The sequence below is a fragment of the Shewanella litoralis genome (assembly GCF_009828585.1).
Taxonomy (GTDB): domain Bacteria; phylum Pseudomonadota; class Gammaproteobacteria; order Enterobacterales; family Shewanellaceae; genus Shewanella; species Shewanella litoralis.
Window position 1 is genome coordinate 1 of the sequence record NZ_WSRZ01000030.1, and the last position, 46,588, is coordinate 46,588.

Consider the following 46,588-nt stretch of genomic DNA (forward strand, 5'->3'; position numbering starts at 1 on the left):
CTTTTAGAGCAGCATCCGCTAAAAGCCAGTAAACCAACCAAAATAAGAAAGGCAGCATGGAATGGTGATTTTAGGAGCGAGATTTTCTTTGGTTAAAAGATTTAACAAAGCTTAATCCCGCCCTGTAGCAACAGTAGAGCGATTGAGTACTTTATGTTCATATTCTTATAATAATTAATATAGACTCACTTTATCCAATTGGCGATGTGCCATATTGAAGGTAAGCACAATTCAATCAAGGAGAGTCCATTTTTCCTTAATTAAAATCATGTATATAACTTAACCAGAAGGGCTGAAAGAGTAAACCCTTTATCTAAGTTAAATAGTGGTTTTTGCATTGTTTCAGCGCATTTTTAAACGCTCAAATCCCCATAGTATCGGAGCTTATTTGTTATCTGAATGGTTAAATAGTATGTGATGCTAGACTTTAAAACCTATTTGCTACTTTGAGTTCCAAAAGTGTACTTCGGCTTCAATAGTCGTATCAAAAATCACTCAGTAGCATCAACTTGTTAATTACTGCTTCAACTCAAGTTGATAAAAGCTCGCTTGGGCGTAGTCGCCTGCTTCCATGCCGCGCCATTGGCAATCTGAACTACTCTTATTGGTATTACATTGGTTATAAACGCCCGCTTTGTAATACATCCAATCATTTTTATAGCCTAGGTCGACCTTATTGCCCTGGTAATTCCCCTGGGCGAGGTTAACCTCGAAGGTCTTTACTATTGGTTTGTCGCTGTCTGGATTTTTGGTAAATGTCAGCTTCATAGTATCGCCTTCAACATTCACTTCATACGCGAATATCTCGCCTAATTTGATGCCATCTTTTGGATCGCTAGCACCCTGGCGCAGGTTGTATTTGCCAAACACATTATGACGAATATCTTGGCGAAGTTTTTTGCCATTACTGTCGACAGCATCTTGTAGATTTGGCTCAGGGTTTAACTCGTAACTCCAGGCTAAAGAGCCATTTTCGTGCTCTGGCAATTTACGGTAAACAATTTTAAGCGGTTCGTTATCTGAGCCATGAATTTGACCAATGACCACTGCGAATGCGCCATTCTTTTTATCATTGCCACTGCTGCTGACTTTATCGACTGATAGCGTTGCTTTTAGTTGCCCGCCAATCGCGCCGTATTCGTTGGCATTAGGGTGTGATGCCACGACAAAATTGTTTTTAGGCTCATCATATTTATCGGCCAACATGGCGCGAAGTTCGCTGCGGGTATTTTTACTATTTGGCGTGGTTGGCGCTTCATTAGGGGCAACAAACACTAATGCGCCGGTATTTTTATCGCTATAAAACCATTGCGGATGCACAAAAAGCTGTTGGGGGTCGCTGAGTTGTTGCTTGGTGATTTCTAACGCCTTAGCTGATTGTTTGCTAGCAAGCTCCGGTAAGGTGAGCTTCCAATTGGACAAGTCAAAATTTTGTGACGGGGCTTTATTTGGGGCAAGGTTAAACCGTTTAGCGGTATCAAGCTCTACTGAAGCAACGACGCTGCTCGAAACCATACTGGCGAATAACAAACTCAAGTGGATGTGTCTCATTGAATGGCCCCTAAAAACAAGATGAATGACAGCCTAGAATACTACAGTGTTATTGTATTACAAATATGCTTTGGGGTGGGGAGCACTCACTGGGCGTGAGTGCATTGCTAAGCTGAGGGTGAGTGTCGTTATTTGCGTATAATTAAGGGCTTGCGATCTGCACCATTCAATTTGATATCAAAGCATTGTTAAGCCTTTTTTGTCAGGTAAATATTGTTGATGCTTTGGCTGATATTAATGATTTCTCAATCAGGCTAATTGATATATCATGCGCCACCCTAAATTCAGTCTGTCTTCAATTTCATTTTATGTCTACCAATGCCCTTTATACCGACTTGTCCGGTTATTACGATTTAATGTGCTGTGATATTAACTACCAACAGCAAAGCAATAGCGTGGCTCGTTTGCATCAGATTTTGGGCAATAATGGTAAACAACATTTAGATTTAGCTTGTGGCACTGGGCCGCATGTTAGGCACTTTATCGACTTAGGCTTTCAAAGCAGCGGGCTTGATATTAATCAGCCTATGCTCGACATTGCTATGCGTCGTTGCCCTGAAGCGCAGTTTAGTTTGCAAAACATGACTGAGTTTTATGTTGAAGAGAAGCTGGATTTAATTACCTGCTTTTTGTATTCCATTCATTATTCACAAGGTACCGAGGCGCTTAAAGCCTGTATTGCCAGTGTGCATAAGGCGTTAAATTCTGGCGGTTTATTTTGTTTTAATTCTGTCGATAAGCACAAGATTAATAATAATGCTTTAGTGCGCCACAATGCCGATTTTGAAGACAGCCGATTTACTTTTGAGTCGGGTTGGCATTACAGCGGTGCAGGTGAAATGCAGACACTTAATTTGAGTATTGCCAAAACCCAGTTTGACGCCACACAGTTGTGGCAAGACTCTCATGCCATGGTCGCCACAAGCTTTACTGAGCTACAAGCATTGTTGGCACCGTATTTTGATGTGCAAATATTTGAACACGATTACGACAGGATCATCCCGTGGGATTCAACCTCAGGCAATGCCTTGTTTGTGTGTACAAAAAGGGATATTTAACTCTTATTTTGCTGTAGATAAAACGAGACTTCTTTAATTATTAACCTGGTTAACCACAGAAGTTTGTCGTGTTTTTGCATATTTATGTGTCGTATATTTGCATTGTTGTAATGTCGTATGTTTGCTATATTAGAAAGCAAAATGAGGAGGAGTGACTATGACTATTGCAACTAAAGTAAAAACAAGAGTTAACCGTTCAAAAAAATATGTTTTTGATCGCTCTGACTTTACCGATATCGCCGGGTATGATCAGGTTGGCCGTGAGTTAAGAAAACTAGTTAAAAGTGGTTCGTTACTGCGTATCGGCTATGGGCTTTACACTAAAGCACGAATGAATAGTATCACTGGAAAAATTATGCCTGCATCACCTGGTGGCGCTGATGGTGTGATTTTAGAGGCCGTTAAGAAATTAGGTATTGATTATAAATTTGATGAATTCTCTCAACGTAGTATTGATGGCGAGAGTTTACAAGTTCCCGCATCATTTCAAATAATTACTAGCAACCGGTTTAAGCGTAAGATTGTTGTTAGTAATCGAGTTTTGAATGCAGATTAATCAGAATACTTTTATTGAGGTTTCTGATGCCTTAGAGATGGGTAATCCTGCGATTGTCGAGAAGGATTACTATGTCGTTGCATTGTTAAAGTTACTCAGTAGACTTTCATTTGATACACATGCAATGGTTTTTTCAGGGGGAACGGCTTTAGCCAAATCAGGTATCAAAACACACAGAATGTCTGAAGATGTTGATATTAAACTGATTCCACTCGATACATTTCAAATGTTAAGTTCAAGAGCCGCTCGGCAAAAAGCAAGAAAAGCAATTTACTTATCAATACTTGATGCGATAAAAGATAATCATATTTTCTCTGTAGAAGGCGATACCATTCGACTTGATGAATACCGATATCAAGAGATTAACCTGCGCTATCCTCAAGCTCACGCAATATCTCCATGTTTGAGACCTTTTATTAGATTAGAGCTTATTGAAACGGAGCTTTACGATACTACGGACACTCGTGCAATAACTTCTCTAACGGCTGAAGCATATAAGGAAAGGCCTGAAGTGGATTCAATGGCTTTTGCCAGCATATTAATACCAATTCCATTAATTATGTGACCAATCAGAGTCACTCAGATTGTTCAGTTTGAGGCGCATTGTTGAAATAATGGTTATTCCCTTCTAAGGCAATGCAACAAAGAAATGAACGGTCTGAGTGCCTCCTGCAAGGCGGGTTTCTGTGCCTTCTATGCTGCTTAATAGCATTTTGACGTAGAGCAACTATGCCTACAATTCTATTACTTGCCTAGAAGGCACAGAACTCCCGCTGAATGACCAGATAATTAATGGAGTTGGTATAAGCACCCAGTCAGAAAAAATTATTTCGATGCTTAGACGTACAGCAAGTTTTGAAAGAGATCCTAGTAGAACTGAAGATCCGGCTTTGATCAGACATATCTATGACACTTTTTATATTCAAAGTGCAGACCATGTAAATCTGAAAGATGTCATCAATCTTGTTGGGCACATCATAAGACAGGATATTAATCGTTTTGGTGCCCAGCATCCTCAGTTCGTGGTGAATCCAATTGCTGAATTGCAATACGGTTTAACATTATTAGAGAGCAACCCAAAGTTTGAACAGCGTTTTAATCAATATGTCACACCGATGGTTTACGGAAATATAGTGATATCATGGAATGAAGCATTTAGTGTTTTTAAGCTATTGGTCAATAGTGTGTTAGACGAAATTGATCTATCACCAAATCATATTTAATACCGTTCAATAGTCTATATCTTGGCAGAATTAATGATACCAATTGTGAAATTAAGCCAGCCATTTAGCTTAAAATGGCTGGTCTTAACACGTTATTTACTGCTCAGTATCAGTAAATTCGGCTTCAGCCTTTTCTAGTTCTTGCTGTGTTTTAAGCTCAAATTGTTGCTGCTTTTTCAATTTTGCTTCTTCTGCGAGTGTGGCTTGTCGTTCTTTAAAGCTGTGCTTTTCTGTCTTGGTCAAAAATTTAAACGCTTTTTCGTTGGCCAGTGCATAGCCGACCACATCTTCGCCTTTTACTCTGCGTTCATCGACACGTTGTGAAAAACGTTGGTTGTCACGCGCTTTGCGTTCTTCGGCATTAAGCTTACTCATGTTGTTTCCTCATTTGATACGACTGTTTGGGGTATTGGTTCAGTCAAACAAATGAGTTGCACATTCATAAAGCTGAGCGCGTATTTTAGCATAAGTTGCTTTGCTCGCTAATCTGAATGCAGGGATAAGCGATCAAACTATTTCATATCTGCCATTTAATCATTAAAGCGCTTCAATGCTGCAGCAATATCATGACAAGCCTGTTTGGCACGTTTGCTGAGTGTGGTGATGGAGATAAAGCCATGCATGCAATCTTCATAATGCTCGTGGTGGGTGTTAACGCCGGCATCTTTTAATCGATTAGCGTAGGCGATACCGTCATCCCTTAACGGGTCAAACCCAAGTGTTAATAAGTAAGTGCTAGGCGATTCGCTTATATCGGCGGCCTGGAGTGGGCTGACTAAGGGCAGGGTGACTTCGTCGAGTGAATTGACATAGTGGTTTCTAAAAAAATCCATTAAATCGCGTGTCAGCAATAACTGCTTATTGAAGCAACGGTAAGACTCGCTGAGCCCTTGCAAATCGACCATGGGGTAAATTAAAAACTGAAAGTTAGGCTTTGCTTTGACTTGTACTGGCAGCGTTGTGTGTAATGACGGCAAGCCAATAATGCAGGCTAAATAGGCGCCCGCGCTGTCGCCGCCAGCACCGATATATTCTGGATTGATATTAAGCTGTTGATGGTTGTCGTTAATGTAATTCCAGGCTTCGATAGCATCACAAATGGCACTAGGGAATTTATGCTCAGGGGCTAAACGATAACCCACTGAGATGATATTCATGTTGCTGTGCTTAGCCAAAAAGCGACAAAAACGATCATGAGTGTTAATACTGCCAATCACGCAACCGCCACCATGAAAATACACTAAAGTCTTTTTAGGAATATTGCTGTTGGGGTGGTAGATCCGCAGCTTAATGGTATTTGTGTCGCCACGATCTGTGCTGATTGGAATCGTTAAATCTGTCACCTTATCCATGGCAATTTTATTCAGCCCAACCAGCTTATCCATTGCGACATAAATAACCCTAAACAGGGCTACGGGTAATTTATATAAAGGCAGTAATGACAACATTTTAGCGGCGTTTAACTGCGACGATTCGAGTTTAGCAGTGTGAAATATTGGGTTGTCAGATGAGGGATGAGGCTTATTATTGTTGTCCATTTTTATGGCCTTTTTAATGTTTATTGTAGTTCTTGAAAGGGGTTATCGGCTTAACCACTTCATCACTAAACGATTAATAAACGCCGGTGATACGTTACTTAATCTGTGTAATATCCCATAAAACACGCTGACTGTTCGGTGAGTTTTTGGGCGCTTAACTTGTTTGTCGATAACTGCGACCACATCTTGAGCGGTGATATTCACCCCAAGGCGATGCAGCACTTGAGCGCTGTTTTGTTGTGATTTAAGCATGTTAGTTGCCACAAAGGGCGGCATAACGTCGCATACGCTAATACCGTACTTGTTCCATTCTAGTTCGAGTGCTTCGGTCAGGGCTTTTACTGCAAATTTACTGGCGGAATAACTTGCCAGTTCTGGTACGCCGTAATCACTACTGGCCGATGACATATTAATCACAGTGCTGTTGCCATGGTTTTTTAAATAGGGCCAGGCCGCATGGCATAAGTTCATTACCCCGTTAACATTAATATTAAGGGTACGTTGATGCTGCTCTATCGAGACGGTTTCAAACGGACCAATCTCTAGGATGCCAGCGTTATTGAGTAGTACGGTTAAGCTGTTGTTGTGCTCAGCGCAAAATGTCATCACAACCTGTTGCACTTGTGCTACATCACAGACATCAAGTTGAAATAACCTCAATCGAGTGTTATCCCATTGTTGAGTGACCTGGCTTAATAAGTCTAAATTAATGTCAGCCATACCAACCACATAACCTAAAGAGTGAAAGTGTTTAGCCGCGGCTAAGCCAATTCCAGACGCTGCGCCGGTAATAAATATTGTATTTGTATTCATACACTCGTTAGCCTTACGCAAGTTAATTAAAACGTGATGGTATTGATGTGTTCCATTTGCGGCTCTTTCATTTCATCAACCCACCGCTGCCAGGTGTATGGCCATAAAATCGGGTCACCATCGGCGTCTAAATACCAACTTTGGCAGCCACCCACCCAGCTGGTGCCTTTTAAACCCTCTTTGACATAAGCCGTAAAGGCATCAATGGCTTGTGGTTTGGCTTCAAACTCATCAAATTCACGCGCACGCCATTTATTAATTAATTTGATCACGTAATCCGTTTGCACTTCGCTCATGGCAATAACCGAAAAGTTACCAATGGGAGTATTAGGGCCAAGCATTAAAAAGAAGTTTGGATAGTCGCTAAGTAGCATCGAGCGGTAAGCTTTGATTTTATGTGCCCAGGCTTTATCAATATGTACATTATTGCGGCCAATGAGATTCATTGGGCGCATAAAGTTAAATGCGTTAAATCCGGTCGATAACACTAACACATCCAGTTCGTGGTGCTTGCCATCTTTGGTGATAATGCCGGTTTCGGTAATGCGCTCAATACCTTCAGTGATCAGATGTGCGTTGGGTTTTTGAATGCCTTTATAAAATGTGCTGTTGATAATGACTCGCTTGCAACCAACTTGATAATTAGGCCGAAGCTTTTCACGTAATACTTTGTCTTTAATACTTAATCGTAAGTTTGCTTTACACAAAAAACTCAACAGATGTTTTTGGATAAACTGGCCGGTTACGGCTTTGGTAAAAAAATGTTCTAAAAAGAATTTACCGGTATTGCGATGGATTTTGGTGATAATGGGGGAACGGGTCATGAGTTTTCGCATGGTGTGTGAAAACGTAAAATCCGGCAAATGCATTAACCATTGCGGCGTACGCTGAAATACCGACACGGTCGCGCCAGTATTAATGAGTTCAGGTATCGCTTGCGCCGCGGTAGACCCCGTACCGATTATTCCTACACGAGTATTGGCTGATATCTCGACGCTATGATCCCATTGTGCAGTATGAAACTTAGCGCCTTTAAAATCGTCTAGCCCAGCAATATTGGGAAATTGTGGATGGTGTAAAATGCCAGTGGCACACACCATAAAATCGGCAATGTAGGTTTGCCCTTTGCTTGTTTTGACGGTCCATTTGCCATCGGTATATTGGGCATCGGTTACCGCTTCATTAAAACGTATGTCACGCGCGACATCGTATTTATCGACCACGTGCTCAAAGTATTGTTTTATCTCTGGTCCGCGGGCAAAAAAACGGCTCCAATTTGGGTTAGGCTCAAACGAGTAGGTATACATGTGCGCGGGTACATCGCATGCTGCGCCCGGGTAGGTGTTTTCTCGCCACGTTCCGCCGACAGACTCTTTTTTCTCCAGGACAACAATATCCGTAATGCCTGCCTGGCGCAGTTTAATGGTCATTAAAATGCCTGTCATACCGGCGCCAATAATCACCACTGAAGGGTTGCGTTTTGTTTGAGTCATAGGGCCTCAATTATTATCATTATTGTGAGTCTTATTATTCTGTATGCGTATGCAAATATTGTTAATAAATTGTTTCTGCTGATTCAGCATAGGAAATTACGCTTAATTGATCTACGCTTAAAATGGACGTATATTTGTGATTTTAAGACATCATGGTCGTCACTTATGGCATTTCGCAGCGTTACCAGTGTGCAAATTATTGTGGCCTACGGCATTGAGCAGGGTATTGAAGAGGGCGTGTTACTGAACGGCTCAGGGCTGACAAGCGAACAATTACACGATCACGACCAACTGGTTGAAGATACACAAGAATTACAGGTATTAAATAATCTAGTACAGCACACATCGTCGCCATTTACTGCTGGCGTAGCTTTAGGCAGTCGATACCATTTAACTAGTTATGGCATCATGGGTTACGCTCTTTTAGCCAGCAGCACCGCCAGAAAAGCCATTGAACTGGGCTTACGTTATTTAGATTTAACCTATGTGTTTTCGCAAATCAGCTTAAACCAGCTTAATGATGATATTGCACTGACGTTTGTATGTGACGTGCCGGGCGAGTTGGGCGAACTAGTGCTGGTAAGAGACATGGTTGGCGCGGCGATGATCCAGCGCGAGGTATTTGAACAAAACGATTTACCCATTACTATGCAGTTTACCTCCGCTCCGCCCGCGAACTTATCAATAGCGGATATTGAACAAAAGCTTGGGGTTAATATTCGATTTAATGCTGATTACAATGGCTTTGCTCATTTAGCGCCTCTGCTCGATTTACCATTAACCAAAGCCAATGAAGCCACGGCCAGACTGTGTGAAGCGCAATGCAGCCAATTATTACAGCAAAAACAGAACTGGAAACCCATCGCCAAATTGGTAAAAGACACCTTAGTACATTTAGGTTTAACGGCATCAATGGAAGACATTGCCGCCCATTTAGCCCGCACCACGCGCACTTTGCATCGGCAACTTAAGCAGGAACAAACCAGTTGGCGCCAGGTGCGAGACGATGTGCGCGTCGGCATTGCAGAGGCTTTACTATTAACGCCAATGCACCTGGATGAAATCGCTGAAAGGCTTGGTTACAGTAATGGGGCCAATTTTAGCCACAGCTTTAAGCGCTGCAAACAGATGACTCCAAGCCAGTATCGTAAGCAAACAAAGAAGCAGCGTTAAGTGTTAATTACAGAACTGCATTTCGCATGGCACACCATCGTTATTTCCATCCATTTTTGTGCCAGGGCAGTTATTGATATAAAACGTCGCTTCGGCACATGATCGCATATGGCTGCAATGTGTTTTGCCTGTTTCACACCTAAACTGTGGTTGCTGGTTAATAGCGCTTGGATTTGGCACTGAAGGTTGCCATTGCATTTGGTCAATATCTGCATTGGTTAACACCGGGACAGCCGTCATTTTCTCATATTGCTTATAGCCGAAAATCCCGACTCCAAGAAAAAGAATAATCATAAACATACGGCCGAGTATTGGGCTGCTGTTACGATGATTGTGATGTTTATTAGCGTGTTGGTGAGAATTGCGGTTGTGCGCGGCGTTGTGAGTGGTCGCATGTAGGGTGTTTGCAATAACGGCAACGCCTTCAATGCTGGCTTTTATGGCTTTGACTTTGCCATCGGGTTGGTTTTCACGATGAAATACAATCTCATCACCAACCTGGGGCTTTCTGGCCATGTGCTTTAACGCTGAGATATGAATAAAGATATCTTGATCATTACCCGTTTCAGGTTTGATAAACCCAAAGCCTTTTTCATCGTTCCAGCGAACTAACGTGCCTCTTTCCATGGCGATACTTTCCTAATCGAGATGACGTAAATAAAAAATTATACTTTAAATCAGTAATATAATCGTAAACGATAAAAGATGTAAGTTAATTATTGGGGTATGCTACTGTCGATAGACTTAGACAAAAAACGTTACTGATTACCGAAAATTCAATATCAACATTGTATTCATAATATCAAGAGCAGTTTAATTTGAGTCATAATAAGTAATGTGTTGCAGATCACACTTCTAAACTGAATTTGGGTACTACAATCTTTTTATTGCTTGTAAGCGTATATCAATAATCGTTATTGCTATCAAAGGACTTAACCATGCGTTTTTTCATTACAATTACTGCCATATTGCTTCTCAGTGCCTGCAGCACCAGCTATCCAAACCAGGCGATTACAGGTCAATTTTTCCCTTCTGTGTCAGGGGAAACCCTTGAGCAACAACCGATGACACTGCCTGACGATTTACAAGGAACAACATCATTACTGTTAATTGGCTATAAACAAGATTCGCAATTTGATATTGATCGTTGGTTAATTGGGCTCGACATGACCCAAACTCAGGTGCCGGTTTACGAAGTGCCGACTATTCAGGGATTATTTCCGAGGATGTTTAGCACTTTGATAAACAACGGTATGCGCTCGGGTATCCCTAAACCGCTATGGAAAGGCGTGGTCACTGTCTATCAAGATGGTGAGCAAGTACAAGCTTTGACCGGTAACGATAAGCCAAATAATGCTCGGGTTGTGCTGTTAAACCCCCAGGGTAAAGTGATTTACTTTTATGATCAGGGTTTCTCGGTTGATGCGCTTAATACATTGCGGGCATTACTGTAAAAGCTTGCGATACTCGTCGGAGTAATGTGTTGCATGAGCATGAAAATAGGTTCATCTTGTTGCAATCAAGCTCGTTATTACTGATTCGTCATTACTAAATACTAACTACTTACACGCTGCAGTTTTTGCAGCTTCATTGAGGGATTTTTCATGCTTTACGATCTGACTGTAGTGCAATTCAGCAAGATGCTGAATAATTTAAACCATATTCTTGATAAAGCAGAAGCCTTTGCTGCACTGAAAAAAGTCGACATGGCTGTGCTGTTAAATTCTCGCCTAGCGCCTGATCAGTTTAACCTTATTCGCCAAGTGCAGATTGCTTGCGACACGGCAAAAATCGGGGTGGCGCGCTTAACCGGAAACATGGACACAGTACCAAAGCACGATGACAGTGAAACCACATTAGCAGAATTGCGTCAGCGTATCGCATCAGTGCTAAAGTATCTTGAAGGCTTTAGTGAGGCTGATTTTGGCCATGCTGACAAGGTGCATGTGTCGCAGCCGCGTTGGGAAGGTAAGTATCTAACAGGATATGAATTTGCCATTGAGCATGCGGTTCCAAATATCTATTTTCATATCACTACGGCTTACGCAATTTTGCGTCATAACGGTGTTGAAGTCGGTAAAAAAGATTATTTAGGTGCTATGCCTTATAAAGTGCCAGTGCTTTAAGTTAATGCGGGTTAACAAAAAAGGATAAGCCATGGCTTATCCTTTTTTAATTTTTAAGCGTTACTGATCGGCTACTTTATCAACGCAGAGCTGCGTAACTTAACCCGTAATAGATTGATTAATGTCGGTGCGATTGAGGCTAATATCATTCCGGCCATCAATGTGTATTGATGCGTTGTGTATGATTCACTGAGTAACAAGGCGCCACAGGCAATACCAGCAATGGGATTGGCGATACTGCCAAAGGTAAAGTCGACAACAGACATGCGCTGCAATAACCACACGTACATGCTGTAGCCCAATACAGTATTGAGCAGCAATATCCACATTATCCCTAACGCGTTACCCCAACTAAACTCGCTTATCACATTGAAATAAGGCTCTGGTGTTATCATTGCTTGTACGCCAGACACCAGGGTGAGTAACACGCCGCCAATAATCAGTTGCCAGGTTAAAATAGTCCACCAATGAATCCGCGAACCAAGCGCTTTGGTAATCGTACTGCCGACAATAATGCAACTTATGGCTGCAAGCATGGCAATGAGCCCGACTGGGTTTAGGGGGATTGAACTTGGGTCAAACAATATCCATGCGAGTAAAACTAACACTGCACCACAAAATGCCTGTATAGCATTGGGACGTTTTTTGCTCACAACCCAATGAAATAGCATCGCAAATACAGGCACGGAGATCATTCCAACCCCAGAGATAGCTGAGGGAAGTGTTAATGCCATGACAAAAATCAAACAGAAAAACACCGCGATATTAACGGCCCCAAGCTTGATTAAAATAGACCAGTCAGCAGACGCTGGACGACTGGGTTTTATCGCCAATAATATTAATCCTGCAGGTAAAGCGCGCAGTGCACTGAGCAATAAGGGGGGCCAGTCTGCCAATGTATATTGAGTCATCGCATAGGTTGTCCCCCAAAAAAAAGCGGGGATCATGGCAAGTAAAATATTCATAAATAACCTTGGTGTTAATATATCTTCACGTAAAGATAGTTTGCAGTGTGAACTGATAGGTTGTTTTTGTAAAGTTACTTTATATAAAGTATCTTAGTATTAAGTTTTATTGCTGATTGATGAAAGGTAAAAGTAAGCATGGAAGATGTCGATAAAGTGGTCGCGCAATGGGCAACAGAAAAGCCACATTTAGATACCGTGCCGATGGCATTGCTAGGGCGTTTTTTGCGTTTACAAAAACACATTGAAGCCGACATCTCTGCTTGCCACAAGCAGTTTGGCTTAACTATGGGTGAGTTTGATGTGCTGGCAACATTAAGACGAAGTGGTAAGCCTTATACGCTTACGCCCTCAATGCTACTGTCGTCAATGATGTTAACCTCGGGTGCCATGACTAACCGTCTAGACAAACTAGAAGCTAAAGGGCTCATAGCGCGGGTACACAGCACTGAAGATCGTCGTAGCGTATCTGTTGGGCTAACCAGTAAAGGCCTTACCGTGATTGATGCGATGATAGAACAACATGTACTCGTGCAGCACAAACTGGTTGCCAGCTTATCTGCCAGCGAAGTGCCAGCATTAAACCAATTACTCAAAACCTGGTTAACGGCTTTTGAAGGCGAGTGAATTGGTATTATTTCGAGGTATTAAAAAAGGCCAGAATCTTGTGATTCTGGCCTTTTTTAATGTAATGAGCCGGCACACTTACTGCTGTAACTGTGCTTTTGCCGCTTCAACTTTAGAGAAATCTAGGCCAAGCTCTTCAACTGCTTCTTTGATTAATGCTGGGTTTTGCATCACCATGGCCATTAATTGTTGTAGCTTGTCCGCAGGAATACCTAATTGACCAATAGTTGCCATTGCTGCAAATGGATTTTCCGTTAACGTTTGAAACAATTCATTAATTTGTGCATCAGTGACGTTGTGTTCTTTTAAGATGGCAATAATAGGATTCATTGCGTTACCTTGTGTGGTTGAAGTGAGTAGGGCGAGATTTTATCACGTTTTAGCCTGTTGGGGGCAAGATGGCTGTTGCACAATTGGACTAAAAAACAGATTAAATAGGCTTTGATTTTAGTGAGTCTCTAAACATGATTGACCCGAGCACTATTTATACGTTACAGCATTCGATAAATGATTGAATTTACTACCCTGGTGTTTATACTGTTCAGGTTTTAGCGTGTTGTTTTATTGATTTAATAACCCTTTTACATGGATTTTTACGGACGTTGATATGGATATTATTACCCTCTGCACTGTGCTCGTGCTGTTACAACCCTTCATTGTTTACTTCGCTTTTTATAAAGATACTGGCTTAACTACTAAAGATAATGAGTTTTACCAATCCTTTTTAGTGATATCTCCTAGCTTCGCATTTTTTTATTTAGACCAATACTGGTATGCGTTAGGCATGCTGGCTGGCGTGGCATTATGTGGTGTGTTATTGGCCTTGATTGTAAACCGAAAAGCCAGTCATCCGATTGATTATGGTGGCCTGGTGTCATTTGCTGTCGCATGGTTAATCATCTTTGGCATTGGTCATTGGATAGCCAGTTTTTTTACTGACTCAAGCGTAACAGACACTATTGCAACAACAGAGTTGAATGCAACAATAGATCCGAATGCCATCACGGTATCGCAAGGGATCTTCTCCGCATTAACCAGCTCACTGTATTATCTGGTACTCATGTTAGCGGTACTGTGTGTGTCTATATTAGAGAGAAAATATTCATTTAAAGAGAAACTGAGTGATTTACTGCTGTTTATTGCATCTGTTGCTGGTGGTGTAATGCCTTTGTTCGGTGACTATTTTTTGTTAAGCATCGTCATTAACTTTTTTATTTTATTGACCATGAGTCGCGTTATCATGGAGCTAGAGGGCCCTGACGCTGCAAAAGGCTCAAACGGTGCTATCGGTTTTATGTTTAGCTATTTATTTATGATGGGTATTGGCTTTGCCATGATGCTAAAAGGCGGAGCTTGGCTTTACAGTGTCGTGAGTTAATAGTGAAATTAGCGGTGAAATAAATTAGCGGTGAAATGCATTAACGCGTAATAAAAAGGCCAGAGCATATTGAGATACGCTCTGGCCTTTTGGTTTATTCGCTTATATCAAAACACTCAAGGTGGTGCTATTGCGCGTCTTCAAGCTTACAACGTACTTGCGATAAGTTTGCCGTGTTGCCGCTTTGCACATGTTGCAATAGGCATTTATCACCTTGTGTTAATAACTGAATCGCATCAGGTATTTCTGTGCTGCGGCCCATAATTAATAACCCGTTGGCATCTTTGTGCTGTGCGCGCTCAATGACTTCCTGGCTGTATTGCGTAAAAGCACTGTCGCTAATCACGACGCTACTGACCCCTAACAAGCTTGCTATTGCTTGCTGTAATTCGGCGTGAGTTTGCGCATTTGGATTCGTGATTGTCGCAGCCTGAGGCGAGGCGTTAACCTCGCTTGCTGTCGCCACGCAACCGCTTATAAGCCCAATACCAATGAGCCCTATGAGTGGTTTTAACATTATTGCTCCGAAGCCTGTGGCATTAAAATGCGGTTGTTTAACAGTACATTTTGATTGCGGGTGTCTTGCAACATAAAGCCTGGGTCAATAAAGGTATTTTTAACAGGTGCGCGTGCTACAGCCGTTGCAGTGGCTGGGCAGCTGTTATTATCGCGATAATATAATGCCGCGCTAAGCAGTCTTTCGTTGCTATCACCTAATGCATGAGTCAGGTCATCATCTAGCATACAACCGGGTACTTCACTGTCGACAGTTGGATTTGTTGATGGCACAAACCCATCTGAATACTCACCAAAGCCTTTGTCATTTACGCCTTTAAACTGGATGGTAAAGTAGGTTGTGTCGCAATTGTCAGTCGGGTAAAAACCATAAGGTTTACCGCAAGTGGTGTCACCTAATTGAATCACTTCAATATCAATACCACGCAATGCATTCATTAATGCTTCACTGGCAGAGCAAGTGCCTGGCGTCGTTAATACAAATACACGATTAAGGTTTAATGTGGGTAATGAAACGCCGCTTCTGAGTAATGACGTATTAAAGCCAAGTGATTCAGGAATAAACGGCATGGGTGTTAAGGCGTTGCGAGTAACTGGATCAATAGTTGGGTATTTGTCGTTAAAACTGGTGCGTTCAAACACACGATTTGCTGTCGCTGTGTCACCCGCAACCATGTAGGCCAATTGACTCGCGATGGCTAATAGCCCACCACCGTTGTAGCGAATGTCGATAACTAAATCATCAACCTGTGCATTGCTTAGGGTGGTCATCGCATCATATAAGCCTTTTTCAGCTGTTGCGATGTGTGAGTTAAATTGTAAATAGCCCACTTTGCCACTGTCGGTGGTAATGGTTTTGGTGTTTTGTACAGGAGTTGATACTACGGTGCCAGCCGTTAAGGTGACGCTGCGATCGGTTTGCGCGTTTAAGTCTCGCACCACAAATACTGTTTGCTTACCGCTGGTGCTTGGAAATAAACCGGCATTAAGTATATCAATACTGGCGCTATCGTTAGCGTTAGCAACATTAACCCCATCGACAGAAACAATAATTGCTCCACGACTCACACCAGCATTACTTGCGGGTGTATTGGGCTCATTATAAGCCACGGTCACTTGTCTGCTCACGCCAGCGGAGGCATTTCGTAAACTCAATTCCATACCATAACCCACAGATGCGCCAGAGCCATTTAATAGCTCCCATTCTTCAGTCGACATCGAAAAGTGGAAGTTATCTTTTAAACTTCCGGTGTCTGATAGCTCATTGGTTTTCAATAGGCCAAAATATTCGGCAACGCTATAAGGCGCGGGATCGCGATCAATGATTTCGTCATACCAAAGGTAGGTGTCGTTACTCCACGAGCGCAACCAGAGCTTTTGGGTTAATGGTGCGCTGCATTGATTGGCCAGGCTTGAATAATCAGTAAATGTACCTGCGACCCATTGCGGTGCGGTGGAGCCTGAGGTGTTATCGCTATCACCACTGGATGAGCCTCCACACGCTGTGAGTAAGAGGCTGGTGCTAATAATGAAGGGCGCTAAGGTGCTGCGAGAGAGTAACTGCATTAAAATAATCCTTTATTTATCTCAAACCTATTTGGTTGATTTACGTACTTTCGATTGACAATTTTATTACAACTTAGCTAGTTTGTAACTCAAATTTTGCGCAATTGTTAACTGGTTTGAGTGTTTATAGTGGTGTAGGCGCAAGTTTTTTATTTTTATAGTGGTGGTGTTTTATTTGCTGTTTAGCCTTTGCGCGCATTACCATGAACAAAATAAATCACTAAAGAGCATGCTATGCGAGCTTCATATATCCATTTATCTGTGCCCTACAAACAACAAAAAGGGGCCTCGGGCGTTAAGTTATTGCTGATTATTTTAACGACGATATTGCTCACGGTTGGCTTAACATTTTTTGTTATTCGCACGTATATTTTCCCCTCGCCAATGACTCCAGTAACCTTAAATGCCAAAGAGGAGCAAAAGTTAGATCAAAAACTAACTCAGCTCGGTTGGCAGGTCGACTCAAGGACTCAAGTGCCAAGCAGTGCCTCTGGTCACAGTAATAGAGCCAGTCAAAACAACGCTCCCATCAATAGCAATCACACCAATGACAACCCCATCAACGACACAGGCGAGCTAACTCCTCAAGCTTATCGTGAATACGACGCCGACCTTCAGGTGTCGTTTAGTGAAAAAGAAGTGAATGCGATGATTGGTCGTAATCCTGATTTTGCCCAGCGCGTAGCGATCGATTTTTCTGATAACTTAGCCAGTGCGACCATGCTGATCCCGATCCCCAAAGACTTTCCGGTAATGCCTGGGGAAATTTTACGGGTAAATACTGGCTTGGATATTCGTTTAGATGCGAATCGTCGCCCTGTGGTGGCATTAGTGGGTGTGAGTTTAATGGGCGTACCTATTCCCAATGCTTGGTTAGGCAATATGAAAAACGTCAATTTGGTCAGTGAGTTTGGCGATAGAGGCTTTTGGAATACCTTCGCCGATGGTGTTGAGGATGTTCAAATTCGCGATGGCGAGTTATATATCAAGCTGCGTAAGTAGTAGTGATAAGTAAATATGCAAATGGATAAGTCTTGATGACAGTGGCCCGTTATTGGCAATCCACTGTCTCTTTTCGTCTACTTTGAATTCTAATAAAGCCGTGTTCAATAAGCCCTAAGTGCGATAAAGCACTTTTACCACATGCCAGCCAAATTTGGTTTTAACTAAATGCGGGGTAATGAGCTCACCGTTAAAACAGACTTTATCGAATTGCGGCACCATTTGGCCCTTTTTAAACTCCCCCAAATTGCCACCATTTTTGGCCGACGGACAACTCGAGTGTTTTTTGGCTAACATATCAAATTTAGCACCTTTATTTAGCTGTTTAATAATGTCTTCAGCTTGAGTTTGGTGTTTCACTAAAATATGTAAAGCCGCTGCCGTTTTAGCCATGTTGATGCCTGTATTGAGGGTAAACTAGAGATAAAAAATGTCGTGGTGATTATAACTGTTTAACGACGAAATTTGGCATTATTTTCCCTACAAATACGCGTGTAACAGTTTGTAGCAGCTTAGTGATTGAACATCTGCATAAATTCTATAAAGTAACTACACAATAATAAACACACCTAAGCAAACAACAAAAAGGATAATTAGATGCTTAAAAGAATCATACCTTTATGCGTAGCGAGTGCGATGACAATGGCCACACCGATCCAAGCAGAAGAAGATAAATATATTTGGTTAGAAGACGTTGAAGGCGCTAAGCCCATGAGCTGGGTTAAGCAGCAAAATGATGTGTCTGCTGCCCATATAAAAGCCTACAAAGGCTTTGATACCTTAGTGGCTAATAGCCTTGAGATATTAAATAATAAAGAGCGGATCCCTTATGCCAGCCGCATTGGCGAGTATTTTTATAATTTTTGGAAAGACGAAACTCACACTCGCGGTATTTACCGTCGCACTACGTTAGCTGAGTACGCAAAAGCCGATCCGAAATGGGAAACCGTGCTCGACATTGATGCGCTCGGTAAAGCCGAAGGCGTTAACTGGGTTTACAAAGGCATGAACTGCCAATATCCACTCAATGAACGTTGTATGGTGTCGTTATCGCGTGGCGGCGCAGACGCAGCTGAAGTACGTGAGTTTGACCTCACCACTAAAAGCTTTGTTGAAAAAGCGCAAAAGCCATTTATGGTCAATGAAGCTAAATCGATAGTGAGTTGGATTGATAAAGATACGGTCTTTATCGGTACCGATTTTGGTGACGGTAAAAGCATGACCGACTCTGGCTACCCAAGTTTAGTGAAACTATGGAAGCGTGGTACGCCATTATCTGAAGCAAAAACCATTTTTACTGGCAGCAAGACTTCTGTAGCATCAGCGGGCTACGTTATTTTTGATGATAAAACGCCGCTTAATATCATCACCGAAAGCTTAACGTTTTATACCGCCAAACATTATGTATATCAAAACGATAAACTGATTTCGTTACCACTCCCAGAAGATGCAGACATTAAAGGCTATTTTAAAGGCCAGTTGTATATTGAGCTAAAAAGTGAGTTAGTGACCGACAAAGCCACGTTTAAGCAAGGTGCTGTGGTGATGACGCCTGTTGATAAACTTATTGGCCAAAAGCCAGAGTTTAGTGAATTTGTATCGCCCACTGCCAGCGCCTTTATTTCTCAAATTAGCTTCAGTAAAAGCGCCATATTTGTGACCTGGTTAGACGATGTAAAAAGTAAGCTTGTACGTTACACCCAAAATGACAAAGGCCAATGGCAAAGTGACACTGCCCCGTTTGAAGCTAATGGCACCTTAAGTGTGTTTGATGTTCAGCGAGACAGCGATGCCTTTTTTGTTGATTACACTAGCTTTTTAGAGCCATCAACCTTATATCGTTTAAACGGTAAAACGTTAAAAGCGGAAAAAGTTAAAGGCATGCCACAACAGTTTGCCGCTGATAAATTTGAAACCAAGCAATACTTTGTGAAATCAAAAGACGGCACCAAAGTGCCTTACTTTGTGGTGATGGCCAAAGATATCAAGCTAGATGGCGGCAATCCAACGTTGCTTTATGCTTATGGCGGTTTTGAAGTGTCACGCTTACCTGCATATTCCGCTACAGTCGGTAAAAACTGGTTAGAGCAGGGCGGTGTGTATGTGTTAGCTAATATTCGTGGTGGTGGCGAGTATGGTCCTGCTTGGCATCAAGCGGCCTTAAAAGAAAACCGTCACAAGGCCTATGAAGATTTTGAAGCGGTTGCCGAAGACTTAGTTGCGCGTAACATTACTACAAGCCAGCATTTAGGTATTCAAGGTGGCAGTAATGGTGGCTTATTAATGGGCGCAGCGTTCACTCGTCGTCCTGATCTATATAACGCTGTGGTATGCCAAGTGCCATTATTAGACATGAAGCGTTATAACAAGCTGTTGGCAGGGGCCAGTTGGATGGGCGAATACGGTAATCCTGATATTGCCGAAGAGTGGCAATACATTAAAACGTACTCGCCTTATCATAACTTAAAGCAAGGTGTGAATTACCCTAAAGTGTTCTTTACCACTTCAACTCGTGATGACCGTGTTCATCCAGCGCATGCACGTAAAATGGTGGCTAAAATGGAAGGTATGGGCATTGATGTGCTGTACTACGAAAACATTGAAGGTGGCCATGCCGGTGCAGCGGATAATACTCAAGCTGCCGAGCTAAGCTCAATGGTTTATGCGTATTTAATGCAGCAACTACGTTAACGTTTCACATTGAATATTAAGTTAGTATCATAAACGTTCATAAAATAAAGGGCCCCGTATAAACGAGGCCCTTTTTGTTGGGGTAAAGATTAAAAAAAGCCGCAGCTATGAGCCTGCGGCTGAGGTCCAAGTTTAGTTAGTTGAACTGGCAATGTTCCTAACTAAAGTGGGGGGAATCATCATTCGTCTGCGGCAATAAGGGTGATTTCATTGCTGGCAATCGAACCATGAATTTGAACCGCAACTTTAAACACTTCGACTGCGCCGGCAGCGGCTTTACTGCCAAGGTCGAGGTCGGTTGCATCAAAGGTATACTTTCCTTCTACATCAGTTTCTTGAAGTAGGCCGACACAATTGTCGCTGTCGGTTTTATCGCACTTGAAGCTTTGCGTTACATGCCAGCGCTTCCAGGCTTTTGGCTTAATGGAAGGCGATGCTGGGTCTGGGTAGCCAAAATACACAATGTCATAATCGCTGGCATTGGTAATGGCTTTACCGTCGGCATTAGTCAATGTGAACGTTAATGCTCCTGTTGCCGCATCAAATGAGTCAAGCTGCATCGATATGTCGGTTGCTTCATCAACAGGAACGCCTTCACTCACAGGATCGACAACCACTGGTGGTACAACAACGACAGGTGGCGTCACCACGACAGGTGGCTCAACGGTAATGATGTCGTCGTCATCATCGTTATCACTGCCACAACCAAAGATTAGCAAGCTACTGGCTAAAATGGCGCTAAGATATTTGATCTTCATGATGCGCTCCTTAATTGAAATGCCCTGTATGACAAGTAGTACATTCCATATCAGTTTTCACGCTGGCAGCTGAGCCCATTGTTGAACTTACGCCATGGCATGACTGGCAAGCTTGTGCTTCTACTGACGGCTTAGCGATGGTTAATGCTGAAATATCTTCTCCGCCGTAAGCACGATTAAGTAAATCAACAATATAGTAAGCCATACTGGCAGAGAGGCGTTTGCAACGTTCGCCTTTTAAGGCAAATTCTTTACCTGACGCGGCAGACCAGTTGCTGATTGATGAGTGACACAAAGGACTATTTGCAATTGAGGTTGTACCCACTTCAAGCGATTTAGCTTCGGTAGAACCAATGCCCGCTATAAATTCGGCAGAAGATAATGGCAGATCTGCGGTTTCGTAGTAGCGGAATGATGCGCCAATAATGGCATTATTTTGACCGTTAATATCGTCGAGAATATTAATCAACATTCCGGCAGCATTCAGGTTGCCACATAAGGTCCCCTGGCCGACAACGCCTGCCCAACCGTAACCTGCTAATGCAGTAGGGATAGTGGCAAATTTAGAGGCATCGGCACTGGCTGATGTTGATAGCATATTGATAATGGCGTGAAATACCTGGTGCATACAGCCGCCGCCTGTTTCATAAGCAAGCTTTGCAGTTGCCATAGCATCTAGTGGTATATATTTTAACTTTTCACCTAATGCTAAGGTGTAGTTACCATCTGCGTCTGTGGCAGCAAAAGCGGAAGTCCCTAATAAGGTGGCTCCAGCAGCGGCGGTGCTAATACCAATAATCTGTGTCAATGCTTGACGTCTGTTTATGCTCATAATAATCACCCTTTACTCATCGTTATTTTATTATTCCCAATCGTAGGTGTTGGGAGCTATAGAGCCGTTAGCAAAATCTGCTTAACAACTTGATGGGGTAACAATAAGTGATGGAGTGATTAATGGTGTGATTCAAAGCAGATAAAAGCAGTGGTTTTAAAAATACTAAGAATGTGATTATTGCAGCAGTTAATTGACGACAAAATTGCATAAAATGAATATGAAATGTGACTTATATCGCCTTATTTATCACATTTACGGTTATTTGAGGGTAAATCTACTCATTTTAATTCCGGTAAATTGAGTGACATTGCTCACGGATTGATGAGATTGTAAATTTAAACACTGACTTTTGATAAGGAATAAAGCGCTTAGATATCAGGATCACAGAATTCATCAGATTTTTTGCATACACTGTAATTGTCGACTTTTGAGTTACTTATTGAGGCAATCAAAAATGCAATTGGGCCATTGTAGGTTCGATATTGGCAAAGGGGATTTGATTAACCAAGACACTGGTGTGGTGTGGCATCTTCCTCGAGCAGAATTACATGTACTGACATTATTGGTGGAGTATCAAGGCAAAGTCGTGGCTAAACCATTACTAGAGTCGGGCCATGAAGATGACTCACAATTAAGTTCGGCATCGGTATCCCGAGCTATTTTTACCCTACGCTCATTTCTTGGCCCACAATATGAAACGCTGATTGAAACAGTAAAAGGCCAGGGCTACTTGCTTAGGCCTCATCGTGCCCGTAAACATGCCGACAATTCATGGTTAAAAACATTGATTAAACCACTGCAAATTTTGCTGGTGGTGATTGCCCTTGTTAGCGTGTTACTCGCTGTATTGTGGTGGTTTAATCAAGCCTCAGAGTCGGTTAGCCCTGCTTTACCCTTAAGCGTAGAAACCATCACCTTAACCTCTGGTCAGCAAGTTGACCTCATTTTATATTCGCCTTCCAAAACCAATAACGAGCTGCTTATAGAGCAAAGTCAGCAGTTAATTCAAGGTTTACAATTATGCCCGGTAACAATATGGACTCGTGTTTTTTTATCATTATCGCACGACAAGCAAGTGCTCAATATTACCCTTAGAGGAGATCATTATGGCCAATCCCTTATCCGTAATCTAAAAATTAGTGATTTGCGTCAGCCAAAGCAATTTGTGACACCGCAGTGGTTAGAAAAATTGAATATTTGCAGTACTTCAAGTGGCCAAATCACGTTATCAAGTCGGTCACGAGGAGGTGAGTAAATGACCAGAAAAGGATTATGGGCCATCAATATTACGATACTGGCGTGCTTACTTGGCTGCGTAGGAGCAATATACTCACTGACATCAAAGCCGGCTAATTTTATGCTCAGTTGTAGCTCTGAATTATTTAATCATCAAGCAGGCAAGGCCGACAGTGACCACTACTTACTGGTCGATTTGGTCTCTAAAGATGGTTTAGCCCAAATTAACTATCGCTATTATGATTTACAGGGTAACTCCGCGGGGACGTTATCGATGACAGGGAAAATGAATAAGATAGATACAGAGCGGCAGATGTTTGATATTTCAGTGACCACCAAACATGAATACGTGGGAGCGAAAGATCAAGTGACGCCAGAGCATTACGAGTATTTGTCTTATATCAGTGGCCTTAATCTTAATCAAAGCGGTATGCATTCATTAAGCGTGCAAGTGCTTGAACGTGATGAAACCAAAGACTATGCAGTGGTACTATTTCAACCCAGTAATACCGTGTGCGGTTGTCGTTTAGTAAATTGATGACAAAATAAAAAAGGCCGATGCAATTAATGCATCGGCCTTTTTGTGACTTAAATTTAGCTTATGCCTGAGTGGTGATTAACGTTGCCAATGCTTATGCGTTAACTGAGTGTAGTGTCACTGGCTCAGCTTCAACTTGTAATGGCTTAATATCAGCTTTTACTTGAGTTAATTCACCTACGGGTAAAATAGTACGGCCATATTCAGCGTTAAGCACTTGTGCCATGGCAAAGTAAATGGCACTGGCACCACAAATAATGCCTTCAAAACCTGCAATGGTGCCGATTAATTCGTTGCCAGTAAAATCGCGTATAGCAAGTAAGAAAAATAATACGGTTAATGAAGCAAAAACAAATTGTTTAGCACGTGGGTAGCGTAATGATCCTACAAACATAAAGGCAGTAAATGTGCCCCATAATGTTAAATACCAGCCCATAAAGTGTGCCGGACTTGCGGCAACCCCCATGTTTGGCATTAAAATCAATCCGACTAAGGTTAACCAAAATAAGCCGTATGAAGTAAACGCAGTAGTACCAAAAGTATCACCACGCATAAAACACATCATACCGACGATAACCTGACCAATGCCGCCATAAAAAATCCCCATCGCAAGGATCATCGAATCAATTGGAAAATAACCCGCATTATGAATGTTAAGCAGTATGGTGGTCATGCCAAAGCCCATTAAGCCTAATGGTGCCGGATTTGCAAATTTTGAAGACATGGTGTTCCCTTAGTGGAAAGTTCAACAGCTCATACCGCCGTTGAAGTTTAATCAGTGCCCTTATTGGGCAAGGCGCGCATTTTAGAGAAAGGCTACTTAGGTAGCAATAACCCGAAATGAATACCCCGCACAAACCCAAATATCAATAAAACTATTTAAAAACAGTGGCTTAATTTTTTATTTATTGAAAGTTATTTGATGCGGTCAATCTCATGGTAATAAGTCTTTTAAATTCAGTTGGATACAAAATGGCTTACGGGTTGGGTGATTTACCCCTAGTCATTTTGATTGGTGTGACAATACTCAAAAACAGCAAGTTAAGCGCAACTCAAAAGGCCATATTAGTATGGATAATTATGGCAATTTTTGTGATCGAAACAGCACTACTCCGCTAAGTGTGCTTGCGCTTGCAAAAATATTAATTGCTTTCGATTTGAATGAAATTTCATCGACACCAACCACTTTTTAAAAGACGTTTTGTGTGAATTGTGTTCTAGGGCACAGACGAGATTTATGGTGATAGATAGTCTGTAGTAAGAGTTATTTCTCAACGGAGGCGCTATGCAACATAAGTTTATTACAACCGTATTGGGCACATTAAAGCCTAATTTATTGCAATCGTTGGCTCAGGTTAGCCGTGAAATGGGTGCAAGTTGGGAAACCAGTAAAGTGATTAAGCTTGATGGCCAATTTGTGGCGATGATGCGGGTTATGATTGATTCCGATAAAGAAGTGGCGTTGAAGCAAACCTTAGAACAACAGTTTAGCCAACTGACTTTTGTTTATGCAGAATATGCCCATGAGGCTATTCATTTATCTGCCGAATGTAAGCTGACTTTAGATTGTAATGATCGCTCAGGCTTAACCCATGACATGAATGAAATTTTAAATGATCTTGAAATCAGTGTTGATCATCAGGAATGTTACCGGGTTCAAGTTACCAGTTTAGGTAAAACCGTTTACAGCGCTAAATTAACATTAAGATTACCTGAGAACGTCACCATTGCATTACTGATATCTCAGCTTGAAACCTTAAGTGACAATATCCGAATTGAGGTCGCCGAATAACATAAAGTAGTTGTTTAGTTTGATGGTGTTTAGATTAGCTAAACACCACGTTGTTTCGGCCGCTGCTTTTGGCTTTGTATAAGGCATTATCGGCAAGATTGATGGCTTGCTCTACGCTAATGTCTTGCGAGCCAAGTTCGACAACACCAAAGCTGGCGGTGATGTTAATGTGCAGCTCGCCGAACGGGATCGGCGTGTCATTTATCATGCTTCTTAATCGCTCTGCGACATTTTTAGCGTCGTCATAGCCAGTACGGCCAATTAAAATGACAAACTCCTCGCCCCCCATTCTGGCCAACAAATCGTCTTTTTTAATGTGTTGTCTAATCATTTGGCAAATGCTGATCAGTACCTGATCGCCGCCCGCATGGCCATATTGATCATTAATGGCTTTAAACTTATCGATATCCCAATAAATCAAACACACATGCTGTTGTTGTTTTTGTAGCTCAAGTATTTGTTGTTTGGCATGCACATAAAACCCCCGCCGATTTAAGCTTTGTGTGAGTGAATCCGTCATGGCCAGCAGTTTCATTTCTTCTGCTAAATCCGACGCCAGCATATAAATAACAAACACCGACATGCCCACATACGCAGCAGGTAAAGCGGTAAAATTAACCACGGCATACAGTTTTATGAGTTCAACATCCATAGTGCGTCCTTGCGACAGGGCAATACTGGCAGCAATAAACAAACTTATCGCAAACACAAAGTGCATCACTGAGGCGCCGATTTCAGCAGGGCGTGATTTTTTACGATGTCTAATGATGACAACACTGGTAATGAGTAGAAATATCACATCAACAAGCAAGTACAGTGACATTTGCATGCCAATAAAGGAATCAATATAGGTAAAGTAAAAGGTTAGCGCGATACCCAAGCCTGCCAAACTCAGTAAGGCTGAAATGGGAATAGGTGTTTTAGTGCGTAAACAATGTCCCCAGGTGCCCAGAACGACAGACAGCATCGACAGGGTACAACCCATCATCCAATACAAATTGTGCGACAGAAATAGGCTTTTAAATAAGGTGTTGGCCCAAAGGGCTGTAGAGGCTAAAAAAGACAATGAAAACATTAACGCATACTTTTGTTTTCCCATGGTTTGCCATGTCATGAAAAAAATAATCGCCAGCAAAATACTCGAAAAAAATAAAGTGATCAAAATGTACGTAAATGGACTTTCCATATGCCGTCTTCTTATTGAGTTGGTATAGGCAACGCACAGCCTAACAAGCGCGAGCGGATTAACGAATTAGCTGTTAAAAATAAGGTGTTAATCAACTGTAGACGGCAATATAGCGCTTAGCCAATGGTGAACGGCAATTAGAAGTTGTGTGGTTAATAAAACAGCAAAAATGATAAATTAGGTTCACGACACTAAGTTGAGAGAGGGTAAGCCTAGGTGGATGTTGTGAGTTGCTTTATTGCTAATGCTGTTAGTGATTCGGTATAAGCATTTATTTTAACGTGTTCCACACTCCAACCTTTCACAAACCGCTTAAAATCAGCCCAGGCAACACAATATAACGGCCGCCAAGCGTGCAAAACATCTTGCGGATTAATATGAGGATGAAACTTACGCAGTCCGTGAGTCAATTCGCTAAAGTAATGCTCAAGATAAGCATCAATCATGCTTTCTGGTTCATGGTAGTTCAAGACACTGCTAAGTAACATGATGACATCTTTCATGCCGCAGCCCTGGCCAATGTATTGGAAATCGACTGCCGCAGCTCGGTTGTCTTCACTAAAGCAAAAGTTAGCTAACTTTGCATCACCGTGGAGCAGAGTTTGAAATGGGCATTGGCTTAATACGCGGTCAATCATTACCGCTGCTGACTTTAATGGACCATCAGATAGCGCAGCATATTCATCCGGGCGCGTGTCTAAATGCCAATATGTACCTACAGGCCAAAGCCCGTTGGGGGTCGCTGACATGTATTGCGCATGGAAATAACCTAGCCAGGTTAAACACGCCCGCACAACTGTGGGCGTCACATGAGGATTAACCCGGGTAAAGCCAATCGTGTGTAAATCTTGCAGAACTAATAACGTTTCGTTGGTCTGTTGTTCTACATATAAACATTGGGGTAAAGGGCTTAATGGCTGTTGTGAATGTGCGTTGGCATAATGTTGATACCAATTTACTTCAACGAGGTAAGATTGCAATTTTCGTTGATGAGACAAAGGCGTATTCCAACCTCGCGGGTGCGAACTGGGTTGTGGTAAGCGGATGTATTTTACAATGACAGACGGATAGGATGTCCCACAAACATAAGCTCTGAATAGCTGACCATAACCACCCCAAAGTGGTTGTATTAATTCCACATGACTGATCTGACTTGCACCAACAGCCTGGCTAATGCGTTGTAAAATATTTTCAGATACGGGGATTTTTGCCATGTTTAAGCTTATCCATAGGTGACTAAGCTCTATTGTAACAAACTTCACATGTTGGATTAACTGCTCCTCGATGTTCATTTCATCTGCAATACCTTTATTTCACTCTCAGTATTAATGGGCATTTATGATGATCTATTGTCTAAACGTAAAAATTTATAATTTTTTTCTAATGTATTTTTTATGCGTAAAAAAATGGTTTAAGGTGGTGCATATAAGTGGGTGTACTGATGTTTTAATAAGCAACCTAGCACTTGTTTTAAAACACTTTATTAACATCGATTGGTTTTATTTTAGAAACAATTGTTTCATTTATTGTGACGTTAAAGTGACGATGTAATGTCGCGTTCAATGCAAGCTATTGTTTATATTAGGCTTGCGGTTTTACGTTCAGCTGTTGAATAGTCAGTAATTTGACGGTATCCTGTGCGCAAAATGTAACAAAGATTTACATGTTGTTACATTGTGTTATCAAATCCGCTTAATCGATCCAGGAGTAATCATGGCCACTGCAAGGACAACCATTTTCAAACTGAGCACACTTTCTGCTGCTATTTTATTGACTGCATGTAGTAACTTATCACAACCAGCCAATGTATCTGTATACAACGCAGAAGAGTTAGCGCAACGAAACAATGCCTTGCTAGAAAGAGAAAAAGCGGTCGCTAAACGCGAAGCTCAATCTCAAGATGCTATAGCCGGTAAAACGAGCCCAGAAGGTGAGTTACTTCCGCCTAATGCTAAACCCGGTGAATGTTATGCGCGTGTATGGGTAGAACCTACTTACGAAAATTACACAGAAACCGTCATGGTAAAAGAAGCCAGTGAAAACGTGAGTATTGTGCCAGCACAATATCAACAGTCCACAGAAACCATTGAAGTACAACCTGCTAGTTTTAACATGGTTGCAGTACCTGCAACTTACGATGTTGTGACTGAGCAAAAACTAATACGTGCAGCAGGTTCGCAGTGGTTAGTCGACTTACGTAAGGGCAGTGCACCTGCAAGTGCTGAATTATTGAAAGCTGCGACAGAGCATGGAGTTAATCTAAATAATGCTACGGCTGGAATGTGTTTCCATGAACATTACATGCCTGCACGTTATGAGCAAAAAGGTGAGTCTGTACTGGTTGCTGAAGCGTATGATGTTGTTGAAACCATTCCTGCAGAATTCCGTTGGGTCGAAAAGCGCATTCTAGTTAAAGAAGCCAGTACTCGTATGGAAGAGGTGGCCGCACAATATGAAACGGTGACTGAAGACGTAGTCGATGTACCTGCTCACAATATCTGGAAAAAAGGCGTTGGCCCAATTCAGAAAATTGATGAAGCAACTGGCGAAATCATGTGTTTAGTTGAAGTGCCAGCCACTTATAAAACACTGACAAAACGCGTATTGGTGTCTCCTGCAACATCACGCACTGTCGATATTCCTGAAGAATACGAAACAGTTCGCGTGCAAGAGTTAGTGAGTGAAGCACGAGAAGTGCGTACACAAGTGCCTGCTAAATACAAAGATGTACAAGTCACCCAAAAAGTGGCTGATGTTGAGTTTGTTTGGCATGAAGTGCATAACGACGAACACCCAAAAGCAACTCGCACTGGCAACAAGATTTGTTTGACAGAAACGCCAGCGGAATATGAAACGGTTAGTCGTCGTGTGGTAGTGAGCCCTGCATCAACTCAGCGCGTAGAAGTTGCTGCAAAATATGAAACCATGAGTGTGACTAAGTTAGTGTCTGCTGCTAAAGAGATGCGCACAGAAATCCCTGCAGAGTTTGAAACAGTGTCACTAAGCCGTATTGATAAAGATGGCTTTATGGAATGGCGTCCAATTTTATGTGAAACCAACATGACACGCTCAACCATTACCGATCTACAACAGGCATTAGCAACAAAAGGCTATAACCCAGGTAAGATTGATGGCGTAGTGGGTGTTGATACTATCAAAGCTGTTAATGCATTCCAAAACGATAATAACTTACCAACCGATAAGTACATCAATATCGAAACGGTAAAAGCATTAGGCGTTAATCTTTAATAAAGCGTTTAAGGGCTGTCGATCTTTGAGGGTGAAAGTAAGCCATTAAAGATTAATTATCCCCGCTAAAAAGCCCAGGTGCTAATCTTATTCAGATGATCACCTGGGCTTTTTGCTGCTTTAATCACGCCACATAAATTGGTTATATGATGCTTGTTTAACGCTGCTGTAAATGGTTGGGAGTCATTGATAAAAATAATGATATTAGCTGTTTACGTTTATTTTTTTGTAGTATTATGCTCGCGCTTTTTATCAATATCATTAAGGAACAATGATGTACAAAATGTCTCTTCTTGCCACAACCTTGTGTGCTGTTTTAGCTGCTCCTGCCTTTGCCAACACCGATACTCTCTCATCAACATCAGATAACCGCGGTTTTTATATCGGTGGTGCAGTGAATAAAACAGAACTTGGTTCTGGTGATGCCAGTGGCTCAGCCGATGCGACAGGTTTCGGGATATACGGTGGTTATCAATTTAACGATTGGTTTGGTTTAGAAAGTAACTTTTTTGCTGCTAATGTCGGTGAAGACGATTTGGATGTCGTTGCAGGTGCTCTGACGTTTACCCCTACATTTACTGCGCGTTTCAATGAAACATTTTCGGTTTTTGCTAAAGTGGGGGTGGCATCAATGGCGGTTGTTGTTGATGGTTATTATGATGACTTTACCGCTTCGGGTTTTGGTTTAACTTATGGCATAGGCTTAAACGCAGCAATAACTGAAAACCTTAACCTTCGGTTAAGTTACGATATGAGCAAAGGCGATCTTGATATCGATGAATATGGCTATGTTGATGATATAGATGCTGAAATTGAGCAATTAGCATTGGGTTTACATTACCAGTTCTAACAATTTATTCGAGCTGTTTATCAAGAAAATTAAGGCTACCAACAGGTAGCCTTAATTGTTTCACCCTTATAGCGTAGGACGATGTAAGTCGAAACGCTGCTCATCTGAAATCCCATAATAAGCCGATGGCCCGCCAGCGCGTAACACTGGCTCTGCTAGTGCAGTTTGGTAAATCCCTTCTGCATTGAGTAAGTGCTTTTCAATGTGTACAGCAACCACTTCACCGAGCACTAACCAGGTATCAATTTTGTCGCCATTAGCTGCAGTAAGTTGAATACATTGGGTTAATTTACATTCAAAGTTGACTGGGCTTTCGGCGACTCTGTCTGCCGCGACAATATTACCGGCTACTGGTGTTAACCCTGCAAATTCAAACTCGTCAGTACCGCGAGGCAATGCCGCTGAGGTTAGGTTCATTTGCTCGGCTAACGTGCGAGTGGTTAAGTTCCACACAAACTCGCCCGTTTCAACAATATTGGCCACACTGTCTTTCCAGGCGGTACTGGCAAAACCAATGATCGGTGGGTCGTAGTTAAAGCAATTAAAAAAACTATAAGGTGCTAAGTTACGCTGCCCCTGGGCATTACGCGTTGAAATCCAGCCAATAGGGCGTGGGCCAATAATTGCATTTAATGGATTATGCGGTAAACCATGGCCTTTACTAGGCTCATAAAAAAATCGATTTTCAGTGCTCATGACATATCCCTTTTTACGACGGCATCAATGCGGTCCACAATAAACGTAAACCCACTACGATCATCAAACTTAGAATGATCTGCTTAAATTGTTTTTCATTAAATTTGTCTTGAATGCGCAAACCTAGTTTTACTCCAATCCAAGCAATGGGCGCAAGCATTACCGACACCGTTAAATTGCCCAGATTGATTTGCCCCAACATCGAATATGGGATGAGCTTGACCACATTCACAACGGCAAAAAACATTACTGCAGTACCAAGATATTGAGTTTTTTCTAAGCGCAGCGGAATTAAGTAAGCATTGAGTGGTGGACCACCGGCATGAGCAACAAAGCTGGTAAACCCAGCAAGCGTACCGCATATTCGGCCAATGAAGGCTGATGGTTTGCGCTGCGACCATTCACCAAACGTTAATCCATATATGCCAAATCCTAATGAAATAATGCCTAAAAGTCCGCGTAGATACTGCTCATTGAGTTGATCAAACAATAAATAAGCCAGCACAATACCGACAATGGCCGCGGGCAGTAAAATCAATAATTGCCGATTACTTTGTTTATTCCACCAGGAGCGGACACTTAAAAAATCCATGTAAACCAGTAAGGGGAGCATGACCGCGGCGGCCGCAGCAGGGCTGATCGCAAGAGCTAATAACGGCACCGTTAAGCCGCCTGCGCCACCTGCAAAGCCTGATTTAGAAATGCCGGTAATGAGCACTGCAGGTATGGCTACAAGCCAAAATATTGGATCGGTTAACATTGTTCCCTCTGTAAAATCTAAGCCGCAATCATGCGTTTAGCTACCATAGTGCACTGCGGCAAACGATTTGAGCAACCATGTTTTACGAAATAGACATAATAAACATAGCAATCTAACGGGGAGAGTTTTGAGCGGTGATGTATTGGTATTACGCTCAGACCGAGTATTTCGGTGTGAGCGTAAATTTGTCGCGTATTGTAGTAGATGTGTATTCTTAAAATAGTAAAGCCAACTAATATTGCCATTGAGAGAATCACGCCAACAAAGGCAATCACTAGCTGATTTTTAAAAATGGCTTTAAGTAAAATCACCTCCGTTAAACTGGTGCCCGCGCTGCCAATAATCAGTGCCATAACCGCACCCAGCCCGCTAATGCAGCACTTAACGGAATAACCGCTTCTGCGCGGATGTATAGCGGAATACCAATCACTGCCGCCACAGGTATCGCAAATGGATTATCGTCACTAGCTATTGTGCTGATGAGCAAACCCCGCCAGTATGATGCATTACAGTAGCTATAAATTAAGGGTGATTTCACCATGATAACCTTGAGTGATTGGCAACAACACGGACAATTTGAGCAGCTTAATGGCCCGCAAATCTTTACTCGTATAGGAGGAGAAGCCTCTTTGCCGGCATTATTGCTCATTCATGGTTTTCCCAGTGCCAGTTGGGATTGGGAAGGCATGTGGCAACAACTCACTGAACGATATTATGTGATTACCCTTGATATGTTAGGTTTTGGCTTGTCGGATAAACCTAAAAATAGCGAGTATTTAATTAGCCAACAAGCCGATATTTATCAGGCGCTTTTAACCAAGTTAGGCGTGAATGAATTTCATATTTTAGCCCATGATTACGGCGATACCGTTGCGCAAGAATTATTGGCAAGGCAAGTTGATGGTGAGAGTAAAATACACATTAACAGCGTGTGCTTATTAAATGGTGGCTTATTTCCTGAAACCCACAAACCGGTATTGATTCAAAAGTTATTATTATCGCCCTTAGGATCTTTTGTGGCGAAAAGGATCACCAAGCAAAAATTTGCCGCCAACTTACAGCATATATTTGGCCCAGCAACCCCGCCAACGCCAGAGGTAGTCGATACGCTTTGGCAACTATTAAACCATAATGATGGTATCGCAGTGATGCACAAACTCATCACCTATATGACCCAACGCAAACAACATCGTCAACGTTGGGTAGAGGCGCTGGTGAACAGCCCAGTACCAGTCAAACTGATTGCGGGCGCATTAGATCCGATCTCGGGCCAACATATGATTGATCGCTATGGTCAATTGATCCCCAATGCAAATATCACCACCATGCCGACACTCGGCCATTACCCTCAAGTAGAGGATGCGCGTGCCATCACTGCGGCATATTTACAGTTTAGAGACAGCATAGAGTAATCTATGATTTTAATATTTAGGGCAGCATTTAATGCCGTTTATTGAGGCTTGCCAACTAGAACATTTGCTCACAAATCAATACTAGACTGCGTAAGGTATTGCACGTTAACGTTATGTATTACGTCATTTTTATCGACGTTGTTTTTGACATGACTTATCGCCATCAATCTTTGCTATCAAATACTGCCATTAATAGGTAACTCGACACATGAAAACAGCCATTGAGTATTACTTTACCAGCCTTTCTCCCTATGCCTATTTAGGTCACCATACGTTTACCGCCATTGCGGCAGAGCATCACACCTCCATTGACTACAAGCCGATAAAACTTGGCAAACTGTTTGCCGAGCGAGGCGTGCTACCGGTAAAGCAACGTCCGCAAGCAAGGCAAGATTATCGTTTAATTGAGTTAGCACGCTGGTCTAAAAAACGCCAATTATTGCTTAACCTTCATCCGGCTTTTTTCCCGGCAGACCCAAGCTTGGCCGACAGATGTACCATTGTGTTACAACAAATGGGACAAAACCCCGCTGAGTTTGTCGCGCAAATGCTGGCGGCATGTTGGGCAAAAGATCAAAACATTGCCGATGTTGCATTGATACAGCAGATCCTCACATCATTGCAGCTTGATGCAGATAAGGTTATTGCGCAGGCATCATCGAGTGAAATTGAAACGATATACGAAGCTAATACTACGGCTGCCATCGAAAAAGGTTTGTTGGGTGTGCCGACCTACGTGTATCAAGACGAGCCATTTTGGGGCCAGGATAGACTTGAGCTGTTGGCCGACACACTAGCGGAATAGCGGTTTTTACGGTAATAAAAAACAAATGGCTATGCTGACGTTTATCACGTCGGCATAGCAATTAACCATAAATCGTGGAGAAATACAGCATTACAAAGCCTGTTTGCTTAAGCTGCATGGCACTGCGATTTTTTAATGTCGCAGTCTTTACTGTGGTAATGCGTTAAACTCGGCTCTAATCTGTTCAATTCGCTCACGGTTAACGCCAAAGTCTGAGTGACCAACACGTGAGGCCGATCTTACCTGGATCATGATTTTACCTGACTCAACTGACGGAAAGTAAAACTCAACATCGTCAACAAAGCGCATAATCTGCGAGGTAAATTCAACCCGAATATAATTATCTTCTACCACGACAATACTCGCTCGCTCAGCCGCTTTTAATACGTGCAATAGGCCTACTTGAGCTTGTTGAGACGTGCCGCTAAATGCAATCGGTTCAATATAATGTTCTTCATCTGTGGCTGCTTGCTGGCTATTCACGCAGTTGGGCGAATCTGGGCATGGCGTTAATTTTCCTGCGGTGACCCCTAAGGTGGGTACAGTGCCAGAGCAACCCATTAACAGCACCATAGCAAGTGCCAGTATTGAAGTGTGTTTATACATTTTGCTTCCCTTATGTGTAAAACGTCATGTGTTTGCGGTTATCGGTATCAACAGCGTAATTGATCTTCTGTTGTCTACAGTAAAACAATAAGTTGCGCTTAACAATGCGCTATCAATCTGCCGGCGTAAATAGGTCGATGTTGATTGCAAGGATTGGTATATATGAACTCTCGTGGTGCAACTTTGTTAAAATAATGCACAAAAACGATGCGCTATCCTCAGCTTGTTTTTGTATAAATGATAATCAACCATGGCGGGCAATAATAAATAATATAGATAAAACAACATACTAAAATTTTATTTTGTTAAATTTTTTATGTTGGAATGCGAAATGCACAAATAACCATAATGCAAGAGCTCAACTTGATTGAGTTTCACGTTAGCCAAATAGATGACTAGGGTTCCGGCTTGTCAATGATGTCAATCATAACAAGTGACTGGTCCGAGAGTTACCAACCCGGCAAAATGATGTTGATATTGTCACCACTGCTCAGTAGGTGATTTTAATATGGATGTCATGGTTGTTTGCAACCAGGTTACACGGAGGGATAAAAGCCCGGGAGGTCAATTTAGTTGAACCTCTTGCGCAAAAAATTCGTGTAAATTACTGGAGCAATAACCATGAGATCAATAAAAACAGTTTTATTACTTACCCTTATATTATTCACCTCGTTTACTTCAGCTAATGCGTCAGCCAAAGACAAATTTTCAGTTTGTTGGTCTATTTATGTCGGTTGGATGCCTTGGGATTATGGTGAAAGCTCTGGCATTGTAAAAAAATGGGCTGACAAATACGGTATCGAAATTGATGTCGTGCAAATCAATGATTATATCGAGTCAATTAACCAATACACCACGGGTCAATTTGACGCTTGCACCATGACCAACATGGACGCATTAACCATTCCTTCTGCCAGTTTTGTCGACAGTACCGCCCTTGTGGTCGGCGACTTCTCTAACGGTAATGACGGCGTAGTGTTAAAAAATGGCACCGCATTAGCCGACATTAAAGGTCAGCAAGTTAATCTTGTTGAACTCAGTGTTTCACATTACTTACTGGCTCGCGCGTTAGGCACTGTAGGGTTAACAGAACGAGACATCAGCGTTGTTAACACGGCCGACGCCGACATGGTTGCGGCATATGCCACAGACGATGTGACCTCGGTAGTGACCTGGAATCCGCTATTGTCAGAAATCTTACCTATGCCTAATACCACGCAAGTATTTGACTCATCTAAAATTCCTGGCGAAATCATCGACTTGTTAGTGGTTAACAGCAAAACCTTAAAAGAAAATCCAAAACTGGGTAAGGCACTTGTTGGCGCATGGTATGAAATCATGGGCGTGATGCAAAAAGATAAAGCCGCGTTAACGCAAATGGCGATCGCATCTGGTACTGACTTAGCCGGTTTTGAGGCGCAATTAGCGACCACCAAAATGCTTTATACCCCACAAGCGGCTGTCGAATTTACCCAAAGCGCACAACTGCCAAAAACCATGGAATACATCGCTAAGTTTTCATTTGACCACGGGCTATTAGGCGACGGCGCCACGGACTCTACTTTTATTGGCATCGAAACGCCTGCTGGCATTGTCGGTGATAAAAATAACATCCAATTACGCTTTGACCCAACTTACATGCAGCTTGCTGCAGACGGAAAGTTATAAGTCTTAATCCTGCAAAATTAGCCTAACGCAGGTTGTTAGGCTAACGAACTCTTAATATAACGGTGACTTATGAAAAGGTTAATGAACTTAACCCCGTCAAAACCATTAAGTATTTTCTTAAGCTTATTGCCTTTTGTCTTGGTGTTTTTTCTCTATGGCAGTTTATCGAATGCCCGTTTGGCAGAGAACCCAAATGACAAACTGTTGCCCAGTTTTAGCCAAATTGGCAGCGCAATAGACCGTTTAGCCTTTAATGAAGATAAACGTACCGGTAAATATATTTTGTGGGCCGATACTCAAGCCAGCGTATTACGCATTGCGGTCGGGGTAACAATCAGTGCGGCATTGGGGTTAACCATAGGCTTATTTACCGGACTTATTCCGTTAGCGCGCGCCAATTTATCACCCATCATCACGATTATTTCACTGATCCCACCGATGGCGATATTACCGATTTTATTTATTAGTTTTGGTTTAGGCGAACTGGCCAAAGTGATGTTGATTATTGTGGGAACCGCCCCAGTGATTATCCGTGATATTCAGATGCGGGTATTGCAACTGCCGTCAGAGCAACTCATTAAAGCGCTGACATTAGGCGCATCAACCTGGCTAGTCGCATTACGTGTGGTGTTACCGCAAATTCTACCAAGTCTGTTGTCATCAATGCGATTTTCACTCGGCGCTGCCTGGTTATTTTTAATTGCGGCAGAGGCCATTGCCGCGCAAGAAGGCTTGGGTTATCGAATATTTTTAGTACGCCGTTATATGTCGATGGACGTGATCTTTCCTTACGTTATCTGGATTACCACTCTGGCATTTTTAATGGATTTTAGCTTAAAGCGCTTGTCTCAAGTTTGCTTCCCTTGGTATCACAGCAATGAAAATGGCAAATAAGGAGCAAATGAGATGAGTTTTTTATCGGTCAAAAATGTCTATAAATCTTATGGCGATAACCTGGTTCTTGAACGGCTAAACCTCAACGTCGAACGTGGCGAATTTATCTCAATGGTGGGTGCTTCAGGCTGCGGCAAGTCGACATTTTTAAACATGTTATTGGGGAAAGAAGCGCTATCGAAAGGCGAAATATTTTTAGAAGGCAAATCACTGAGCCAAGAGCCTGATGCCGAGCGCGGCATTGTGTTTCAAAAATATTCTGTGTTTCCGCACTTAACGGTTTTACAAAATATCATGATTGCAGATGAATTCAGCCAGGCACCGTTATTGGGTTGGACATTTGGCGCAACCAAAAAAAACATCAAGCAAAAAGCCTTAGATTTTATTTCAATTGTGGGGCTAACAGCGGCCATTCATAAATACCCCAATGAGTTATCTGGCGGTATGCAACAGCGTTTAGCCATTGCACAAGCATTAATGAAATCCCCCAAAATCTTACTGTTAGACGAACCTTTTGGCGCATTAGACCCAGGGATCCGCGCCGACATGCACGAGCTTATTCATGATATTTGGCAACAAAACAACTTAACCATTTTTATGGTGACTCACGATATCAAAGAAGGCTTTGAGCTTGGCTCAAGATTATGGGTGTTCGACAAGCTAAGGCACGACCCACAAGCGCCTAATGCCTATGGTGCTCAGGTGACATTCGACTTACCGCTTACCACGAAAAAACACAAAAAAATTGCCCAAGAAACACTAGAGGAATCAAGCCAAAATGTCTGATGCTATTTTATATAAAGATACCCTACCAGGGGGTAAACATTGGTCAATGCGGATGCGCCGCGGTACCAGTTTAAAGTTAATTGATCTCGAAGGCGGCGCGAATGTCGGCATGTTGTTTTACAACCCAGAAAACCGACTTGAACGCTATAACGCGCCAGACACATTAAAAGGCCAACACACCTTTAAAATCACCCAGGGCCATTGTTTATACTCTGATATGGGACGTATTTTTTGTTCGGTGACTGCCGACTCGTTAGGGTGGCATGACACCGTTTGCGGTAACAGCAATAGCGCGTTAGTGACCAAAAAGTGGGGCAAACAAGACTATCAACATGACCGTAATGACTGGCTGCAAAATGGCACCAATGCCTTTTTAGTCGAAGCCGCAAAATATGGCTTAACCAAAAAAGATTTAGCCGCCAATCTTAACTTATTTAGTGCCGTGATCCCCGACGATGATGGCAACTTGCAATATCAGGTTGAGCACTCAAAAGCCGGCGACTTTATTGAACTGCGCTTTGAAATGGACACCATAGTGTTGCTACACACATGCCCGCATCCATTAAACCCTACAAGCACTTATCCATTTAAACCCGTTGAATATCAATTGTTAACTTCGGCCCCTGTCGCAGACGATGACGCCTGTAAAAACGCCTGCGCCGAGAATCAGCGCGGATTTGAAAATAATCGTTTGTATCACCTAGGTGTATAAGGGGAATCATTATGATCGTTGAAAGCCAATTAGCACCAGAAAATGCTATCGTGCGTGACACCGTTGATGCCGGTGATTATTACTTAAAGACCATAAAGAAAGGTCAAACTGTGCGGATTTTAGACCTTGAAGGCAACCAGGCCGCAGACACCTTATTTTACAATGCTAACGATGCTAGCGAGCGTTATAGCGCAATTGATACAGTGCGTGAACAAGGCAATGTTTACCTTACCGCTGGCACAGTGTTAATGACCAATGACTGCAATCCTATGTTAACCATTGTGGCCGACACCTGTGGACGCCATGACACCCTTGGCGGTGCGTGTGCCACTGAAAGCAACACAGTGCGCTACGCCCTAGAAAAAAAATGCATGCATGCTTGTCGTGACAGCTGGCTTCTGGCCGTGGCTGAAAATGAACAACTCGGGCTCAGCAAAGCAGATATTACCCACAATATTAATTTCTTTATGAATGTGCCTATCACCGCAGACGGCAAGCTCAGCTTTGCCGATGGCATCAGTGGTGCGGGTAAGTACGTTGAGTTAACTGCCTTAATGGACACCATTATATTGATTTCAAATTGTCCGCAGCTCAATAACCCTTGCAACGCGTACAACCCAACACCAATAGAAGTGCTGATCTGGAATTAGTCACAGATTGACAAAAGCTTATGATTGTTAGGACGACCTAGCCATCCACTGTTTAATCGCGGGACGACCCGCAGTGTTAGAGTATTTGATTATGTTTAATACTGTACTGATTGCTAATCGTGGCGCTATTGCTTGCCGTATTATCCGCACCTTAAAAAAGCTTGGCATTGCTAGTGTCGCTATCTATTCAGAAGCCGACCGAGAGTCATTGCATGTGCGCTTAGCAGACCAAGCGTTTAGCCTCGGTGACGGGCCGGCAAATCAAACTTACCTTAATCAAGACAAAATCATTGAGATTGCAAAGCAATCAGGCGCACAGGCGATTCATCCTGGCTATGGTTTTTTAAGTGAAAACGCAGATTTCTCTATCAAACTCAGTGAAAACAACATCTGCTTTATTGGGCCGCGCCCAGAGCAAATGGTGGCGTTTGGCTTAAAGCATCAGGCTCGTGATATTGCCGAAAAAGCCGGAGTGCCTTTAGTTCCGGGCAGTGGCTTACTTGAAAATGTTGACGATGTTGTGGCGTTTGCTGAGCAAGTGGGTTATCCGGTCATGTTAAAAAGCACCGCGGGCGGCGGTGGTATTGGTATGCAACGTTGCGACAACGAAAGCCAGCTTGCAAAAGCCTTCGCCAACGTGAAATACCTTGGCGCGCAAAACTTTGCTAACGACGGCGTGTTTCTTGAAAAGTTTGTCGAAAAAGCTCGCCACATTGAAGTGCAAGTGCTGGGTAACGGAGCAGGAGACGTGGTAACCCTAGGCGAGCGAGATTGCTCAAGCCAACGCCGCAATCAAAAAGTGATTGAAGAAACCCCAGCCCCCAACCTACCAGACACGGTACGCCAAAATATGTGGGCGACGGCCAAGCAATTAATGACGTCGTTAGATTACTTAAATGCAGGCACCGTAGAGTTTATTTATGACAACGATAACCAGGCGTTTTACTTTTTAGAAGTGAACACCCGCTTACAAGTCGAGCATGGCGTAACCGAACTGTGTTTTGATGTCGACTTAGTCGAATGGATGCTCAATATTGCCTTTTGTGATGCTGCCGCTAACGCCTGTGACTTGTCAGCTTTAGCAGGTAAATCTTCACAGGGACATGCCATTCAAACTCGGGTTTATGCTGAAAACCCAGTTAAAAACTTTCAACCTTCGGCCGGTCTATTAACCCAGGTTAACTGGCCAGAAGCCTCAAATGAGCCAGGCGCACAATTGCGTATCGACCACTGGATTGAAGCCGGGGTTGAAGTGTCGAGCTTTTTTGACCCTATGCTAGCTAAAGTGATTGTGCATGCTGATGATCGTGAACAAGCTATTACGCAACTCGACCACGCATTAGCGCAAAGCCAGCTTTATGGCGTGGTAACTAACATTGATTATGTGCGCCAGATATTAGCCGGTGACATCTTTAAGCAGGGTAAAATGTTCACCCGGACGCTTAATGATTTAACGGCCAGTTTTAACGGCTTTGAAGTGATTAAACCCGGCACCATGACCACGGTGCAAGATTATCCTGCCCGCACTGGGTATTGGGATATCGGTGTGCCGCCTTCTGGCCCATTTGATTTTTATTCTTTTAACCTCGCCAATCGTTTATTAAATAACGACCCTAATGCCGCTGGGTTAGAAATCACCTTAGAAGGGCCTTCACTGCAGTTTCATCAAGACACTCAAGCGGTAATTTGTGGTGCACAGATAGCCATTAGCCTCGACGATGTTAGCTACAGCAACAACCAAATCATGAGCATAAAGGCAGGTCAAATTTTAAAAGTTGGCAAGGTGAGTCAGGCTGGCGCTAGAGCCTATTTAGCCATTGCTGGTGGTATTGACTGCCCCGATTACCTTGGCAGTAAAAGCACCTTTACCTTAGGACAATTTGGCGGCCATTGCGGTCGTGCGCTGCGCACCGGTGACTTTTTACGCTTAGGTCAGGATAACAAAACCCAGCCTGTGAATATTGACCATACCCTTGCCGACACCCTCAGCGCCAATATCGACAACCAATGGCAACTGCGAGTGATGTATGGACCACATGGCGCACCAGACTTTTTTACTGACCAAGACATTGCCACCATTGCAGCGCACCAATGGGAAGTGCATTACAACTCTAGCCGTACCGGTATTAGACTGATTGGCCCTAAGCCTGAATGGGCGCGTGAGTCTGGCGGCGAAGCAGGTCTGCATCCTTCAAATATTCATGACAACGCTTATGCTTTTGGTACCGTTGATTTTACAGGAGATATGCCGGTGATTTTAGGGCCAGACGGCCCAAGCCTAGGCGGTTTTGTTTGTCCATTTACCGTGATATCGGCAGATTTGTGGAAGCTAGGTCAATTACAAGCAGGTGATAAAGTCAGCTTTGAAGTGGTCGATTTAACCACCGCAAAAGCTGTTGAACAAGCGCAGCTACAACAGTTATCAAGCTTGAGTGAGCAGACGCTGAGTTATCAACAAGCTGAGATAAATACCCCCATATTAGCCACATTAATCACCCATGATGCTGAGCCAGATATTGTGTTTCGTCAGGCGGGTGACAAGTTTTTACTGGTTGAATACGGCGAGCTGGTGTTAGACCTAACGCTGCGCGCGCGAGTGCAAGCATTATTAGAGGCCGTTAAGACGGCAAATATTCATGGCGTGCTTGAGTTAACCCCTGGGATCCGCTCACTGCAAGTGCATTACGATAACTTTGCCGTGGATGTATTTGAACTTATTGCCCACATCAAACAATTAGATTTAGCCCTAGGCGACACCACTCAACTTGAGTTTGACTCGCGCGTAGTGCATTTACCCCTAAGTTGGGACGATGAAGCCTGTCAGTTAGCCATTGAAAAGTATATTCAATCTGTGCGAAAAGACGCCCCTTGGTGCCCGTCAAACCTTGAGTTTATCAAACGCATTAATGGGCTTAACCATATTGAACAAGTTAAAGATATTGTGTTCGACGCCAGCTACCTGGTGCTCGGTTTGGGTGATGTTTATCTTGGCGCACCCGTGGCCACGCCCTTAAATCCTTGTCATCGCCTAGTCACCACAAAATATAACCCAGCCCGAACCTGGACCGCTGAAAACTCAGTAGGTATTGGCGGGGCTTATATGTGTGTATACGGCATGGAAGGGCCGGGGGGATATCAGTTTGTTGGCCGTACCGCACAAATGTGGAACCGCTACCGTAAAACCACTTCATTTGAAAACCCCTGGCTGTTGCGTATTTTTGATCAAATTCAATTCTATCCGGTGAGCCATGATGAATTGATGCAGATCCGTGCCGACTTCCCCATTGGAAAATGGCAACCCAAAATTGACCAGAGTAAGGTATCAATGCCTGAATTAGCCAAACAATGGCAACAGCAACAGGCAAAAATTACCGAATTTACTCGTCAACGAGAGCAAGCCTTTGAGCAAGAAATGGCAGCCTGGAAAGCCATTGGTCAATTAAATTATCAACAAGATGTCGATCTAAATACTGCTACTGACGAAATCGAGCTTGCCGAGGGCGAATTTATTGTTGAATCCTCGGCGGCAGGTAACGTGTGGTTAGTGCAAGTCGAAGCGGGCGCCGCGGTGGCTGAGAGTGAATCATTAATTGTGCTTGAGTCGATGAAAATGGAAATCGACATTAGCTCGCCAGAAGCCGCCACCATCTCACGGGTGTTAGTTGACGTGGGCCAGCAAGTGCAGGCCGGGCAGGCGTTGTTAGTGCTTAAAGCCGCAAAGTAGATTGAAACGAAAGGAATACATAATGAACTTAACCATAGCGTCACTAAAACAAGCTTATCAGAGCGGCGAAACCACACCACAACAGCTTATTCATACGTTACTTGAGCAGGCAGCCACGCTTGACTCTGTGTGGATACACTTATTGTCAGCGGCAGAAATTCAGCCCTATATTGATGCATTGGCAGACAAACCCATGGCGGATCATCCTCTTTGGGGGGTCCCTTTTGCGATTAAAGATAATATTGATTTAGCCGGTATTCCTACCACGGCAGGCTGCCTGGAATTTACCTATGTGCCGTTAAAATCGGCCTACGTTGTTGAGCAGCTTATCGCTGCTGGTGCTATTCCGCTGGGTAAAACTAACTTAGACCAGTTTGCGACAGGCCTCGTGGGGACGCGTTCACCTTTTGGCGCAACACCTAATGCCTTTAACCCTAAATATATTTCTGGGGGGTCAAGCTCTGGCTCTGCTGTGGCGACGGCAAAAGGTGTGGTTAGTTTTGCTCTAGGTACCGACACAGCTGGGTCTGGCCGAGTGCCAGCATGCTTTAATAATTTAGTCGGATTAAAAGCCACCAAAGGGTTGTTATCAACCTCAGGTGTCGTGCCCGCGTGTCGGAGCCTTGATTGTGTCAGTGTGTTTGCCCTCACGGCAGTAGACGCTAAGTCAGTGTTTGCTGTGGCGGCAGAGTTTGACAAATTAGATTGTTATTCACGTCAAAACCCTCAGAGTAATATCGGTCAGGTTGCGGTGCCAAACAGCTTTACGTTTGCCGTGCCGCAGCCTGAGCAGCTGGCATTTTTTGGTGATACGCATTATCAAAAAGCGTTTACTCAGTCTGTTGAGTTACTCGAGCAAATGGGGGGCACTAAAGTCGAGTTAGGTTTTGCGCCACTGCTTGATGCCGCTAAGCTGCTTTATGAAGGCCCCTGGGTGGCCGAGCGATATGTGGCAACAAAAGACATTGTCGATAACAACCCTTCGGCAATGCTGGACGTTATTTATCAAATTATTTCAGCGGGTGCCGAGTTAACTGCCGCTGACACCTTTAGTGCCTTATATAAACTTCAGGCCATGAAACAAATTTCAGATGAGCTGGTGGCTGGTGTCGATGTACTGGTTACGCCCACTGCTGGGAGTCATTACACCATTGCAGAAATCATGGAACAGCCGATAGCCCGCAACTCAAACTTAGGCTATTACACTAACTTTATGAATCTGCTTGATTTAGCAGCAGTAGCGGTGCCGACTCAATTTACCGACAACAACATGCCTTTTGGTATTACGATTTTTAGCAGTGCTTTTAGCGATCAAAAGTTGTTAACTCTTGCAGAACGTATTCAGCAACAAGCCGCTTTACCGCTTGGCGCAACAGAATATCAATATCAAGCCGTTGATAACGCGCTGACTAGCAGTGCAGGGTACATTGATGTGCTGGTGTGCGGCGCGCATCTTTCGGGCATGGTGCTTAACTGGCAACTGACAGATCGCGGAGCCTGGTTAACACAAACCACAACCTCAGCGGCTAAATATCGTATGTACGCTGTACCCGGAGCGGTAGAGCGTCCTGCGATGATCCGCGACGATGCCAATGGCGTCGCTTTTGAGGTGCAAGTATGGACTATGCCTGTGAGTGAGTTTGGCTCTTTTGTGGAAGGCATTGCTCAGCCATTAGGGATTGGTAAAGTCGAGTTAGCCGACGGCACATGGGTCACTGGCTTTATTGCAGAGGGTTACGCCGCCAGTATTGGTAAAGACATTAGTGAGTTTGGTAGCTGGCGCAAATACAAAGCCACTTAAATTTGATGTTGAATCTTGAAGAGGGATAGCTTACTTGTAATAAAGAGGAACCCGGGGTTTAAATCTCTATCTTTCGCCCAATAAAAAGGCTCATCATTTCTGATGAGCCTTTTTATTTGAATGTGGCGGAGGGATAGCTTTCTCTAATAAAAAGGAACCCAGACTCTCGAATTAAATAGTTAAAATAGTCGTTTAGATTCATTTGGTTGCAATCATCTTTATCGGTCAAAGCTGCAATTGCTAACTAAGATTGACTTTATTCCTGAAGTTGAAAAAAGTCAATAATTATGAGGCCTCAAAAGAGCTAACTTTATACATATAAATTTTGAATCATAATAAAGTATAAATCAAACGGGTCTGATAAAACTCCACGAGCCCGAACAGACAAAGGAGAAGGTAAACAAAATCGCATGGGGGGGCAGTTGACTTGCGTAGTAGTACGGATTTAATTAGGTCACAGCCTCTCTTTTAAGTCCGCCTTTTATAAACATCAGGGCAGTACAACCGCTTCTAGCCGTAAATAAGTCGCATCAAAAACAATGACAAGTGTTAGGCTATAGAATAGATAGCTAAGGTCAAAAAACCTTCGGTGAGCGGGTGAGCAGAGTATTATTTTAAACTCACCGTGAGCGTCTATATACTGCCATTTTTTACATGCTTATTGTAAATAATGAGCCCAGTTAACAGCTGGATTTACTCTGTAGCATAGTTTTTCCCTTGATGGTTTCAGGCCTGTACGCAATAATCCGCATCATTTCAAGATAATTCACCTTGTCACTGCAAATAAGAAATAGCGGCAATTACTGAAAAGTACAATTCGCACATAACATAAAATGCCAGAGCTTTACTTTTCTTCCGTAAGCACATTGCAATGATAAGAATATGAACAAAAATTAACGTGATGGGTACTATTATCATGGCTATATTTTTTCAGCGGGACAATAAATTTCAGCAATTTTAGCCTTAATCACATCTTCGCTCTCAGTAAAGTGTAAATCTTTTTTAAACAAATCATCATAACTAACATCTTGAACTTGTAACAGGTAGGCTACCTTAGCCCAAGATTCAAAATAAAACTGCTTGCTTGAGTCATTACCCCATGAAGCTAATCCGGCACAAAAGCCAATCGTAGGTTTTCCTCTTATATAATCGGCTGAACCTTCAATTAGCCATTTTGGCGCCATAAAAAAATTTATAAAACCAAGCTCTACTCTCTGGTTAGTATGCTCTCATAGACAGGATCTTTAGCAATAAACCTATATTTTAGATAGAAAAAAGGCCTTATTTATGATCTGATAATTGTCGCCAAACAAATCAACATGACCAATAAATAAAGCCAATGACAATTATCACC

At 42.8% G+C, this 46,588-nt stretch carries 45 protein-coding genes, 1 pseudogene and 1 riboswitch; of the genes and pseudogenes, 25 read left to right on the plus strand and 21 right to left on the minus strand.

Annotation, left to right across the window (positions count from 1 at the left end; genetic code table 11):
* Positions 1-516: 516 nt before the first annotated feature.
* Positions 517-1,551, minus strand: coding sequence for a polysaccharide lyase family 7 protein (locus GQA99_RS18090; protein ID WP_160056306.1), 1,035 nt, complete (start codon positions 1,549-1,551; stop codon positions 517-519).
* 308 nt (positions 1,552-1,859) lie between these two features.
* Here GQA99_RS18090 and GQA99_RS18095 point away from each other — a divergent pair, with 308 nt between their 5' ends.
* The 4 genes from GQA99_RS18095 to GQA99_RS18110 all read left to right on the plus strand — a co-directional run bounded on the left by GQA99_RS18095 (position 1,860) and on the right by GQA99_RS18110 (position 4,388).
* Positions 1,860-2,609 (plus strand): class I SAM-dependent DNA methyltransferase, encoded by a 750-nt coding sequence (locus GQA99_RS18095; RefSeq protein WP_160056308.1) that lies wholly within the window; start codon positions 1,860-1,862, stop codon positions 2,607-2,609.
* 157 nt (positions 2,610-2,766) lie between these two features.
* A complete protein-coding gene (locus GQA99_RS18100; protein WP_160056310.1) occupies positions 2,767-3,165 on the plus strand; it encodes an S-adenosylhomocysteine hydrolase in 399 nt (132 codons plus the stop codon).
* Positions 3,155-3,730: a nucleotidyl transferase AbiEii/AbiGii toxin family protein gene (locus GQA99_RS18105; protein WP_189386254.1), complete on the plus strand. Its 576-nt coding sequence runs from the start codon at positions 3,155-3,157 to the stop codon at positions 3,728-3,730. Before GQA99_RS18100 ends, GQA99_RS18105 begins: the two co-directional genes overlap by 11 nt.
* A 268-nt stretch (positions 3,731-3,998) precedes the next feature.
* Positions 3,999-4,388: a hypothetical protein gene (locus tag GQA99_RS18110; RefSeq protein ID WP_160056312.1), complete on the plus strand. Its 390-nt coding sequence runs from the start codon at positions 3,999-4,001 to the stop codon at positions 4,386-4,388.
* Between the two features lie 96 nt (positions 4,389-4,484).
* Here the strand turns inward: GQA99_RS18110 and GQA99_RS18115 are convergent, their stop codons facing one another.
* From GQA99_RS18115 to GQA99_RS18130, 4 genes are all read right to left on the minus strand, one after another.
* A complete protein-coding gene (locus GQA99_RS18115) occupies positions 4,485-4,763 on the minus strand; it encodes a DNA polymerase III subunit epsilon (protein ID WP_160056314.1) in 279 nt (92 codons plus the stop codon).
* Positions 4,764-4,918: 155 nt separating this feature from the next.
* Positions 4,919-5,926 carry an alpha/beta hydrolase gene (locus tag GQA99_RS18120; protein WP_160056316.1) on the minus strand — a complete coding sequence of 336 codons (1,008 nt, stop codon included), beginning with the start codon at positions 5,924-5,926 and terminating at the stop codon, positions 4,919-4,921.
* Positions 5,927-5,968: 42 nt separating this feature from the next.
* On the minus strand, positions 5,969-6,739 hold the full coding sequence (locus GQA99_RS18125; protein ID WP_160056318.1) for an SDR family oxidoreductase: 771 nt from the start codon (positions 6,737-6,739) through the stop codon (positions 5,969-5,971).
* A 26-nt stretch (positions 6,740-6,765) separates the two neighbouring features.
* Positions 6,766-8,232, minus strand: a complete 1,467-nt coding sequence (locus GQA99_RS18130) for a flavin-containing monooxygenase (protein WP_160056320.1) — start codon at positions 8,230-8,232, stop codon at positions 6,766-6,768.
* A 165-nt stretch (positions 8,233-8,397) separates the two neighbouring features.
* On the opposite strand from GQA99_RS18130, the gene GQA99_RS18135 reads away from it, so the two are divergent.
* Entirely contained in the window at positions 8,398-9,405 is a 1,008-nt protein-coding gene (locus GQA99_RS18135; protein WP_160056322.1) for an AraC family transcriptional regulator, read from the plus strand.
* A gap of 3 nt (positions 9,406-9,408) precedes the next feature.
* Here GQA99_RS18135 and GQA99_RS18140 read toward each other — a convergent pair whose 3' ends face one another.
* Positions 9,409-10,032, minus strand: coding sequence for an excalibur calcium-binding domain-containing protein (locus GQA99_RS18140; protein WP_160056324.1), 624 nt, complete (start codon positions 10,030-10,032; stop codon positions 9,409-9,411).
* 311 nt (positions 10,033-10,343) lie between these two features.
* Here GQA99_RS18140 and GQA99_RS18145 point away from each other — a divergent pair, with 311 nt between their 5' ends.
* Positions 10,344-10,859, plus strand: coding sequence for a hypothetical protein (locus GQA99_RS18145; RefSeq protein WP_160056326.1), 516 nt, complete (start codon positions 10,344-10,346; stop codon positions 10,857-10,859).
* A 150-nt stretch (positions 10,860-11,009) separates the two neighbouring features.
* A complete protein-coding gene (locus GQA99_RS18150) occupies positions 11,010-11,531 on the plus strand; it encodes a DUF1993 domain-containing protein (protein WP_160056328.1) in 522 nt (173 codons plus the stop codon).
* A 71-nt stretch (positions 11,532-11,602) separates the two neighbouring features.
* On the opposite strand, the gene GQA99_RS18155 is transcribed toward GQA99_RS18150, so the two are convergent.
* On the minus strand, positions 11,603-12,496 hold the full coding sequence (locus GQA99_RS18155; RefSeq protein WP_160056330.1) for a DMT family transporter: 894 nt from the start codon (positions 12,494-12,496) through the stop codon (positions 11,603-11,605).
* A 138-nt stretch (positions 12,497-12,634) separates the two neighbouring features.
* Between GQA99_RS18155 and GQA99_RS18160 the strand changes: the two genes are divergently transcribed.
* Entirely contained in the window at positions 12,635-13,123 is a 489-nt protein-coding gene (locus tag GQA99_RS18160) for a MarR family winged helix-turn-helix transcriptional regulator (protein WP_160056332.1), read from the plus strand.
* A 78-nt stretch (positions 13,124-13,201) separates the two neighbouring features.
* On the opposite strand, the gene GQA99_RS18165 is transcribed toward GQA99_RS18160, so the two are convergent.
* Positions 13,202-13,453, minus strand: coding sequence for a DUF2999 family protein (locus GQA99_RS18165; RefSeq protein WP_160056334.1), 252 nt, complete (start codon positions 13,451-13,453; stop codon positions 13,202-13,204).
* Between the two features lie 277 nt (positions 13,454-13,730).
* On the opposite strand from GQA99_RS18165, the gene GQA99_RS18170 reads away from it, so the two are divergent.
* Positions 13,731-14,501 carry a hypothetical protein gene (locus GQA99_RS18170; RefSeq protein WP_160056336.1) on the plus strand — a complete coding sequence of 257 codons (771 nt, stop codon included), beginning with the start codon at positions 13,731-13,733 and terminating at the stop codon, positions 14,499-14,501.
* 127 nt (positions 14,502-14,628) lie between these two features.
* Here GQA99_RS18170 and GQA99_RS18175 read toward each other — a convergent pair whose 3' ends face one another.
* Complete coding sequence (locus tag GQA99_RS18175) at positions 14,629-15,018, minus strand: hypothetical protein (protein WP_160056338.1); 390 nt, start codon at positions 15,016-15,018, stop codon at positions 14,629-14,631.
* On the minus strand, positions 15,018-16,583 hold the full coding sequence (locus GQA99_RS18180; RefSeq protein ID WP_160056340.1) for a S41 family peptidase: 1,566 nt from the start codon (positions 16,581-16,583) through the stop codon (positions 15,018-15,020). The genes GQA99_RS18175 and GQA99_RS18180 overlap by 1 nt, the downstream gene beginning before the upstream one ends.
* 234 nt (positions 16,584-16,817) lie before the next feature.
* Here GQA99_RS18180 and GQA99_RS18185 point away from each other — a divergent pair, with 234 nt between their 5' ends.
* On the plus strand, positions 16,818-17,585 hold the full coding sequence (locus GQA99_RS18185) for an arginine N-succinyltransferase (RefSeq protein WP_160056342.1): 768 nt from the start codon (positions 16,818-16,820) through the stop codon (positions 17,583-17,585).
* Between the two features lie 114 nt (positions 17,586-17,699).
* Here GQA99_RS18185 and GQA99_RS18190 read toward each other — a convergent pair whose 3' ends face one another.
* A complete protein-coding gene (locus GQA99_RS18190; protein WP_160056344.1) occupies positions 17,700-17,978 on the minus strand; it encodes a peptidylprolyl isomerase in 279 nt (92 codons plus the stop codon).
* Positions 17,979-18,182: 204 nt separating this feature from the next.
* Here GQA99_RS18190 and GQA99_RS18195 point away from each other — a divergent pair, with 204 nt between their 5' ends.
* Positions 18,183-20,276: a prolyl oligopeptidase family serine peptidase gene (locus GQA99_RS18195; RefSeq protein ID WP_160056346.1), complete on the plus strand. Its 2,094-nt coding sequence runs from the start codon at positions 18,183-18,185 to the stop codon at positions 20,274-20,276.
* A gap of 179 nt (positions 20,277-20,455) precedes the next feature.
* On the opposite strand, the gene GQA99_RS18200 is transcribed toward GQA99_RS18195, so the two are convergent.
* On the minus strand, positions 20,456-21,034 hold the full coding sequence (locus GQA99_RS18200) for a hypothetical protein (protein ID WP_160056348.1): 579 nt from the start codon (positions 21,032-21,034) through the stop codon (positions 20,456-20,458).
* Positions 21,035-21,044: 10 nt separating this feature from the next.
* Positions 21,045-21,866, minus strand: a complete 822-nt coding sequence (locus tag GQA99_RS18205; protein ID WP_170293568.1) for a cytochrome c3 family protein — start codon at positions 21,864-21,866, stop codon at positions 21,045-21,047.
* Positions 21,867-22,365: 499 nt separating this feature from the next.
* On the opposite strand from GQA99_RS18205, the gene GQA99_RS18210 reads away from it, so the two are divergent.
* Entirely contained in the window at positions 22,366-23,124 is a 759-nt protein-coding gene (locus GQA99_RS18210; protein WP_240904655.1) for a winged helix-turn-helix domain-containing protein, read from the plus strand.
* On the plus strand, positions 23,125-23,643 hold the full coding sequence (locus GQA99_RS18215) for a hypothetical protein (protein ID WP_160056352.1): 519 nt from the start codon (positions 23,125-23,127) through the stop codon (positions 23,641-23,643).
* Between the two features lie 94 nt (positions 23,644-23,737).
* Here GQA99_RS18215 and GQA99_RS18220 read toward each other — a convergent pair whose 3' ends face one another.
* Positions 23,738-24,367 (minus strand): acetate uptake transporter, encoded by a 630-nt coding sequence (locus tag GQA99_RS18220; RefSeq protein ID WP_160056354.1) that lies wholly within the window; start codon positions 24,365-24,367, stop codon positions 23,738-23,740.
* 561 nt (positions 24,368-24,928) lie between these two features.
* Between GQA99_RS18220 and GQA99_RS18225 the strand changes: the two genes are divergently transcribed.
* A complete protein-coding gene (locus GQA99_RS18225; protein ID WP_160056356.1) occupies positions 24,929-25,435 on the plus strand; it encodes a glycine cleavage system transcriptional repressor in 507 nt (168 codons plus the stop codon).
* A gap of 34 nt (positions 25,436-25,469) precedes the next feature.
* Here GQA99_RS18225 and GQA99_RS18230 read toward each other — a convergent pair whose 3' ends face one another.
* Entirely contained in the window at positions 25,470-26,621 is a 1,152-nt protein-coding gene (locus GQA99_RS18230) for a GGDEF domain-containing protein (protein ID WP_160056358.1), read from the minus strand.
* A 212-nt stretch (positions 26,622-26,833) separates the two neighbouring features.
* Entirely contained in the window at positions 26,834-27,835 is a 1,002-nt protein-coding gene (locus GQA99_RS18235) for a phosphotransferase (RefSeq protein ID WP_160056360.1), read from the minus strand.
* A 499-nt stretch (positions 27,836-28,334) separates the two neighbouring features.
* On the opposite strand from GQA99_RS18235, the gene GQA99_RS18240 reads away from it, so the two are divergent.
* Both GQA99_RS18240 and GQA99_RS18245 read left to right on the plus strand, forming a co-directional pair.
* Positions 28,335-29,870, plus strand: a complete 1,536-nt coding sequence (locus tag GQA99_RS18240) for a peptidoglycan-binding domain-containing protein (protein WP_206194589.1) — start codon at positions 28,335-28,337, stop codon at positions 29,868-29,870.
* Positions 29,871-30,144: 274 nt separating this feature from the next.
* Positions 30,145-30,720: a porin family protein gene (locus GQA99_RS18245; RefSeq protein ID WP_160056394.1), complete on the plus strand. Its 576-nt coding sequence runs from the start codon at positions 30,145-30,147 to the stop codon at positions 30,718-30,720.
* 66 nt (positions 30,721-30,786) lie between these two features.
* On the opposite strand, the gene GQA99_RS18250 is transcribed toward GQA99_RS18245, so the two are convergent.
* From GQA99_RS18250 to GQA99_RS18260, 3 genes and pseudogenes are all read right to left on the minus strand, one after another.
* Complete coding sequence (locus GQA99_RS18250) at positions 30,787-31,416, minus strand: flavin reductase family protein (protein WP_160056362.1); 630 nt, start codon at positions 31,414-31,416, stop codon at positions 30,787-30,789.
* Between the two features lie 13 nt (positions 31,417-31,429).
* Positions 31,430-32,176, minus strand: a complete 747-nt coding sequence (locus tag GQA99_RS18255) for a sulfite exporter TauE/SafE family protein (RefSeq protein ID WP_160056364.1) — start codon at positions 32,174-32,176, stop codon at positions 31,430-31,432.
* A 224-nt stretch (positions 32,177-32,400) separates the two neighbouring features.
* Positions 32,401-32,657 (minus strand): annotated as a pseudogene (locus GQA99_RS18260) (permease); the annotation flags it as partial.
* A 58-nt stretch (positions 32,658-32,715) separates the two neighbouring features.
* Between GQA99_RS18260 and GQA99_RS18265 the strand changes: the two are divergent.
* The gene (locus GQA99_RS18265; RefSeq protein WP_160056366.1) at positions 32,716-33,588 is read left to right on the plus strand and encodes an alpha/beta fold hydrolase; all 873 of its coding nucleotides are present in this window, start codon (positions 32,716-32,718) and stop codon (positions 33,586-33,588) included.
* A gap of 208 nt (positions 33,589-33,796) precedes the next feature.
* Positions 33,797-34,393 (plus strand): 2-hydroxychromene-2-carboxylate isomerase, encoded by a 597-nt coding sequence (locus GQA99_RS18270; RefSeq protein ID WP_160056368.1) that lies wholly within the window; start codon positions 33,797-33,799, stop codon positions 34,391-34,393.
* A 147-nt stretch (positions 34,394-34,540) separates the two neighbouring features.
* On the opposite strand, the gene GQA99_RS18275 is transcribed toward GQA99_RS18270, so the two are convergent.
* Positions 34,541-34,999 carry a DUF1499 domain-containing protein gene (locus tag GQA99_RS18275; RefSeq protein ID WP_160056370.1) on the minus strand — a complete coding sequence of 153 codons (459 nt, stop codon included), beginning with the start codon at positions 34,997-34,999 and terminating at the stop codon, positions 34,541-34,543.
* A gap of 384 nt (positions 35,000-35,383) precedes the next feature.
* Positions 35,384-35,564: riboswitch (guanidine-I (ykkC/yxkD leader) on the plus strand.
* 56 nt (positions 35,565-35,620) lie between these two features.
* Here GQA99_RS18275 and GQA99_RS18280 point away from each other — a divergent pair.
* The 7 genes from GQA99_RS18280 (at position 35,621) to atzF (ending at position 45,234) form a co-directional block, all read left to right on the plus strand.
* Positions 35,621-36,667: a putative urea ABC transporter substrate-binding protein gene (locus GQA99_RS18280; RefSeq protein ID WP_160056372.1), complete on the plus strand. Its 1,047-nt coding sequence runs from the start codon at positions 35,621-35,623 to the stop codon at positions 36,665-36,667.
* Between the two features lie 69 nt (positions 36,668-36,736).
* On the plus strand, positions 36,737-37,561 hold the full coding sequence (locus GQA99_RS18285; protein WP_160056374.1) for an ABC transporter permease: 825 nt from the start codon (positions 36,737-36,739) through the stop codon (positions 37,559-37,561).
* Positions 37,562-37,573: 12 nt separating this feature from the next.
* Positions 37,574-38,347 (plus strand): ABC transporter ATP-binding protein, encoded by a 774-nt coding sequence (locus GQA99_RS18290; protein ID WP_160056376.1) that lies wholly within the window; start codon positions 37,574-37,576, stop codon positions 38,345-38,347.
* Positions 38,340-39,059: an urea amidolyase associated protein UAAP1 gene (locus GQA99_RS18295; RefSeq protein WP_160056378.1), complete on the plus strand. Its 720-nt coding sequence runs from the start codon at positions 38,340-38,342 to the stop codon at positions 39,057-39,059. The genes GQA99_RS18290 and GQA99_RS18295 overlap by 8 nt, the downstream gene beginning before the upstream one ends.
* 11 nt (positions 39,060-39,070) lie before the next feature.
* A complete protein-coding gene (locus GQA99_RS18300; RefSeq protein WP_160056380.1) occupies positions 39,071-39,709 on the plus strand; it encodes an urea amidolyase associated protein UAAP2 in 639 nt (212 codons plus the stop codon).
* 91 nt (positions 39,710-39,800) lie between these two features.
* Complete coding sequence (gene uca / locus GQA99_RS18305) at positions 39,801-43,433, plus strand: urea carboxylase (RefSeq protein WP_160056382.1); 3,633 nt, start codon at positions 39,801-39,803, stop codon at positions 43,431-43,433.
* A 22-nt stretch (positions 43,434-43,455) separates the two neighbouring features.
* A complete protein-coding gene (atzF, locus tag GQA99_RS18310; protein ID WP_160056384.1) occupies positions 43,456-45,234 on the plus strand; it encodes an allophanate hydrolase in 1,779 nt (592 codons plus the stop codon).
* Positions 45,235-46,154: 920 nt separating this feature from the next.
* Here atzF and GQA99_RS18315 read toward each other — a convergent pair.
* Complete coding sequence (locus tag GQA99_RS18315) at positions 46,155-46,418, minus strand: hypothetical protein (RefSeq protein WP_160056386.1); 264 nt, start codon at positions 46,416-46,418, stop codon at positions 46,155-46,157.
* Between the last annotated feature and the right edge of the window lie 170 nt (positions 46,419-46,588).

What these genes read in the sequence shown, in the direction of transcription:
- GQA99_RS18285 (WP_160056374.1), top strand. Translation starts at nt 36,737, where the DNA reads ATGAAAAGGTTAATGAACTTAACCCCGTCAAAACCATTAAGTATTTTC.
- GQA99_RS18295 (WP_160056378.1), top strand. Translation starts at nt 38,340, where the DNA reads ATGTCTGATGCTATTTTATATAAAGATACCCTACCAGGGGGTAAACAT.
- GQA99_RS18140 (WP_160056324.1), bottom strand. Translation starts at nt 10,032, where the DNA reads ATGGAAAGAGGCACGTTAGTTCGCTGGAACGATGAAAAAGGCTTTGGG.
- GQA99_RS18235 (WP_160056360.1), bottom strand. Translation starts at nt 27,835, where the DNA reads ATGGCAAAAATCCCCGTATCTGAAAATATTTTACAACGCATTAGCCAG.
- GQA99_RS18245 (WP_160056394.1), top strand. Translation starts at nt 30,145, where the DNA reads ATGTACAAAATGTCTCTTCTTGCCACAACCTTGTGTGCTGTTTTAGCT.
- GQA99_RS18230 (WP_160056358.1), bottom strand. Translation starts at nt 26,621, where the DNA reads ATGGAAAGTCCATTTACGTACATTTTGATCACTTTATTTTTTTCGAGT.
- GQA99_RS18215 (WP_160056352.1), top strand. Translation starts at nt 23,125, where the DNA reads ATGACCAGAAAAGGATTATGGGCCATCAATATTACGATACTGGCGTGC.
- GQA99_RS18195 (WP_160056346.1), top strand. Translation starts at nt 18,183, where the DNA reads ATGCTTAAAAGAATCATACCTTTATGCGTAGCGAGTGCGATGACAATG.
- GQA99_RS18105 (WP_189386254.1), top strand. Translation starts at nt 3,155, where the DNA reads ATGCAGATTAATCAGAATACTTTTATTGAGGTTTCTGATGCCTTAGAG.
- GQA99_RS18265 (WP_160056366.1), top strand. Translation starts at nt 32,716, where the DNA reads ATGATAACCTTGAGTGATTGGCAACAACACGGACAATTTGAGCAGCTT.
- GQA99_RS18155 (WP_160056330.1), bottom strand. Translation starts at nt 12,496, where the DNA reads ATGAATATTTTACTTGCCATGATCCCCGCTTTTTTTTGGGGGACAACC.
- GQA99_RS18135 (WP_160056322.1), top strand. Translation starts at nt 8,398, where the DNA reads ATGGCATTTCGCAGCGTTACCAGTGTGCAAATTATTGTGGCCTACGGC.
- GQA99_RS18220 (WP_160056354.1), bottom strand. Translation starts at nt 24,367, where the DNA reads ATGTCTTCAAAATTTGCAAATCCGGCACCATTAGGCTTAATGGGCTTT.
- GQA99_RS18175 (WP_160056338.1), bottom strand. Translation starts at nt 15,018, where the DNA reads ATGTTAAAACCACTCATAGGGCTCATTGGTATTGGGCTTATAAGCGGT.
- GQA99_RS18250 (WP_160056362.1), bottom strand. Translation starts at nt 31,416, where the DNA reads ATGAGCACTGAAAATCGATTTTTTTATGAGCCTAGTAAAGGCCATGGT.
- GQA99_RS18180 (WP_160056340.1), bottom strand. Translation starts at nt 16,583, where the DNA reads ATGCAGTTACTCTCTCGCAGCACCTTAGCGCCCTTCATTATTAGCACC.
- uca (WP_160056382.1), top strand. Translation starts at nt 39,801, where the DNA reads ATGTTTAATACTGTACTGATTGCTAATCGTGGCGCTATTGCTTGCCGT.
- GQA99_RS18165 (WP_160056334.1), bottom strand. Translation starts at nt 13,453, where the DNA reads ATGAATCCTATTATTGCCATCTTAAAAGAACACAACGTCACTGATGCA.
- GQA99_RS18125 (WP_160056318.1), bottom strand. Translation starts at nt 6,739, where the DNA reads ATGAATACAAATACAATATTTATTACCGGCGCAGCGTCTGGAATTGGC.
- GQA99_RS18280 (WP_160056372.1), top strand. Translation starts at nt 35,621, where the DNA reads ATGAGATCAATAAAAACAGTTTTATTACTTACCCTTATATTATTCACC.
- GQA99_RS18100 (WP_160056310.1), top strand. Translation starts at nt 2,767, where the DNA reads ATGACTATTGCAACTAAAGTAAAAACAAGAGTTAACCGTTCAAAAAAA.
- GQA99_RS18225 (WP_160056356.1), top strand. Translation starts at nt 24,929, where the DNA reads ATGCAACATAAGTTTATTACAACCGTATTGGGCACATTAAAGCCTAAT.
- GQA99_RS18200 (WP_160056348.1), bottom strand. Translation starts at nt 21,034, where the DNA reads ATGAAGATCAAATATCTTAGCGCCATTTTAGCCAGTAGCTTGCTAATC.
- GQA99_RS18120 (WP_160056316.1), bottom strand. Translation starts at nt 5,926, where the DNA reads ATGGACAACAATAATAAGCCTCATCCCTCATCTGACAACCCAATATTT.
- GQA99_RS18315 (WP_160056386.1), bottom strand. Translation starts at nt 46,418, where the DNA reads ATGGCGCCAAAATGGCTAATTGAAGGTTCAGCCGATTATATAAGAGGA.
- GQA99_RS18205 (WP_170293568.1), bottom strand. Translation starts at nt 21,866, where the DNA reads ATGAGCATAAACAGACGTCAAGCATTGACACAGATTATTGGTATTAGC.
- GQA99_RS18095 (WP_160056308.1), top strand. Translation starts at nt 1,860, where the DNA reads ATGTCTACCAATGCCCTTTATACCGACTTGTCCGGTTATTACGATTTA.
- GQA99_RS18275 (WP_160056370.1), bottom strand. Translation starts at nt 34,999, where the DNA reads ATGTATAAACACACTTCAATACTGGCACTTGCTATGGTGCTGTTAATG.
- GQA99_RS18110 (WP_160056312.1), top strand. Translation starts at nt 3,999, where the DNA reads ATGCTTAGACGTACAGCAAGTTTTGAAAGAGATCCTAGTAGAACTGAA.
- GQA99_RS18130 (WP_160056320.1), bottom strand. Translation starts at nt 8,232, where the DNA reads ATGACTCAAACAAAACGCAACCCTTCAGTGGTGATTATTGGCGCCGGT.
- GQA99_RS18300 (WP_160056380.1), top strand. Translation starts at nt 39,071, where the DNA reads ATGATCGTTGAAAGCCAATTAGCACCAGAAAATGCTATCGTGCGTGAC.
- atzF (WP_160056384.1), top strand. Translation starts at nt 43,456, where the DNA reads ATGAACTTAACCATAGCGTCACTAAAACAAGCTTATCAGAGCGGCGAA.
- GQA99_RS18255 (WP_160056364.1), bottom strand. Translation starts at nt 32,176, where the DNA reads ATGTTAACCGATCCAATATTTTGGCTTGTAGCCATACCTGCAGTGCTC.
- GQA99_RS18190 (WP_160056344.1), bottom strand. Translation starts at nt 17,978, where the DNA reads ATGGCTAAAACGGCAGCGGCTTTACATATTTTAGTGAAACACCAAACT.
- GQA99_RS18290 (WP_160056376.1), top strand. Translation starts at nt 37,574, where the DNA reads ATGAGTTTTTTATCGGTCAAAAATGTCTATAAATCTTATGGCGATAAC.
- GQA99_RS18240 (WP_206194589.1), top strand. Translation starts at nt 28,335, where the DNA reads ATGGCCACTGCAAGGACAACCATTTTCAAACTGAGCACACTTTCTGCT.
- GQA99_RS18270 (WP_160056368.1), top strand. Translation starts at nt 33,797, where the DNA reads ATGAAAACAGCCATTGAGTATTACTTTACCAGCCTTTCTCCCTATGCC.
- GQA99_RS18090 (WP_160056306.1), bottom strand. Translation starts at nt 1,551, where the DNA reads ATGAGACACATCCACTTGAGTTTGTTATTCGCCAGTATGGTTTCGAGC.
- GQA99_RS18145 (WP_160056326.1), top strand. Translation starts at nt 10,344, where the DNA reads ATGCGTTTTTTCATTACAATTACTGCCATATTGCTTCTCAGTGCCTGC.
- GQA99_RS18160 (WP_160056332.1), top strand. Translation starts at nt 12,635, where the DNA reads ATGGAAGATGTCGATAAAGTGGTCGCGCAATGGGCAACAGAAAAGCCA.
- GQA99_RS18185 (WP_160056342.1), top strand. Translation starts at nt 16,818, where the DNA reads ATGCGAGCTTCATATATCCATTTATCTGTGCCCTACAAACAACAAAAA.
- GQA99_RS18150 (WP_160056328.1), top strand. Translation starts at nt 11,010, where the DNA reads ATGCTTTACGATCTGACTGTAGTGCAATTCAGCAAGATGCTGAATAAT.
- GQA99_RS18170 (WP_160056336.1), top strand. Translation starts at nt 13,731, where the DNA reads ATGGATATTATTACCCTCTGCACTGTGCTCGTGCTGTTACAACCCTTC.
- GQA99_RS18115 (WP_160056314.1), bottom strand. Translation starts at nt 4,763, where the DNA reads ATGAGTAAGCTTAATGCCGAAGAACGCAAAGCGCGTGACAACCAACGT.